Source organism: Colwellia sp. 5_MG-2023 (assembly GCF_030547795.1).
Taxonomy (GTDB): Bacteria; Pseudomonadota; Gammaproteobacteria; order Enterobacterales; family Alteromonadaceae; genus Colwellia.
The window spans coordinates 1-57,671 of the sequence record NZ_JAUOPW010000002.1 but is presented as its reverse complement, the minus strand read 5'-3'; the positions used below and the strand labels follow the sequence as shown (position 1 = coordinate 57,671).

Sequence of the window (57,671 nt, the reverse complement as noted above, 5' to 3'; positions counted from 1 at the left end):
AGTTTCCCGTAAAAAGAATAACCATTAATCTTGCCCCAGCAGATTTACCAAAGGAAGGTGGTCGTTTTGATCTACCTATTGCTGTTGGAATTTTAGCTGCTTCTGAACAGATTCCTCAAGTTGATTTAGCACAATATGAATTTGCCGGTGAATTGGCTTTGTCAGGTGAGTTGAGAGCCATTATCGGCGAAATACCTATGGCTATGGCTTGTAGTGAAAGTAAGCGAACGTTAATTGTTCCACGCGAAAATAGTGAGCAGGCGAGTTGGGTTAAAGAGGCTAAAATTCATGCTGTGGAACATTTAAGCCAGCTTTACGCGCATTTTTCGAGACAAATGATTTTACCTTTTGTGGAGGAAAAGGCACTTGAGCAGTTTACTGATATCAATGAACTCGATATTAGTGATGTTATTGGACAGCCACTTGCTAAACGTGCTTTAGAGCTAGCCGCAAGTGGTAATCACAATTTACTTTTTATTGGCCCGCCTGGCACAGGCAAAACCATGTTAGCAAGTCGGTTAGCCGGAATTTTACCTAAGATGACTGAGCAAGAAGCGCTAGAAGTTGCTGCTATTCAATCGATAACAAACCAAAAGATAAACGCCAAGTCTTGGTTAACACGGCCTTTTCGTGCGCCTCACCATACTGCATCATCAGCTGCTCTAGTGGGTGGTGGAGGACAACCTCAACCAGGGGAGATCTCGTTAGCACACAATGGCGTTTTATTTCTTGATGAACTTCCTGAATTTGAACGCAAAGTACTTGATGTACTGCGTGAACCGATGGAATCCGGAGAAGTGACTATCTCTAGAGCGATGCACAAACAAAGTTTTCCTGCCAGATTCCAGCTTATTGCGGCCATGAACCCTAGCCCAACTGGCTTTTACAATGATAATCGTAGTACTCCCGAACAAGTATTACGTTATTTGAATCGCTTGTCTGGTCCTTTTTTAGATCGAATTGATATTCAGATAGAAGTTGCGCGTTTACCTAGAGGCACTTGGGCTGGAGATACTGATATGAATGAAACCAATGAGATTGTTCAGGCGCGTGTGCAGGCTTGTAGAATGAAACAATTAGCACGGCAAAACAAGGCCAACGCGCATTTAGGCACCAGTGAGTTAAAAAGTTATTGTCACTTATCCGCTGAAAATAATGAGTTTCTCGAACTAGCGGTAGAAAAGTTGGGACTTTCTACTAGGGCTCATCATAAGATTTTAAAAATAGCTCGAACCTTGGCAGATATGGCCGATGAGAATGATATTACTCATGCACATATTACAGAAGCATTGTCATACCGGGCAATGGATCGCCTATTGCGTCATTTAACTAGTTCGGTATCGGTATGATGAACAGGATAGCAATATTTTTTGTCATTCCGTTTGTGATTTAATACGGAATTTTATGAGTTGTGTACTTAGAGTTTGATAAGGCATTTAGCTGATCGAAGCAAAGAAAGCCTTAATTAATGGCTGTGATTTAGATTGATTTAAACAACATACCCCTAAGTCAAATGGTTCTATCTCGCCGACATCAGCTAAGTATTGAACGCGATCTTTTACAGGACTATTTTCAACGACCACTTGGGGCACTATGCCAACGCCACAGCCTAAAGCAACCATACTCACCAAAGCCTCATGTCCAGAAACTGTTGCGTAAATATTGGCTTTACCTTGTTGTTTTTTTCTATACCAATATTCAAAACGTTTACGAGCTGTACCATGTTCTGGCAGTATAATGGGCACTTCTGACCAAGGTATTGTTTTGTTTTTTTGTCGGTCTATTTGTAATAACTGTAACACTCTGCATTGCATAGTTGGTGCAATAACAGCTAACGGAATGGTGGCAAGATGATGAAAATAAACACTTCTCGGTATATGCTCAGGATATGCAGCAATGGCAAAGTCGACCGATTTATTTTGCACAAACTCTAAGCCGTCGGCAGCATCACCTGTTGTTAGCATAATTTCAACTAACGGATGTTGACTTCTAAAGCGTTCAAGTAAAGGAGGTAAATGGCTGTATGCGGCGGTAACCGAGCAGTAAATATGTAATTTTCCGGTTAATAGTTCCTTTTTTTCATCTAAAGAATTTTTGAAAAATTGCCATTGCTCTAATTGTTGCTCAGCATAAAGTTTAAATTTCTTTCCTGCATCAGTTAGCTCAACACTACGATTATCTCTATGAAGCAAATCACTGTTAACTTCTTGCTCTAAGCGTTGAATTACCCTGCTTAACGTTGAAGGACTGACATGAAATGCTAGTGCAGTTTTCCCAAAATGTAATGTTTGGCTCAAATGTACAAACATAGATAATGTTTTTTGTTCCATCTTTTTCCTTTAAGAAATAATAATGTTGGCGTCTATAACGTCTATTATTGCATAATATGAAACGTATGGATGCAAATATATCATTTTATGCAATGCTGTTTTTGCGTTATGCTCTATTCAACTTAATACTATCGCTTAGCAATCTGACGATAGCCGACCATTATTTAGCAATACGAATAGGAAATATCATGAGCAATTATTTTAACACCTTAAGCCTACGTGAAAAACTTGGCCAATTAGGCAAGTGTCGTTTTATGAAGCGTGAAGAGTTCAGCGATGGTTGTAACTTTATTAAAGATTGGAACATTGTTATCGTTGGTTGTGGCGCACAAGGTTTAAACCAAGGTTTGAACATGCGTGATTCTGGCTTAAATATTTCTTATGCATTACGTGATGAAGCGATTGCAACAAAACGTCAATCTTGGCAGTGGGCTACTGAAAATGGTTTTACAGTAGGGACTTATGAAGAATTAATTCCTCAAGCTGATTTAGTATTAAACCTAACGCCTGATAAGCAACATACAGCAGCAGTAACTGCAGTAATGCCACATATGAAACAGGGTTCAACGTTAGCTTATTCACATGGTTTCAATATTGTTGAAGAAGGAATGCAAATTCGTCCTGATATCACCGTAGTAATGGTTGCACCTAAATGTCCAGGTACTGAAGTACGTGAAGAATACAAACGTGGTTTTGGTGTACCAACACTTATTGCTGTTCACCCAGAAAATGATCCGCAAGGTAACGGTTTAGCTATTGCTAAAGCTTATGCAAGTGCTACTGGTGGTGATAGAGCGGGTGTTCTAGAGTCTTCATTTATTGCTGAAGTTAAGTCTGATTTAATGGGTGAGCAAACTATTCTATGTGGTATGTTACAAACAGCAGCAGTATTAGGTCACAAACAATTATTAGAGCAAGGTGTTGATGCAGGATATGCACGTAAACTACTACAATATGGTTTAGAAACTACCACTGAAGGCCTGAAACACGGCGGCATCACTAATATGATGGATCGTTTATCAAACCCAGCTAAAATTAAAGCGTTTGATATGTCTGAAGAGTTAAAAGTTATCTTACGTCCATTATTTGAAAAGCATATGGATGACATCATTGAAGGCCGTTTCTCAGAAACTATGATGGCTGATTGGGCAAATGATGATGCGAACTTATTGAAATGGCGCGCAGAAACTGCTGAAACGTCTTTTGAATTAGCACCTGATTGCGATACAGAAATTACGGAACAAGAATATTACGATAAAGGTATCTTTGTTGTAGCAATGATTAAAGCTGGTGTAGAGCTAGCATTTGAAGCAATGGTTGCGGCTGGTATCATCGATGAATCTGCGTATTATGAGTCATTACATGAAACACCATTAATTGCTAACTGTATTGCACGTAACAAATTATATGAAATGAACGTAGTAATTTCTGATACTGCCGAGTACGGTAACTACTTATTTACACATGCAGCAGTACCTCTATTGGCTGACTTTACTAGCAAATTAACACTAGAAGAGTTGGGTGGTGGTATTACTGATAGCTCAAATGGCGTTGATAACGTACGTTTAATTGAAGTAAATGAAGCTATTCGCAGCCATGGCGTTGAAGTAATTGGTAAAGAGCTTCGTGGCTACATGACTGATATGAAAAAAATAGTTGAAGCGAACTAATCACTGATTCACTCAGCTTAATTAGTTCAACAGTGCTAGGTTAATCTATATTTGGTTAACTTGAGCAGACTAGAAACGGCATATAATTTTCAACAAGTTAGTGCCGTTTTTTATTTATAGCCTTTTCACTTTATTTAACAATTAACAAATTTAATAAGGAAGACATCATGTCTGATTTTAAAGAAGTAAGTATTAACAGAGCAGCAAATGTATATTTCGACGGTAAAGTTGTAAGCCGCACTATCACTTTTAAAGATGATAGCTTCAAAACATTAGGTGTTATGCAAGCCGGGGATTACCGTTTTGATACTAAAGAAGCCGAGTTAATGGAAATTACTGCAGGTGATTGTGAAATTTTACTTGAAGGCGCTACACAGTGGCAAACAATCAAAGGTGGTGAATCATTTAACGTTGATGCGAATAGCTATTTCGACATAAAAGCAAAAACGATCATTGATTACTGCTGTACTTATATCAGCGAGTAAGTATGAGCCATTATGTTCAATAGCATCGAATTATATCAAGCCATTATTCTTATTGTTATAGGGTTAATGGCTGGTGTCATTAATACGCTAGCTGGCGGAGGATCGAACTTATCTTTGCCAGCGCTAATGATGTATGGTTTACCAGCCGATGTTGCTAATGCGACGAATAGAGTTGCAGTTTTAATGCAGTCGATAACCGCTTCTCGTGGTTTTTATAAGCATGATAAAATTGATTCAGATTCTATTAAAGACAGTTTTATTCCGTTATTTTTGGGTGGTTTAGTTGGCGCAGTTACTGCTTCTTATCTTAATGTAGAGTTACTTAAGCCTTTATTGCTCGGCACTATGATTGTTGTTTCAATATGGGTAATTTTTAAAAGTGATACCAGTCCTAAAGATAACGACAAAAGAAAGAGTTGTTTTGAGAGTAAGTTAACTCTATTAACGACTTTCGCCGCAGGTTTTTATGGTGGATTTATTCAGGCCGGTGTTGGTTTTGTTTTAATTGCCGCGTTTGTTGGCGTTTTAAATTATGATTTATTACGTGCTAATGCAATGAAAGTAGTTGCTACCGTTATTTTTACCAGTATTGCCTTACTTGTTTTTATTGTTAGAGATCAAATTGCTTGGCTTCCTGGAATATTATTAGGTGTAGGCAGTATTATTGGTGCGCAAATCGGTGTTAAGTTTGCTATTGAAGTGAAAGCGAAAACATTAAAAATTATGGTTTTAGTGATGACTGTTTTTGCTAGTGTCGCTGCATTCATGCAGTAGTCTTTCTGCAATGATATTTTTCTCATAAATTATCGCGTGCCTGCGCTAAATAATACGTTTGTTATATAGCCTCTATCTATTACCTATTACCTTCCTCTCTAGACAAGCTACGCTCAAGTGATACCTGTTATTAATATTCAGCATGGGTAAAAATAGCTGACAGTGATCCAGCTTGATGTTCTAATGGGCTTCTGATTTATTTTATTTCAATTGGAATGCTATTAATACTAATGTTGGTAGCGTAAATAATAAAAGGACTACATTTGCATGCCTATATTTGAACAACTACTTACTAATCCTATACTTTGGCTTACCATCGTTATTTTATATACCTTAAAGAAGGGCATATATTTTGTTCCGCAAAACCGTGGTTATGTTATTTACACGTTAGGGAAATACAATAAAACGCTTTCAGCAGGATTAAACTTTATTATTCCTTTCGTACAATCAGTCGCTGCTGATCGTAATTTGAAAGAACAATCATTAGAAATTATTTCGCAAGCAGCGATCACGAAAGATAATATCACCTTAGACATTGATGGTATTTTATTTTTAAAAGTAATCGATGCTGCCGCCGCAACGAACAACATTACCGACTATAAATTATCAGTTACACAACTAGCCATGACAACTATGCGTAATGCTATTGGATCAATGGAATTAGATGAGTGTTTTCAAAATCGGGATATGATTAATGCGCAAATTTTAAATGCGATGACCGAAGCGACAGCACCATGGGGTGTTATGGTTACTCGTTACGAAATCAAAGATATTATGCCGCCACAAACAATCCGTGAAGATATGGAAAAACAAATGACAGCTGAACGTGAAAAACGTTCTGTTATTTTAACTGCTGAAGGGGTGAAAACGGCAGCAATTACTGAAGCTGAAGGGCATAAACAAGCGAGAGTATTAGATGCAGAAGCCGCTAAGGCTGAGCAAGTATTAGCAGCAGAAGCTTCGAAAGAGTCGCAAGTTCTTATGGCAACAGGTAAAGCGGAAGCTATTCGTTTAGTTGCAGAAGCTGATGCTAGTGCATTAGAAGTGGTTGGTAGTGCAGCAAATACAGATCAAGGTAAGGCCGCAGTAACTTTAACCTTAGCCCAAGACGCTATCTCTGCTCATCAAGCCATTGCGAGTGAAAGTACAGTAGTACTGACCGACGGTAAAACAGGTGATAATATTGCGAATACGGTTGCACAAGCTATTGCTGTTTCAAGTAGTTTGAAGTTAACGAATTAGTTATATATTTTAGCCTAACATTGAAAATATTAGGCTTACTCTTTCTATCTTAAAGAGGCATTATGGAATATTTTTTAGAAAACCCCGACCACTTATGGTATTTAATTGCGGGTATAAGCTTTGTTATTGAGCTAAGTATTATGGGGCTGAGTGGTCCGTTATTATTTTTCGCTATAGCAAGTTTACTCACTGGTATTCTAGTTAGCATAGGGGTTATTGATGGCTGGCAAAGTGAAGTTTTTAGTGTTGGTTTATTAACAGCATTAATCGCTTTTATTCTGTGGAAGCCATTAAAGAGATTTCAAAATACAAAAAGCAAAACCGATAACTCTAGTGATATGATTGGTTTGAAAGTACCTGCAAGTAGTGAAATAAATGCTAGTGGCGGTACTATTCGATATTCAGGTATCAACTGGCCGGCACGTTTAGCTGATGAAGCAGATGTTGAATTCATTAGCGAGAAAAGCCTTTGTCAAATTGTTGCTATTACCGGTAATACTATGTTGGTTAAGCCGATATAATTGATCAATAAACATTGATATTAGTGCTAACAAAAACGACGCATAAGCGTCGTTTTTTATCGGTAAAATATTTTACTATATATACCCGTAATCAATGAAGATGCAGGTTTTATGTTGGGCTAAAAAGTCAGTTACTGCGTTGTGCTCAATCCCAATAGCAAGCTATTAGTCAATCACACGCCTTGTCTCTAACATTTTATCCTCATCCTAAATTCCAGCACTTTCAATGGTCACGGCTATAAGCCGTTGTAGCGTAGGCGAATAACCTATGCACTTATAGCAATTTCATTAGTTGGTTACTTAAAAATCTTATCCGCCCAACGGGCTAATCCTGACGTTACACTGCTAAAATGGTCACCGACAATAATAGGAATATTTGGCATTTGTGCTTGGATAAACTCACTTAATACGGGCGATTTTGCGGTACCACCGGTCACAAAAATGACTTCAGGTTGACACTGTGCTTGATCAACGGCTGATTTCATTAACTCACCAATACTTTCTAATGTGCGATTATTTGCTAAGCGTAAAGTTTCTTTCGTCACTTCAGCAGACAGGCCATCGGTAATATCGTCTAAGTTAATGCTTTGTTTGTCTTGCTCAGACAAGGCTATTTTTGCTTGTTCAGCCGCATTAACTAACTGATAACTTAGTTTATGATCGTGTACTGTTATTAAACGTTCAACAACATTTTGTTCCTTAGCGTCACGAGACAATTGAACTAATTCGCGTCGATTTTGAGCACTATAAAATGCGGTTTGTTCATTAATATTATTAATGGCTAAGGCTTGGTAAAAACTACTCGTTGGCATAGGCTTGCCTGTTTTTAATAAACTATTCATGCCCAAGCTTGGCATAATACCTTGCAGTGCTAATTGAATGTCAAAGTCATTACCCGCCACACGTACACCACTATGAGCAAGTAAGTGTTTGGTACGGTCATCATTATTACTTAGTTCAGGCCCCATTAATAACATCGAGCAATCACTAGTTCCGCCACCAATATCAACCACTAATACACGTGTTTCTTTGGTTAAACTCGATTCAAATTCAAAACCCGCAGCAACAGGTTCAAATTGAAATTCTACCTCTTTAAAACCAATACGTTTAGCCGCATTTGTGAGCACATTAATTGCTTGTCGATTGCTTTCTTCGCCATGTAAGCCTTGAAAGTTTATTGGACGTCCAATGACTGTTTTTGTTATTTCATGACCGAGTGTTGCTTCTGTGAGGTTTTTAACATTGCTCATCATTGCGGCAACAATATCTTCAAATAATTGTATTTGTGCTGGCGCTAGGCCGCTAGCACCTAGGAAAGATTTTGGTGACTTTATATAATAACCTTCTTCCGGATCTTCCAAATACTTTTCAAGCGCTGCCTTACCAAAAACCAAGTCTGTTTCAATGCCATCAAATGCCAATTCTCGTAAGGCTCTTTGGCTTTTCTGTAGTTGAACTTGACGCTCCTTTTGAAAGTTACTTTGTTGCTCACCTTTCAATTGCTGATTTAACCAATGAGTGATGATGTCACGATCGGGAGCGTATAAATTGGATGCTATTGTATTCTTATTTAGTAGAGGAACTATTTGGGGTTGACCATTATCCATAACAGCAACACTACAATTAGATGTGCCGTAATCAAAACCTATCATTTACTACCTACTTTTATCTCTACCAAAAACGGCCGCATAGCATACTGAGTTAATGTCTTAGGTACAAGTGCTGTATTAAGTTAAAATAGCTGTGTTAAAAAATAATATTTAAAATATAGGTAGTGATTAATATGAAGTTAAATAAAACCAGTCAAAAAATTGATAATAACATTTGTAAAGCGTTAACCATTGCCTGTGAGTCTTCTTTACATGAAGTACCAGGATTTGTATGGCTGACTCATAGAGCTAATTACACTAATTTTCCTGCTAGTTTGGTGATTACCTGTGTTTTTGAATTAGAGTCTGAAATTGAAGTAATGAAAGAGCAACAGCAAGATGAATTATTGCGTAATGCAATTTTAAAGCAGTTAGTGAAGGTTGGTGTTGTTTTGAAAAATATTAAACAACAAGTACACTTTGATAGCGAAGAGGCTTGCTTAAAATATCATCAAGGTGAATGGCCAAATAGATTAGCATTACCTAAAACGAAACAAAAACCTAATGCAGCGAGAAGGCCGCATTAGGTAATTTTAACGAATCAATAAAGCGATCAATTAGTCCCTAACTTGTCCGTCACCATAAACAACAAATTTTTCTGTCGTTAATGATTCAAGCCCCATTGGGCCGTATGCATGAAGTTTACTGGTCGATATACCAATTTCTGAGCCAAGGCCTAATTGGTTACCATCAGAAAACCTAGACGAAGCATTTATCATTACCACAGAAGAGTTTATCTGACGAATAAATCGCTGAGAACGCGAAGTATCTTGCGTTACAATGACTTCAGTATGATCAGAAGTAAACTCATTGATATGAGCCACAGCATCATCATAGCTAGCAACTACTTTTACAGCAATTTCTTGCGCTAAATACTCTGCGTGATAATCATCATTAGTTGCTTGTTCTGCATTATCAAAATAACTAAGACTATTTTCACAAGCGTGAATTTTTACATTGGCAGCATCGGCTAATGCTTTAGCTGCTAATGGTAAGAATTGCTCTGCAATTTCACTATGTACTAAAACAGTTTCTAGTGAATTACAGGCGCTTGGTCTTTGTGTTTTACCATTAACTAAAATGTTTACTGCTTTAGTTAAGTCGGCATATTTATCAATAAATAAATGACAAACGCCTTTAAAATGCTGAATCACTGGAATACGACTGTTTTCCGTAACATAACGAATCAAGCCTTCGCCACCACGAGGAATAACTAAATCAATGGTTTCACTTTGTTTTAATAATTCTTCAATAACGCTGCGACTCGTATCAGGAATTACGCTAACAATGTTTTTATCAACACCGTGATCGGTTAACACTTTATGTAAACAATTCGCTAATGCTAAATTAGAATGAATCGCTTCAGAGCCACCGCGAAGAATAACGCCGTTACCTGACTTAATACAAAGCGCCGCTGCTTCAGCTGTTACATTTGGACGTGCTTCATAAATCATTGCAATAACCCCTAAAGGGATACGCATTTTACCTACTTGCATACCATTTGGACGTAGCGCTAAGTTAGCAATGTCGCCAACGGGATCTGTTAAGGCGACTATTTCGCGAATAGCACTGCTGATATCTTTAATACCTTGGTCAGTTAGTAGTAGTCTATCAAGCATTGCATCAGCTAAGCCTTTTTCTCGACCTGCTTCAATGTCTTTACTATTTTCGCTAATGATTTCAGTACTATTTGCTTCTATAGCGTCAGCTATTGCGTTTAACAATGCATTCTTTTCAATGGTTGTTAGCTGTGCGGCTACTCGGCTAGCAACTTTTGCATTCGTTGCCATTGTCGCCATATTAAATTGGTGCATTTGTTTTAGTTCCTTTTTCTTCACTGTTTTTAGGGGCTACTTTTGCTGGTTTAACTTCAACATTTTGTTCAAGAATAACCATGTCATCACGATGTATAACTACATCACCTTCTTCATGCCCTAAGATAAGTTTAATTTCATCACTGTGTTTGCCCTTGATACGCTTTAACTCTTTATTGCTATATTGAGTGATACCTTTAGCAATAATGGTTTTAGTTTGTTGATCAACAAGGTCAACACAATCACCAACGTCAAAGCTTCTGGCGACAGATTTTATGCCAATAGGTAATAATGAAGCGCCTTTGTTTAGTAAGGCGTTAACTGCGCCTTTGTCTAGGGTGATTCTACCGTGACTTTTTACGGTGTGTTTAAGCCAATGTTTTTTAGCTCTAATGGTATTTTTATCGGCAGAAAAGCGTGTGCCAGGATTTATTTGTCTGATTAATGAGCTAAATACTTCGCTTTTAGTACCATTGAGAATATAAGTATTAATGCCATGCTCAGTTGCTTTTTCTGCGGCTTCTATTTTTGTTTTCATGCCACCCGTAGATAAATGATTGCGGCTAGTGCCAGCCATAGCATATATCTCGTCAGTGATTTCATCGATTATGGGGATAAGTACCGCGTCATCGTGGATGTTAGGATCTTTAGTAAATACGCCATCAATGTCACTTAAAATAAACAAGCTATCAGCTTCACACACTTGTGCTACTAGGGCTGAAAGGTTGTCGTTATCACCTACTTTTAGATCTTCAGTGGTTACCGTATCGTTTTCATTAACGATAGGAATAATGCCATTCTCTAATTGAATTTGAATGGTATCTCTGATGGAAATATACCGTTCTCGATCTTCTAGATCATCTTGCGTGATTAATATTTGGCTGCAAGGAATATCAAAAAAACGTTGCCAGTTCGCCATCATTTTCATTTGACCAACACTCGACATGGCTTTCTTTACTGATGGAGATAATTCAGGACTGCCGTGTCGAATAACTGTGCGACCAGCGGCAACACCGCCAGAAGATACGAGAATCACTTCTTTGCCTTGTTGATGGCATTTAGTGATGAATTGAGCAATGGCTAGAATATATTGCCCACTACAACCAGTTTTTGATGGTGCTACTAAGGCGCTACCGACTTTAATTACAGCACGATTAAAATTCATTTTTCCTCCTGTTATGATTTAACTATTTACAGTATGATGAAAACGAGGTAGTCATTCAACTTATATAGCGAAAAAGGCGCTATAACGTTAGACGTTATTGTGATCCTAAATAGCAATAAAGCATATCTTGTTACTATATCGTAATTAACAATACAATTTACTGGCAAAGCATGATTAAATATAGTTAATTTTTCTTTGGTTAACTGTTTATAATTTTTTAACATGCTAAATTTATTACCCGCACCATTTCTTGGACTACTTTCTTTTATTTTTTATGCCCTTAACACTATTTTTTGGGTTGTTCCTATTGTTATTTTTTCATTATTTAAAGCTTTAATACCGTTAAATTTTTCTCAAAAGATTTTTAGCTATTTATTAGATTTAATGGCAAGTAATTGGGTTGCTATTAACACGATCAATCAAAAATTATTTACTAAGGTAAAACTTCATGTAACCGGTTTAGAAGAGCTGAGCACGAAAGACTGGTATTTAGTGTTAGCTAATCATCAGAGCTGGGTTGATATTATTGTGCTGCAGCGAATATTGCATGGCAAAATACCTTTTTTGAAGTTCTTTTTAAAAAGAGAGTTGCTTTATGTCCCTATTCTAGGATTAGCATGGTGGGCATTAGATTTTCCTTTTATGAAACGTTATAGCCAGTCATTTTTGAAAAAAAATCCTCACCTAAGAGGTAAAGACCTAGAGACAACACGTAAGGCTTGTGAAAAATTTAAGCATAAACCCGTTAGCGTAATGAGTTTTATCGAAGGAACGCGCTTTACGCAAGCTAAACACGATAAGCAAAATTCACCATTTAATCATTTGCTTAAACCTAAAGCTGGTGGTGTGGCTTTTGTACTTGATGCCATGGGCGAGTATTTAACCACCATTGTTGATGTAACTATTTATTACCCAGACGGAATTCCTAGCTTTTGGGACTTTTTGTGTGGTCGTGTTAAAGATGTGTATATTGAAATTAATACATTTGACATTAACAGCGAGCTTAGTGGTGACTACATGAATGATAGAGCTCATAAAATTGCTTTTCAAAAGTGGTTAACGCAATTTTGGCATGAGAAAGACGCTAGACTTCTGAATTTAAAGAAAAATTCGTCATCTGATATTGATAAATAAGGGACTAATATGAATGAATTAATTATGACTTGGCTGGCCGAGCAAGGAGTTAATAAAAATTACCTTGAAATGAGTGCAATGGTATTAGGTTTAACTTTTATTATATTTACGGCAACAATTAGCTATTACATTGCTAAAACTCAAGTGATTAACGTTGTTCATAAACTGATTGTTAAAACAAAAAACACTTGGGATGACGCGTTAATTGAACATAATGTCTTAACGCGATTTACCTTATTATTACCTTTTATATTAATATTATTTTTAACACCATTAGTTTTTCCAAGCGAACTTATAATAGCCGATTTGTTAGTATTGTTTGCGAAAGTATTTTTAACCTTTCAAATAGCTCGAAGTATCAGTGCTGTATTAAATGTTAGCAAATGCTTATACGGTGAAACAGCTAAACAAAAATATTTGCCACTGAATGCTATTATTCAAGTGATCAAATTAGTTATCTATTTAGTGGCTGTGATTGTAATTATTGCATTAATTTTAGATCGTTCACCTGTTTATTTATTGAGTGGTTTAGGTGCTTTAACTGCGGTGTTAATTTTAGTGTTTCAAGATACGATCAAAGGGTTAGTTGCTAGTATTCAAATTTCAGCAAACAAAATGGTTGTTGCGGGAGATTGGATTGAACTACCTAAATATGGGGCTGATGGCGATGTTATTGAAATAGGCTTAAATACAGTAAAAGTACAAAATTTTGATAAAACGATTACAACAGTACCAACTTATGCTTTGATAAGTGATTCGTTTAAAAACTGGCGTAATATGTACCATACTGGTGCTAGACGTATAAAACGAACGTTAATTATAGATATCAGCAGTATTGATTTTTATTCATTAGAAAAAATAGACTTTTTAGCTAGCACTAGCTTATTAAAGTCTTATTTAACCGATAAAAAGCAAAGGCTTGAAGATGAAAATAAAGCGTTAGATCAAGATGGGCGTTTAAATGACATTGATAGCCGACAATTAACGAACATTGGCACATTTCGCGCTTATATTGAAATGTATTTACATCAAAATACGAATATTCGAAATGACTTAACTTGTATGGTGAGGCAGTTGCCTGCGACTGAAAGTGGCTTACCTTTAGAATTATACTGCTTTGCTAATTCAACAGATTGGAAAGTATATGAAGGTATTCAAGCAGATGTGTTCGATCATTTATTTGCTATTGCTCCACATTTTGATTTACGTATATTTCAAAACCCTACAGGGCATGATTGGAAAAATGCATTAAATAATAACGCCTAACAAGTATGTTATTTTTACCGAGAGCCTTTCTTAATCACGTGGCTAATGCGGCATAATAAGAAAAGGCGGAATAGTGTTAGCTATATCCGCCAATCGCCTTTAGATTTTTATATAAAATTTAGTTTAGATTTTACCTACTAAATCTAGGCTTGGTGTTAAGGTTGCTTCGCCTTGCTCCCAAGCTGCTGGACATACTTCACCATCGTTTTCGCGTACATATTGTGCTGCTTTAACATTACGTACCATGTCTTTAGCGCTACGACCAATACCACCTGCATGAATGTGTGCTACTTGAATAATGCCATCAGGGTCAGCTAAGAAAGTACCACGATGTGCCATATGGTCTTCTTCAATCATCACGTCAAAACCACGAGTAATGTTACCTGTTTGGTCGCCTAGCATTGGGAATTGAATTTTGCCAATTGCGTCAGACGAGTCGTGCCAAGCTTTATGAGAGAAATGTGTGTCAGTTGATACAGCGTATACTTCAACACCTAATTTTTGTAACTCTTCATATTGGTTTGCCATGTCTTCTAATTCAGTAGGACATACAAACGTAAAGTCTGCTGGGTAAAATAAGAAGATAGACCATTTACCTTTGACGCTGTCAGTTGTTACTTCAACAAACTCGCCGTTGTGAAATGCTTGTGCTGTAAATTCTGGGATTGCTTTGCCTATTTGAGCCATGATGTATTCCTCTTTATGTATTTAAATGTTTATTTAATTGTCGTATTAATTATTTAATAAAACGTTAATGAAAGTTTTGCTTCTGAAAGCTTGCTTGCTTTCGATGTATGTATAGTAGAGCTAATTTAATAATTGGTAAATTTGATTAAATTGATTTCTATATTCTAAATAACAGAACGTTAGTTACTTGCATTCTTTATTGGGATCTTAGTTATAGCGAAGTGCTTTGAGTAATCGATGTATTGAGCGCTTATTTCATCGTGTTATTTTGCCGAAGCTTATTGTTAGATAATAGTTAAGGTTAGGCATCAATGTGAGGCCTGTAAATATATGTCAGAGTGGGACAGTAAAAACAAAAAAAGGCTAACACTTAGTACTTTCTACTGAGTATTAGCCTTGGTAAGTGAATTTAAATATTACTGATTTTCAAACTATTTTAGTGAAGCGCAGTAAGGTAGTTCAATTACTTTAAATCGAAGCGATCTAATTGCATTACTTTCGTCCAAGCGCTGACAAAGTCATTAATAAACTTAGTATCAGCATCATCAGAAGCATACACTTCAGCAATGGCTCGTAGTTCAGAGCTAGAGCCGAAAATTAAATCGACAGGTGTTGCTTGCCATTTAAAGGTACCGGTAGCACGGTCATTACCGATATAAATACCATTATTGTTCTCGTCTTTGCTCCAAACGGTAGACATATCTAATAAGTTAACGAAAAAGTCATTACTTAATACGCCTGGTTTGTTAGTAAAAACACCTAAGCTAGAACCGTCAAAATTGGCGTTTAATGAACGTAAACCACCGACCAAAACTGTCATTTCAGGTACATTTAAATCAAGCATATTGGCTCTATCAACAAGCATTTCTGCAGGAGACATATAACTATCTTCATTGTAATAGTTACGGAAGCCATCAGCATTAGGTTTTAAGTAATTGAATGACTGAATATCTGTTTGCGCTTGTGTAGCATCGGCACGACCAGGTATGAAAGGTACTTCAACTTTATATCCACCTTTATTAGCTGAGTTTTCGATTGCCGCAGCACCACCTAATACAATTAAATCGGCTAAAGATACTTGTTTTGTCGATGATTTTTTATTGTATTGAGTTTGAATCGCTTCAATTTTATCTAAGGCTTTCTTTAACGCTTTAGGGTTGTTTACTGGCCAATTGACTTGAGGCTCAAGCTTAATTCGTGCGCCGTTTGCTCCACCACGCATATCAGTTACACGATGGCTAGAAGCAGAAGCCCATGCTGTTCTAATTAACTCTGCATTACTTAAACCTGAATTAAGTAATTGCGCTTTTAGCATTTTTATATCACTACTTGTGATTAACTGATAATCAATTGCAGGGATAGGATCTTGCCATGTAAGTACTTCAGTTGGCACTTCATCACCTAAATATCTTGCTCTTGGCCCCATATCACGATGAGTTAATTTAAACCAAGCTCTACCAAATGCTTTTTCAAATTCAACTGGGTTGGCTCTAAAGCGTTCGACAATTTTACGGAATTCAGGGTCTTCTTTTAAGGCAAGATCGGTGGTAAACATAATAGGTGCGTGACGTTTATTAGGAATATGTGCGTCAGGTACTAAATTTGCAGCGGCTTTATTATCAGGTATCCATTGTGTGGCACCTGTAGGGCTTTTAGTTTGCACCCAATTAAAGTTCATCAGATTATCTAGATAGTTTGTTGACCACTGCGTTGGTGTAACAGTCCAGGCTCCTTCCAAACCACTGCCACTAGCATCTGCGCCTACACCTGTACCACATTTGTTTTTCCAACCTAAGCCTTGCTCTTCAATTGGAGCAGTAGCAGGCTCAGCACCAATACAATCTTTTGGTTTTTTCGCACCGTGTGCTTTACCAAATGTATGGCCACCAGCACTTAGTGCAACAATTTCTTCGTCATTCATTGCCATGCGGCCAAATGACAAACGTAGGTCGTCAGCTGCTAAGAGTGGATCTGGTTTACCGTGTGGACCTTCAGGGTTAACATAAATTAATCCCATCTCTACCGCGGCTAATGGTCCTTTTAATTGACCTTTTCCATCTCTTCGTTCATCAGTAAGCATGGCTTTTTCAGGGCCCCAGTATACTAGGTCTGGTTCCCAATCGTCAGTACGTCCACCAGCATAACCAAAAGGTTTAAAGCCCATAGATTCAAGCGAAACATTACCTGCAAGTACCATTAAATCTGCCCATGATATCTGACGGCCATATTGTTGTTTTACTGGCCATAATAATCTACGGGCCTTGTCTAAATTAACATTGTCAGGCCAGCTATTTAACGGATCGAAGCGTTGTTGACCACCAGATGCACCACCACGACCATCATGTACGCGATAAACCCCAGCGCTATGCCAGGCCATACGAATCATCAAGGGGCCATAATGCCCCCAATCAGCAGGCCACCATGTTTTAGAATCTGTGAGTGTTTTTTGAATATCTTTTTTAAGTTGTTTTATATCTAATTTTGCAAACTCTTCAGCATAATTATACTGCTCGCCGTAAGGATTTGATTCCGCACCGTGCTGGCGAAGTGAGCTCAGGTTTAGTTGCTCAGGCCACCAAAATTGATTTGTTTTTGCTTCACCATTTGCAAATGCAGTTGACGATAGTGTGATAGTTGATAGAGCTACTGAAATCGCAGCGGCTATAGGTAAGGTTCTCTTTAACATAGTTATCTCTCTTTATTGTAATGAACTTTCGAATAGGAAATATAATAGGGGGAATAAAAGATTTTTTATAATTGATTGATTTGAAGATAACGTTCTGTTTTATTGATGACTGTATTTGCGGAGCAATAAGTGGGTAATATAGAGATTAGTGGTTGGCAGTGCGTTAATACTACGCAAGGGGAAAGTAATAAAGTTAGTTTGTTAGTAAAAGCATTAATCAATTATCTACAGACAAAAAAATAGGTGAATTTAATAATTCACCTATTTACGTTAATAATTTACTCTTTATTGAACAGGTAATTACTTGTATTAGCTTTCTCTAATCATGTAATCAAAGGCTGATAATGACGCTTTAGCTCCTTCGCCCATCGCAATAACAATTTGCTTATAAGGCACTGTGGTTACATCGCCAGCCGCAAATATACCCGGTGTAGACGTTTGACATCTTTCGTCTATAATTACTTCACCATACTGAGTACGGTCAACAACACCATCTAGAAAAGCACTATTAGGTAATAAACCAATTTGTACAAAAATACCGGCCAGCGGCTGTTGTTTAATATCACCGGTTAATCTATCTTCATAAGCAAGAGCAACCACTTTACCGTCTTCTGCTATCACTTCTTTGGTGGCAGCATTTTTAATGATAGTAATTTTACTGTGTGCTTCAGCTTTTTCTACTAAGACTTTATCGGCTTTTAATTCAGGTAAAAATTCAAATACCGTAACATGATTAACCATACCTGCTAAATCAAGTGCTGCTTCGATACCTGAGTTACCACCACCGACTACTGCAACATCTTTACCTTTGAAAAATGGACCATCACAATGTGGGCAGTAAGCAACACCTGAACCAACATTTTCTTTCTCACCTGGTACGCCAAGTTCACGCCATTTTGCACCGGTAGCAACAATAATAGTTTTCGTTTCAATTACTTCACCACTAGATAGGTGTAATTTATGCGCTGATTTGGTCTTGATATCACCTTTTTCAATGGTATCTACACGTAAAAACTCTTTGATAGTGACATCGTAATCACTTAAATGTGCCTGCATATTACCGGTTAGCTCAGTACCTGTTGTTTTAGGTACTGAAATTAAGTTTTCTATACCTACCGTATCTTTTACTTGACCACCAATTCTGTCAGCAATCATAGTAACGTTTAACCCTTTACGTGCTGCATAAATTGCGGCGGCAACACCAGCAGGACCACCACCAATAACGGTTACATCTTGTAGAGGCAATTGTTCAGCATCATCGGCATTAACAATGTAAGGGAAACGTTCAATTAATTTATCGACTAATTGTGCTGTATCTATTTTGCCGTTGGCAAATAATTCACCATTTAAGTAAACGCTAGGTACACCTTGAATATTACGTTCATCAATAAGTTCTTGGAATAAGCCTCCATCAATCATTTCTGAGCTAATATCATCATTTAGCAAAGCAAACTGATTTAGTGATTGCACCACATCAGGACAGTTATGACAGCTTAAAGAAATAAATACTTCAAAGTGTAAATCTCCCTTAATTTTACTCACCATATTACTTAAGGTGTTATCAAGTTTAAGGGCTGTACCTGACGATTGTAAAATAGCTAAAATTAATGAATTAAATTCATGACCACTTGGTATGCCTGAAAAATGAATACCATTATTACTATCGTCTACTGCTAAGTAAAATGTGATAGGGCTGCGTAAGTTATCATCACGCTCAATCAAACTTAAATTATCTGATACTGAGCATAATTGTGTTAAAAATTCGACTAATTCTGGACGTTTAGCATGTTCACCAGTTTGTAGAACTAGTGCCACCTTGTTAGTCATATTTTGAGTGTATGTTTTTAATGCGTTTAAAATATCTGTGCTTAACATAGTATTACCTTATTTAATCTGGTGAAAAAAGGCGGAATATTTTTTAGCCATTTCCGCCAATAGTTGGAAGATTTCTTTAGTTGATAGAGTTTAAATTTTGCCTACTAAATCTAGGCTTGGTGTTAAGGTTGCTTCGCCTTGCTCCCAAGCTGCTGGACATACTTCACCATCGTTTTCGCGTACATATTGTGCTGCTTTAACATTACGTACCATGTCTTTAGCGCTACGACCAATACCACCTGCATGAATGTGTGCTACTTGAATAATGCCATCAGGGTCAGCTAAGAAAGTACCACGATGTGCCATATGGTCTTCTTCAATCATCACGTCAAAACCACGAGTAATGTTACCTGTTTGGTCGCCTAGCATTGGGAATTGAATTTTGCCAATTGCGTCAGACGAGTCGTGCCAAGCTTTATGAGAGAAATGTGTGTCAGTTGATACAGCGTATACTTCAACACCTAATTTTTGTAACTCTTCATATTGGTTTGCCATGTCTTCTAATTCAGTAGGACATACAAACGTAAAGTCTGCTGGGTAAAATAAGAAGATAGACCATTTACCTTTGACGCTGTCAGTTGTTACTTCAACAAACTCGCCGTTGTGAAATGCTTGTGCTGTAAATTCTGGGATTGCTTTGCCTATTTGAGCCATGATGTATTCCTCTTTATGTATTTAAATGTTTATTTAATTGTCGTATTAATTATTTAATAAAACGTTAATGAAAGTTTTGCTTCTGAAAGCCTGTCTGCTTTCGATGTGTGTATAGTAGATTTAATCTTATGATTGGTAAATTTGATTAAATTGATTTTTATGTTCTAAAAAACAGAATATAAATTGATGGCTCTTTTACTAAAATAGACTAGGTTTATATAGGTAATAAAATTTAATCGATAAATAAGACATTCAGTCAATAATAACGAATAGGAATAAAATGATGACGAATAAGAAACTAACAACAGCCGCTGGTTGCCCTGTGGCGCATAACCAAAATGTAATGACTGCCGGGCCAAAAGGGCCACAACTTTTGCAAGATGTGTGGTTTTTAGAAAAGCTAGCACATTTCGACCGTGAAGTTATCCCAGAAAGACGTATGCATGCTAAAGGTTCTGCAGCATTTGGTAAATTTACGGTAACGCATGATATTACTAAATATACGCGCGCAAAAATATTCTCTGAAATAGGTAAAGAAACCACCTTGTTTACTCGCTTTAGTACAGTTGCAGGTGAACGTGGTGCAGCTGACGCAGAGCGAGATATTCGTGGTTTTGCTGTTAAATTTTATACCGAAGAAGGTAACTGGGATCTTGTTGGTAACAACACGCCAGTGTTCTTTTTGCGTGATCCGCTTAAATTCCCTGATTTAAACCATGCAGTTAAGCGTGATCCTAAAACTAATATGCGTAGTGCCACTAATAACTGGGACTTTTGGACTTCATTACCCGAAGCATTGCATCAAGTTACAATAGTTATGAGTGATCGTGGCCTTCCTGCAAGCTATAGACATATGCACGGTTTTGGTAGCCATACGTTTAGTTTTATTAATGCCGATAACGAACGTTATTGGGTTAAATTTCATTTAGAAACACAGCAAGGCATTAAAAACTTAACGGATGCAGAAGCGGAAGTGATCGTAGGTAAAGACAGAGAAAGCCATCAAAAAGACCTTTTTGACGCCATAGAAAATAAAGACTTCCCTAAATGGACATTGAAAGTGCAAATTATGCCTGAAGCTGATGCAGCGACAGTGCCTTATAATCCTTTTGATTTAACCAAAGTTTGGCCGCACGGCGATTACCCACTGATTGAAGTGGGTGTGATGGAGCTAAATGCAAATCCAGAAAACTACTTTGCTGAAGTTGAACAAGCGGCATTTAACCCTGGAAATATTGTACCGGGTATTAGCTTTTCTCCTGATAAAATGTTGCAAGGAAGATTGTTTTCCTACGGTGATGCACAACGATATCGCTTAGGTGTTAACCATAATCATATTCCGGTTAATGCCGCGCGCTGTCCTGTGCATAGTTATCATAGAGACGGGCAAATGCGTACTGATGGTAATCATGGCGCTACAATTGGTTACGAGCCGAATAATCAAGGCGAGTGGGCTGAACAACCTGATTTTTCAGAACCACCTTTAGCCATTGAAGGGGCAGCAGCTCATTGGGATCATAGAGAAGATGAAGATTACTTCTCACAAGCAGGTGATTTATTCCGTTTAATGAGCCCTGAGCAACAACAAGTTTTATTTAGTAACACGGCTGCTTCGATGGCCGATGTACCGGATGAGATCAAATTACGTCATATTAAGCACTGTAGTGCAGCCGATGTAGATTATGGCAATGGTATTAAAACAGCGTTAGGCTTATAAGTATTAGCTTGCTGCTAAGGCTTATTTAATAATAACTAACCCCTGTTATTTTAGGGGTAGTTACTATTTCACTTATATTAACGTAACAATATATTGAATTATTAATTAGAATGTCGTTGACGTTCAATAAAACTGATTATAGAGACGAATGATTTCATTAAAACAATTACATTATGCATTAGCGGTTGAAAAAACATTACATTTTAAAAAAGCGGCCGAAGCTTGCAATGTATCACAGTCAGCATTAAGTACCGCAATTAATGAACTTGAAAAGCAATTAGGGGTTACTCTTTTTGAGCGTAATAACAAGCAAGTGTTAGTGACAAATAAAGGACGGTTGATTTTAGCGAAGGCTAAGCAAGTTAAGCTGGAAGTGGATGAACTTTTACAAATTGCCAATGCGAACCTTCAGCCATTTTCTAATGGGATGACTATTGGTGTAATTCCGACTATTGGTCCTTATTTATTACCTAAAGTTTTACCTGATTTACGTAAGCAATATCCAGACTTTAAATTAAAAATCATCGAAGAACAGTCGCATGTGTTAGTTGATATGGTACGAAGCGGTGATATTGATGCTGCTATATTAGCGCTACCTTATGCTATTGATGGCTTGATGCAGTTTGAATTTTGGCAAGAAGATTTCTATTGGGTGAGTCATAAGGATGAATGCCCAAGTCAAATGAAAGAAATTACCAGTGAACAATTAAGTGCTGAAAAATTAATGTTGTTAAAGGAAGGGCATTGTTTAAAAGATCATGCCTTGGCCGCCTGTAGTTTACAAAATAACAAACAAGAATCAGATTTCGACTCAGCGAGTTTGCATACCCTTATTCAAATGGTTGCGGGTAAGCTTGGAACAACACTCGTGCCACAGATGGCGCTTGATCAGTTAATTTATAGTGAATCTGAGCTACGTGCTATTCATTTAAACGAGCCTGGTCCACACCGTAAAATATCATTAATCATTCGACCTAACTATGTAAGAACAGATGAAATAACGCTACTAAAAGATATCTTTAAGGCGCAGTTAACAAAGAAGGTCTCGGCTAAGAATAGTTGATTTCAAGAATATAATCGAATAAATAGAACATAGTCCTCTATTTATTCGTATTTACTAAATCAAAGTGTTTGGTCATTATAGTTATCACACAAACAAGAGGTAACTATTATGAAAAATATTATTCACAATTTAAAAGCTATATTAGGCACTAATGCTCGTAAAAATGCACGAGTTGACTGTAATTATTCAAATAATTATTATGGAGATCAAGTGTGTCAATGTAAGTGATTTGACTATGAATAGCGGCCAGAGCTATTTTACGTTATTAGCCTAATTTAATAAGCGTATTTAGCGTCTGCTTTGCTTGCTAACTGGCTGCGAAGTTCATCTTGATATGAAAATGTATCGAAGCCATTATCAAATGCTTTTGCCATTAGCCCATATGAGCTATCTAGAAGTGCTTTTACATCAACAATGTCTTTAAAGTTTTCTTGGGTAACATCATATTTTCCCCAATATCTTCCTTTTCCATCATATCCACGGTCATACTCTTGACCTTTTATTAGAATGTCAGGTAACTCTTTCGCTAACGCGACTATAGTTTCGTTAGCATTTAATTTGCCCTCAAGATAACTTTTTTCATCTTCAGTAATATTACCTGAAACAACTAATTTATCATTATTATCAATAGAAAATCCCCAACTTTTTTGCGCTAACGATGGAGATGATAATTCTAAATCATGCATAAAACTTTCGTATTCAGGTCTTATTTGAGCAAGCTTCATTGGTAATTCGCCAAAAGTTATTGTATTCGTCATTTTATCTATAAGTGCAGATTCAGATTTATGTGCTGAGATACTCAGAGGCTTATCGTAAGTGTTTTGGTCCGAAGGGATATGCTCACTGTCATGATAAATATCACGAGCAAGTGTTTGTTGTTTATTAATATCTGTAATTAACTCGCTATCAGAAAATTCACCTACGATAGTAGGCTCTACTTTAGTCGCTTCTACATTATTTTTAAGTTGTTTTGTTACCGTATCGGTTAAAATATCGTGAGTTATTTTCATAGTTAATTCCATTTATAATGAATAGTAGTTTAATGTATTTATCGGTAAAATTAATAAAAACTTGAGCATTTTTTATTAATTTTACATTAAATAAAAAAGCAGTTATGTAGGATTACTATCTACTAATTTTTGTCGACATAAGTGCCCTAGTACAACGTATTGGACATTATTTCCTCCTACACCTAACCATCTTATCTTTGTCTAATAACACCTTCTTGCATTGTTGAAGCTACAAGCTCGCCTTTACGGTTATATATTTGTCCACGAACTAAACCGCGTCCATTACTAGCAGAAGGACTGTCTATACAATAAAGTAGCCAGTCATCGAAACGGAATGGGCGGTGAAACCACATAGCATGGTCGACGGTAGCTATTTGGAAGTTAGGGCTAAAATGACTCGCTCCATGTGGTAATAAAGACGCAGGTAAGAATTGAAAATCTGACGCATAAGCAAGCATGCTGCTATGGTCACGTAAATCATCAGGTAAACTACCATTTGTTTTTAACCATGTTTGACATTTCGAATCGGTTTTTTCAGGTTTAAGCCAGTTGTATTGTTGAACTGGTCGAATTTCTATTGGTTTTTCAGCTAAAAACTTATCACGTACCTCTTTTGGTAAAGCATCTTGGTATTTAGTAATAAAATCACGATAAGACGGTATACCTTCTGGGCCTGGTACTGTTGGCATAATATCTTGATGTTCAAAGCCTTCTTCAAATTTTTGAAAAGAAGCAGTCATGTAAAAGATAGCTTTACCATTTTGTATTGCTTTTACTCGACGAGTGCTGAAACTATTCCCGTTACGAATATCTTCTACTTCATAAACAACGGGCTTTGAAGCGTCACCGGCAAGTAAAAAATAAGAATGGAGTGAATGTATAAAACGATCTTCATCGATGGTTGCTTGGGCAGCTGATAATGCTTGTCCCATTACTTGACCACCAAATAAGGCCTTGAAGCCTAAATCTTGGCTTTGACCTCGATATATTCCTTTCTCAATGACTTCTAATTTTAGTAAAGCTAGTAATTCTTTTAAAACAGAACTCATGTCTAATACCCAATATGTTTATAGTTTGTTGAGTTTATTCGGTATTATCACCGTAAACTCAGTCTAATGATGCTTTTTAACTATAATAACAGTTTCTTCTCTTGTATAAGTATTGATCTATAAAAAAAATTAAGATATTTTTTGTCTTAGTAATGCTGTTTAATTCTGATATTGAGACTTATATGCGCGTTGTTGAACAAAGAGAGATTTTATTAGAGCGGCGAGTACACAATGGTGTGCCAGAAAATACTTTATGGGAGCAGCTTTCACTCGCTCAAAAGTTTTCGGCAAATAGTTTAACCCAGCTTGGATATGAGCTAGCTTATATTCGTCATCGAAAAAATGGAAATGTTGCGATAATGCTTTGTAATGATAGTGCTGCAACAATTTCAGCTGAAGGTGAGATTGATTCGTCACCCAATATAATGGTTAGAAGCGAGAAATATAATTAACGCTATTATAATTTCTATTTTATATACGTTAAGGGTATTAAGTTTGCGTTTAAAGCATTTTTGTTGGATCACTTAGTTGCGAGAGAAATACATAAGGATCAATATCTTGAAAATTTGGGCTGTCGAAAGAGTAGACTATTGTAACGGAAAAATCGCCTAAATTAGCAAAGAAGCGTAATTTTAACGCTGACACTATTTTTTCGATCACTATTCTTACTTCGTCTTTATTTTGGTGAGGGAAAATTAATAGGTATTCCCCTTCTTGAATTAATCCCGCATTTTCAAATTCATTAATATGTTTAATGATAACGCTCGCTATTTCATTGTTCACTTCAGTTACTATTTTTTTATTAAATCGACGTGTTAGCTCTTGCCAATTACTAATAGCAATATAACCTAAAGTTAGCGGGTAGGCATACTTCCTCGCCATATTGAAACTTTTTTGGTAGATATGCTTTGTGTGTCTCGGTTTTGTAATTCTCTCGTTTGATTTCTCTATGGTTTCATCATCTTTTATTCTATGTATTGAGCGGTTTTTTAACCACAAAGATAGTATGAGGCAAAGCAATAATAAAATTGTACTGGATAATGCAAAAATAAGTATATGTTGTTGAATATAATTAAAAAGAGAAGGAGGCGATAGTTCACTTTCATCCGAGAGGTCTTCTGCTTGTTGTTGTATTTTTTTATTAGCAGTATCATTTTCTTGTTCATTATCATTGTAGGTTATTTGTTGATTCAATAGGTGATGATTTTCCGGTATAACTTGCTTTTTTAAGGCTTTACTATATCTTTCTTGCCAATAATAAGCTTTTTCCATATCTTGGTTATTATGATAAAAATCAGCTAGCAGTGAATATAAAATATTGAAACCATCGGTTAGTTCAATATTTATTAACATTTGCTCTGCGGCTAGTAATAAGTCGCTGGTGGTTTGTTTTTTACCTGTTAAGTTATTAAGTATTACTAATGAAGTGATTGTTTCTAAATAAGGCTTAGGCAAGTTATATTTATAAAATAGCTTTTTGGCTTTAAGCGTTTCAACTTTGGATTTAGCATAATACTTTTGTTGCAATAAGGTTAAACCTAACCCTTGACTAGCATAAGCTTCATAAACATTTGCTGACTTTTTCTTGGCATGCTTTTCTGCTTCCCAATAGGCATTATAAGCATCGTTAAATTGATTTAAGCGATAATAAGCATTCCCTAAATGATAATAAGTTTGTTCGATATTCTCTAAGTTATTTAAGCTAAAACGCAGCTTTAGAATATTTAGGTATATTGTGAGTGCTTTATGGGAGTCTCCTAAATGAAAGTTTGCATTAGCCAAAGTCGTTAATAGTGTTATATTTTTCGAAAGACTTGGATTTTTTTCGAAGATATATTCAACTTTTCCTAGATCCGCTAGCGCTTTTTCAAATTTATTTGATAAGGAAAAAGCAGCGCTGCGATAACTTAAGGCAAGTAATAAGCATTTAATATCTTTTGTTTGTTGTGATAAATATACCGCGTGCTTAGACTCTATAAGCAATTGTTTATAATTTTTTTTATCTAAAAGAATACTGGCTAACTTTATTTGTAAGAGTAGTGTTATTTTGCTGTCTTTAGTGCTTGCTATGCCATCTCGGGCGAACTGATAAGCGCTTTCTAGATCACCTTCATTACTGGCTACATTGGCAAGTAATAAATAAGTTTTAGCAATGGTTACTTTGGGGTACTGTTTTCTATTGAGTATGATTTCATTACTTAACTTTATAACTTCATTGTAATTGAGTTTTTCAGCATCTTGTTGGAAAAGCAGCGCTACTTGACTAATCATTTGCTCTTTGGCTGACAATGTATTATCAGCAGATAACGCATTGAAATTCAGCGTTAATAGAAAAAATAATGGTATAAGTGCTTTTAACATAACTTTTATTTTAATTATTAACATGAATAAAAACACTGTGTTAGCAAAAAAGTAGTTGTTATTTTAACGTGATTAGTCCTGCTTTGTCTGTTTTTTGTTTACAAACAACAAACAGTGCTTATAATGAAATTGAGCTTCTAAAGCTCGACAAAGGCAAATCTAGCGAAAGCTAGAGACGCAAAGTAACCGGTCTAATGGGAAACCTATGACAGCGGGACTGCCAAATTTAGATGTAGTGGGGGCTCTTCTATTTTACACAGCCTACTGTTATTTCTCGGTTTACTTTGCGTGGCTTCTTTGTTGACCATCCTGCAAGCTATTTTTAGCTATTTTTAGCTATTTTTAGCTATTTTTAGCTATTTTTAGCTATTTTTTTGCTCGATTATATACCTATCAATAACTTTTTCTAACATGCTTAATGGCATAGAGCCATTTTTCAAAATTTGATCATGAAAATCACGTAGATCAAATTTTTCTCCTAAAATTTGTTCTGCACTATGACGTAAACGTTTTATTGTTAATTCACCAATTTTGTAAGATAAGGCCTGTCCAGGCCATGAGATATAGCGATCTATTTCAGTTTGCACATTATGTAATGAGAGGGCGGTGTTATTTGCAAGGTAATCTATCGCCTGTTGTCTAGTCCAACCTTTAGTATGTATACCGGTATCAACCACAAGACGACAAGCTCGCCACATTTCGTAGGTTAAGCGTCCAAAATCTTGATAAGGGGTTTCATATATTCCCGCTTCTATGCCAAGGAACTCTGAATATAAGCCCCACCCTTCACCAAAAGCAGAGATATAGGTGCGATTTCTAAACTGTGGAACATTTTGCATTTCTTTGGCAATAGAGCCTTGTAGATGATGCCCAGGCACAGCTTCATGTAAGGTTAACGCTGGTAAAGCATATAATGGGCGTCGATCTAATCGATAAGTATTTACCCAGTAATTACCAGCTTGATCATCGCGAGAGGGACCAGAATAGCGGCCGGTAGTGTACTTTGGTGCAATATTTTTAGGGACTTCAATTACGCCATAAGGCGTTCTTGGTAACCTTGTAAATAGTGAGGGCAATTTTGCATCCATTTTTTTGGCAATGTACGAAGCCTCTTTTAATAAGTCTCGCGGGGTCTTAGCGTAGAATTGTTCATCGGTGCGTAAAAAGTCAATAAAAGCTTTAAAGTCTCCATTAAAACCAATCCTTGTTATTATGCCATCCATCTCAGTTCGTATACGTTTAACTTCAGCTAAACCTTTTTGATGAACCTGCTCTGCAGTTATTGCTAGTGTGGTGTAGTGTTCAACACGGTTTTGATAATAATTTTTACCATTTGGCAATGAAGTCGCGGCAATGTTATCTCTAGCATTGGGTTGATATCGATTGACCATAAAGTCATAGTATTGCTGATAAGCAGGCATTACTTGTTCAATTAGAATTTCTTTAGCTTCATTTTGAATGCTATGTTGAATGGCAGGTGCAACAAATACTGACATCTTTTTAAAAGGTGTATAATAGCTGCTGTCGGTAACATCTTCTTTTATAAATGCTAAAATAGATTGCTCAAAGCCTTTTAAGACAATTTTAGGTTGAGTAATTTTTTCATCTATCCCCAAATTCATCCAGAAAATTTGTTGCTCAAAGTAGTGTGGAATAGCACGCAACTTTGATAAATAATCTTGATAGTCTTGCTCGCTTTTAAGGTTAACTTGTTGGCTAATATTAGCAATCCACACATGAAACCCAGACTCGGCTGTAAGTGGCATATAATGTTCTTTATTAATGTAACTATCGAGTTTGTTTTTCAGCGTGTAAGATAAAACAGCATGGTTAATCTGATTGTCTAAACTAAGTTCATTTACATCAATACTCATTAAGTTATTGTATATATTTTGACGCTTTATATTTTCTTGCGCTAAAAATTCGGGTGACAAGTTTGGTAACCTTGCGTTATTTCTATCTGCCGGAGGTTTGTTAAAAGGGCTATTTTTTTGGTAAAACTGTTGATACGTTTGTATTAGCTGCAGTAATTGTTGATCGCTAGTCGTGATTTCTACTTCATTTTGAACTGGTGTTGTTTGGCTACAGCTTAGTAATAAAAGTACAAAAAGTAAGGTTAAGAGATTTCTCATTATGATCAACTTAATTAAAAAACACAGTGTAATGTCTTAGCATTGTAACTGAAATTAATAATAAATTTAGTAGATATTTTATCGTAAATACTACAGAATCAGTTTTACCTTAATTGAATAACATTTTGTTTAATGAGCAATTTGTTCGGTTAGTGGGTATAACAAATGCGCTAGGCTTAAATGATTAGTTTCATAGAGGTAAACCGTTGAAATATCAAGATTCTATAATGCAAGCAAATAAAACTATGTCGCAGGCAGTTACTCAACTGAACCAGTGGGATTTACCTGTGAACCCTATCAATTATGCTGTTAGTTACGAGTATTGCAAAAACAATAACCCGCTATTGATTGCTAATATTAAACACTTGCGTTTATCTGGCAAAGTGCTAGATAATTTTTTTATGGAACAACTGTATAAAGATTACTTTCTTGAGCAAAGTAAGTTTCGTAATGAAATTGTTTCAGATTTATCACATCTCTTTAGTCAAATTAACTCAAGTTATGAGCAATCTATCTCTGGCTCGCAAAGTTTTATCGACCAACTCGATGATTGTATTCCAGCTTTAATGTCGAATAATAAAAATGGTGTGAGGTTAGCAATTGCTAAACTTCACCAAGCATCAATGACTTTTAAAAGCCAACAACAAAGATTAGTAGAACAAGTAGAAATATCTAAATTAAAAACACAAGAGTTAGAAGCTGAGCTTGAGGAAGTACGTAAAGAAATATATCTAGATCCTGTGACTGGTTTATATAATACAAAAGCTATGGTCGAGCATGTTGATACTTGGTTAAGTGAAGATGGCAATAAAAGTATTGCCGCTATTGTAATCAGTGTTGATCATTTTAAAATGTTTAATGAGCGATTTGGTCCTTTAATTGGCGATGTTATTTTATCAAAAATGGCGAAAAAAATAGCTAGCTATGTTGATGTTAGTGGTTTACCTGTTCGCTCTGCCAGTGACGAGTTTATTGTGCTAATGCCTGATATTGACGCTGGTATCGCCAGTGAAATAGCGGAAAAAATAAAGCAAGGTGTTGATAAATTACGTTTTATCAGTGTGCAGTCGGGCATTAGGTTACCAAAAATGAGCATTTCATGTGGTATTAGTGAAATGAGACATCAGGAATCTTTAAATCATTTTATTAGTAGAAGTCGTAAAAGTATCCTTCCTCAATTTAATTGCTAGATAACAGTTATTTATCTAATAACACAGACAAATCTTGCAGATTATTTTCAGAGAAAACCTGAATACCTTCCTGAGTTAGTATTTTAGTCGTTACGCCTTGACCAGGTACTTTTTGATTTGAAAATGAACCGTCATAAATAAGTGTACTGCCACAAGACGGGCTTGATTCTTTCATAATGGCAAATCGAATCTTGTGCTTACGGCATAATGTTAATGCTTGTTTTGCACCAAAATTAAAGGCTTCAGTAACATCAATTCCCGAAACTGTAATGACTTTATCGCTATCGGGTTGTTGCTCTGCTGGCTCTCTAGGGACCGGTAAGCCGCCAGAAACTTCAGGACATATGGCAATCAGACGGTTTTGTTTGTGCCATAAGGTTAGCAGTGGATGCTTTAATTGTATTGTTTCACTATTATAGCGAACCTTATCACCTAAAAAGCAACGGCTAATTAATATATGGTCAAACATGATTTGTGAGCACACCATATAAAGGTTGAATTTGTGTAGTACTTATTTCATCTTGGGCGCTAAACCAGCAAGATTGGCTATAATAATCAAAATTTAGCATAAGTTCAGCATTTGCCCATAAAAACCGAATATCCTCCCTATCTGCGCCTATGGTAGTTTCTTTTATAGAATGATTTGGTATTTTATTTAATAATAATTGACTAAGCGCAAGAATATCTTCTTGAAACCAAGTATTTTCAAATAGAACACTTATTTGATCATCAATCAAGTCAATTGATTGTATTTTAATCGGTAGCATTGAGTTCTCATTTAGTGAAATAAATTTAATTCATTTAGGTTGTTGGGTTTGATTAACGTATCATAATACCGTGTATATATACGTCAATTCGTTATATTGATTATATGATTAAACCAAAAAAACAACGACAGAATCACTTATTTTATTTATACTAAATTCAGAATATAAATTTAATATTTAAAGAGAGAGTATTACTATGAAAAAACTTATCCTCGCGCTTTCTACGACTGTATTGATGGCATCTCCTGTTTTTGCTGGTGATGCGGCTGCTGGTAAAGGTAAATCAATGGTGTGCGCGGCATGTCATGGTGCTGAAGGTGTTTCGGCTATTCCTATTTATCCTAACCTTGCTGGACAAAAAGAAGCTTATCTTGCAAAACAGCTAACAGATTTTAAATCGGGCAAACGTGATGAGCCTACCATGAAAGGTATGGCTGCTGCGTTAAGTGATGAAGATATAGCTGATTTAGCAGCTTATTATGCTAGCTTGAAGTAGAATATATTTATTAGTTTCTACTGTCCTTAGTTTATAAAAAAGCGCTTTTGAGCGCTTTTTTATCTTAAAATATGTAACTATAAAATATAACGATAGAGACTGTTCAAGCTTAATTAAAGCGAGTTGAAGTTATTTTTAATGGGCGAGCAGCTTAGGTGTTTTCTTTGATTAGCTCAATAAAGGCTTTACCGTATCGTGATAATTTGACATCACCAATACCACTAATGGTTAGCATTTGAGTAGTGTTTATTGGTTTAACTCTGGCTAACTCCGACAATGTAGCATCATTAAATACAATAAAAGGTGCAATATTTTCACTGTCGGCAATACTTTTTCTAAGTTCACGCAACTTACGGAATAAAGCTTTATCATAAGACTGAGTTTGATTTTTACTTTGCCAGTAACTGGCTTTTTGTAAACGTGGGCTCGCAAGCATTAATGGCTCTGTTGCTTTCAGTACGCTTCTTGATGCTTCTGTTAAGCAAAGGGCTGATTGTTGCTCTATATCTTGTTGTAGATAACCTAAGTGAATTAACTGGCCAATAATTGCAAACCAATAGCCAGGTGACTTACCACTACCAATACCAAATGTTGATACTTTATCGTGCTCTTGGTGTAATACTTTACTCTTCTTTTCACCGCGTAGCACATCCACCACATGGTTGATATCACCTTGCTGTTTGATACGAAAAACACAAGATAATACTTTTTGAGAGGCTTCGGTTGCATCGAATTGGCTAGGTGGGTCTAAGCAAATATCACAATTACCACAGCCTTGTTGTGTGTATTCTGCAAAATAGTTTAATACCACTTGTCTACGGCAGGTTTGTGCTTCAATAAAGGCATTCATTGCTCCAAAACGTTGCATTTCAACATTAACGCGTTGAGAATTATCACCTTCACTAATACGTTTTTTAATACGACTAATATCTTTATCAGCTACTAAAAATAATGCTTCTGCTGGCAAACCATCGCGACCTGCTCGGCCTATTTCTTGATAGTATGATTCTAATGTACGTGGGGGTTCAAAATGAATAACATAGCGCACATTCGGTTTATTAATCCCTAAACCAAAAGCAACGGTCGCAATGACTATTTGAATGTTGTCTTTAGTAAAGCCTTCTTGCACAAGTGCTCTAATGTCACTTTCTAATCCCGCATGATATGCCGCGCAATTAATGCCACAAGCAGCTAAATATTTTGATAGCTTCTCTACTTGCCAACGGCTATTACAATAAATAATACCAGAATCATCACCTTGCTTTTTTACATAACCTAATACTTGTTTTTCACCGTCATATTTTGGTGCTAACGTGAAGCGAATATTAGGCCTATCAAAACTGTCTAAGTGAATGTATGGGTTATTTAATGATAGCTGGGTGAGTATATCTTTACGTGTAGTAACATCTGCCGTAGCAGTTAATGCCATGACAGGTACATAAGGAAAGTGTTGTTTTAATGCGTGTAATTGCGTGTAAGCTGGGCGAAAATCATGGCCCCATTGAGAAATACAATGTGCTTCATCTATAGCAAACATACTCAGTGGTAATTCACTTAACCCTTGTAAAAAATAGCGACTAGTTAATCGTTCAGGCGCAACATAAAGTAGTTTGATTTTACCTTGTGATAGTTTTGAAAAAATATCATTAATTGTACTTTGATCTAAGGATGAATTAATAAAAGCTGCGGAAATTCCTTGATGTGTAAGGTTATCTACCTGGTCTTTCATTAATGATATTAATGGAGACACTACAATGGTCACACCGGGAAGTAACACAGCAGGTAGTTGGTAGCATAACGATTTACCACCACCAGTAGGCATCAAAACTAAAGAGTCTCGTCCTTGCATAAGGTTGTTGATTATTTCTACTTGGCCTGAGCGAAAGCTGTCGTAACCAAAATAGTGCTTTAAGGTATCAAGCAATAATTTTTGTTGATCAGATTCAGCGGCAGCAGGCAGGGTAACAGTATTCAACAGATAGTCTTTAATGATTTATAGTAATGCTTATTTTACCTGAGAGAAGGGGGCGTGACATCATTATTTTCCAATTTTGTAAAAATGATGCTAATCTAATTCAAACAAGTCAGACCAGCATGTGTTTGAATGAACGCTAAGGTGTATTTGAATGAATCAAGAAGAAATGTATCAACAAGTGACTACTTTTTGGAATGGTAATATGCCATTTAATCAATTATTAGGTCTGGAAATTACCCGTTTTAATGCACAAAAATCTGAAGTACGCTTCCCTTGGAGTGATAAACTGATTGGTAATCCAATACAAAAAATCCTTCATGGCGGTGTAACGGCGTCTGCACTTGATCTTGCCGGAGGAGCCGTTGTGGTTGCTAATATCATCGAACAACTTCCTGAAATTACCCCTATTACTATTGAGCAAAGTTTAAAAAAAATTAGTACAATAGATTTACGTACAGATTATTTACGACCAGGGCGAGGTGAAGAGTTTATTGTAACTGCACATATTATACGAAGCGGCAGTAAAGTTGCTGTAGCGCGTATGGAAATGCACAATGAACTTGGCGAACATATAGCGTTTGGTACAGGTACTTATATTGTTGGCTAGTACCACAAAAAATATAAATGTTAGGAATGTAAATATAATTACCTAACACTGAAATCTTCGATGTTGTGCTATGATACTGTTCTAGCTAGTTATTATCACAAAAGAACTCTATGGCACTTTCACAACAAAAATCATCAACAGGCAGTGGCGTCACTAATGCACTAGCAGCTTATTTTATGTGGGGGCTTGCACCAATATATTTTAAGTTGCTAATTGATATTGGGGCGGGCGAAATTTTAATGCACCGTGTTGTTTGGTCAAGTGTCTTTTTATTGTTATTAGTATTACTAAGCAAAAAACGGTTAGTACTAATGCAACTATGTAAACAGCCTAAAGTTATAGCCAAACTGAGTTTATCAGCAGCGGTATTAGCGGTTAACTGGTTGATATTTATATGGGCTATCAATAACAATCATTTACTTGATGCCAGCCTAGGTTATTTCATTAACCCATTATTTAATGTTGCTCTAGGTATGATCTTTTTTAATGAGCGTTTACGACGTAATCAGAAAATTGCCGTCGTTCTGGCTGGATTTGGAGTGTTTGTACAGCTTTTTACAGTTGGTTCACTTCCTTTGGTTTCTTTAGTGTTGGCAAGTACTTTTGCTATTTATGGGGTACTCAGAAAAAAAATGCACGTTGATTCTTTTGTCGGCTTGCTTATTGAGTCTTTATTGATGTTGCCTATTGCGATACTTTATTGGCTCTATTTTATTGACAGCTCAACAGCCGATTTAACCTCAAATAGCGCTTCATTAAACTTTACCCTAATAATGGCGGGTATTGTTACGACTGCGCCTTTATTGTGCTTTACCGCTGCAGCGAAACGCTTAACATTATCAAGTTTGGGATTTTTTCAATATATAGGTCCAAGTATTATGTTTTTACTTGCTACTTTTTATTATAAAGAATCAATGCAATTAGCAGAGTTTGCGACGTTTATTTTTATTTGGCTAGCTTTAGCGCTTTATAGTATTGATGCTTACCGCACCATGAAAAAAACTCAAATACCTAATACTCAATAGTATGGGTAACGCCTGGTTATTATTGTACAGTGAAGTTTGTGGTTGATTTGATTAATATAATTGTTATTATTTTGGTATTCTGTTGAAATATGATTATCAACTTTTATTATTTGTAGGGCAGCGTAACGTACAAAATTATTGAAAATAACACTTCCCCGAAAAGGCTATAAGAGCTATTTGTTATGCATAAAATAAAATCACCTACAGTAAACCAACAGTTATGTGCTGTTACCCTACTAGGCAATTTAGTTGCCGATCCTGATATTCGTTATCGAGCGAACCCTGTCTCTGCAATCACTGAAATTACGCTTGCTACAAGCTCAAAATGGTTAGATAAAAAAACAAATCAATTTAAAGAATGGACTAGTTACCATAGCGTTAGAGTTGAAGGTGACTTGGTTGAGCAAACTTTATTAACGGCTAAAAAGGGTGACATTCTTTTAGTTCACGGCTACTTAAGCCATATAAAGCCCAGTGGCGATACAAAAAATACTGCTTTATCTATTGTTCATGCAAATTTTATCCAAAAGTTTAATAAAGGCTATACTCAAACAATTAATCAAATTTTATGTAGTGCTCAACTTAGCTCTACTCCTAAATTGATAACTACACAAAATAATAAAAACTTAGCGCAAGTGACTATAATAATAAATCAACAGGATTATTCTGTGGATAAGCAATGCTGGTTAAGTCATCAGGTCGTCCTAGAGTTACATGTGTGGGGTAAACAAGCACAGTATTTGGTTGATAATGCTAAAGTTAATGATAGTGTTATGGTAGAAGGTAAATTGAGTTATTTAGCGACGGCGGATAAAAAACAATTTATAGAAGCTAAAACAGTCCATTTACTGTCTTAATTTATGTTGCCTGAATTCGTATTATTTTAACTAATACTCGCTCTACCTACATACTAGCAAGCCGCTTATATTATAGGATTTAAGCAGAAAACCCTTACAATATTAAAATAAAGTGAACAATTATGCATAGTATTTATGATTTCTGTAATTTAATTTGGCATAGGGTGTATGTCGCTATATTGATTATCAATTTAAGCTTGTTATCGGTTCATGCCTATGCGACGACCAATAATTATCAATTCAAAGCGGTAATGCAATTAGAGTCTAACCCAAATGAAGCAGTTCAATGGGCACAGTTAACAGCACACCCAACTAACACAAATCAATATTTTATCATTAGTAAAACAGGGCAAATGTTCTTTGTTGATGAGATGGCTGAATTACGCCAAGTATTAAGTTTACAAGATAATAATGCCAATGCTTCATCAATTAAGTTAACAGCTATGGCCTTGCACCCTAATTTTGCTTTGCGAGATCAATTAGGTTACGGCACCTTTTATACTGCTCATATTGAACCGTTAGATAAAAACATAGCAACTAAACGCATACAAGAGCGTGATAACAGTTTAGCGCTTACCTTTGATGCCGTAATTACAGAATGGCAATTTCACTCTAGCAAATATCAACAAGTAAATGTGAAGACTAAGCGAGAAGTGTTACGAATAGCAGTGCCAGATGAAAGCCTAATGATTAAACAAATGACATTTAATCCTTATGCTAAATCATGGAATGATGGCTTTGGTTTACTTTATATTGCGTTAAATGGTCAGTCTAAATGGCAAAAACCGCTTTATTCAGGGGCTATTTTACGTATAAACCCAGCAAAGTTTGGTTTACGAAGCTTTACTGTACCAAGGAACAACCCTTATCTAGCAGAAAATGAAATTGCAGACGAAATTTATATATTCAATGAGCAAGATATAAAGCACTTTACTTGGCCTGATAAAGGGAGGGAGGATATGCTACTTTCCCAGCTGCATAACAATAAGTCGGTATTATCTTTAATTAGTATTAATCATAATTTACGAGAAAATAATGTCACAAAAATTGTTTATCAGGGAGATAATATAGTTGAAGGTGTAATGATATATAGGGGAGCAGAGCTACCTTCATTACGTAATAATGTATTAATACTAACGAGAGAGAAAAATAAAAACTGGCTGATAGAATCTTTAAAGTTAGCATCACCTGTTAACAAAAGTGACAAGGGAGAAAATAAAGCAAAACAAACATGGCAATTTTCTGCTGAACAATTACCGTACGATAGTGATATTGCGGTGATTAATAATAGAGATGGTGAAGTACTGATTATAGATAAAACCTTAGGCAGTATCTTTCAAGTATTTAAAGCTATGGTTCAACCAAAGCTACCTCTAGAGCAGGAGGTTGTTTCGATAGCAGCTGAAAGCGAAGCAAGTTATCACTTATATATTCTATTATTAATACTATTGATTATTATCGGAAGTAGTTTTTACTGGTTTAAGCGTAATAATATATCAGCAAAAGCAATAGTTAGAAAACAATTTGCGCAGTTAGAGTTAAGTGAATCGAAACAGCAAATAGGCTTGTATCATCGACATCAAAAGACAGTAGATACTATTATTAATATAAATGATATCAATAATTTGGAAATAAAATTAAATGGCGAGACAATTACCCGTGTTAGTCGAGAAAATGATAGTGGTTTTAATGATGCTAAAGAGCAAAATTTGCGTATTGCATTGAATAAAGAAAAAACAGATAAAATGGTGGATGACAAAATCAGGCAAATCAATTTGTTATTTACGGATACTCAGGGGAAAAACTATACTGTTTGTTTATATATGCGCAAAGGTAGCGCTCGGGTTACCAAAAAGACATATTCAGCTGTTATTGAAGATTTAATTGATTGGTGTTGGTTAATTGCATTATCACTGAATCCTGACGATACAGGTATACGAAAGCAAAAATCGCCTGTATCGACCAAACAAATAAAGAGTACTGTTGAAAAAAAATCTCATCTCGCTTCATTACATGAGCAAGCAGCATCAAATCGCTTATCTACTTATCAAACGAGATCTGTACCAGAAGTGCCTACGGATAATGTAGAGAGCACATATAAGCCTTCGGTGTTAGATAACGACAAGAGAGCCACTGATACCCCCCAACAAGACAGGGTTGTAGATAGCGTATTAGTGAACGCACTAGAGAAGCTAGTAGAGTTAAGAAAACAAGGTTTTTTAACGCAAGAAGAGTTTACTGAAGCGAAGAAAAATGTATTGGGTAGTTTATCTGATTAGTATCAATGATAAATCAGCTTAGGCTGCTGTGACTAATACTTAGTTTGGCGTTTTTTAGTTCTAGCAAAAGAAGAATAACGAGTAACATTATGATAACTCGTTATTCTTTTTATTATATTACTTAATTGTTAGTAGATAATTAATTAAGTTTTTATAATCTTCTTTTGGGTTACTTTTATCTAAAGCACCTGAATTAACACGGTATTTACCATTTACTATTACCGTTGGTACGCCAGTTAATGCGCGTTTTTGTGACATTACATCTTGGTGTTTTTTCATGGCTTTAGCATGAGCGTTTACGCTAAAGCTTTTTGATAACTTATCAAATTGTTCACCGTCAGCACCGTTTAAAACAAAAATATTACGCAGATCTTTTTCAGTTGTAATAGTAGCGCGTTGAACATGGATGTAGTTAAATATCGCGCCAATATACTTGTCACTATTTTCTAACTGCTCTGCAATCGCAATACTTTTTGTGATCATTTGTTGAATTGTTGGTGATACACCACCAAGAAAATCAACGTGATTACGTTCAAATTTTACATTATCAGGTAACTGTTTTTTAATGTCATGCATAATGGGTTCAAACTGAAAACAGTGACCACAATAAACAGAAAAGTATTCGCGCACTTCTACATTAGTTGAAGCCGTTTCGCTTACTTTAGTATATTGATCTCCTTCAGTATATTTTGCAGCGTTAGCCGTTATTGATAAGGCTAAAAGTGGCATTAATAACACCATAAATAAGCGATGGATTTTTTTCATTACTGTATTCCTAATTTATTATAGTTAATCTAGCTTAAATCAACGGGGATCTCTTGTCGATAAGCTTTGAATTCTAATAAGTTGTATCAAGTGGGTGATAAACTTAATGCTGGCTGTTGTAGCGCCCACATCTGTTCTTTAAGCATGAGTATTTGCTGTTCCCAATACTTTTCTGTATTAAACCAAGGAAAATTTCTTGGGAAAGCGGGATCTTGCCAACGTTTACATAACCATGCCATATAATTAACTACACGCATAGTTCTTAATGATTCTATCAAAGTAAGTTGTGAAGATTCAAATGAAAAGAACTCTTCATAGCCCATTAGTAGGGTATCAATTTGTAACAATTGTTGTTGACGGTCTCCCGAAAGCATCATCCATAAGTCTTGAATCGCAGGCCCCATACGGCAGTCATCTAAATCTACAAAATGAGGCCCTTCATCACGCCATAAAATATTGCCCGCATGACAATCTCCATGTAAGCGTATTTGCTGCTTTACTTGATATTGGCTGGCAGCCATATCAATTACTTGTTCTAATATGGTGAAGAAAGGCTTAAGTAAGCCTTGTGGCACAAAGCCGCTTTGCTTAATAATATCACTGGCTTGATAAAGCATCTCATCAGTATTAAAGCTCGGCCTATATTCAAAAGGTTTTTGTGCGGCTACGGCATGAATACGCCCAACAAAGCGTCCCATCCATTCTAATTGGTCTAAGTTATCAACTTCAAATATTCGGCCACCGCGGCAGGGGAATACGGCAAAATGGTAACCCTGATGTTCAAATAAGCTTGTGCCATTTTTTTTAAGTGGCGCAACGATGGGAAGTTCTTGCTCATCAAGTTCAAAAGAGAAGGTATGCTCTTCTTGAATTTGAGCTAATTCCCAACGCTGCGGTCGATAAAACTTAGTAACATACTTAGTTAAATTTTCATCATGAAATTGATAAACACGATTTTCATAACTGTTAAGTGCCAATAAACCGCTGTCTACGCTAAAACCTGCACTCTCCAAACCATCGATGATAGTGTCAGGAGAAAGCGATTTAAAATCAAATTGTGCCATGAGTACTCATTTATTTATATTATTACCTAAGCGGGCTTCTTTAGCGTTTGTTAAAAAAGCGGCTTTCACTTTCAACTTTTACATCATCTTCAGGTGAAATCTGCTCAACAGTAAAGGTAATGTCAGTCATAAAGCCTTCTAATTCATAAGGATCTACTGAGATGCTTATTGGTAATGTATATACAGTGGCTGCTTCAACAAAAACTTCTTGTTTACCATGCCATTGGGTATTTTCAATACCGTTTACAGACAGTCTATAGGTATTGTCCGTTTGTGACATATTAAGGATCTTTAACGTGTATACGTTTTCTATTTCACCATTAAAATTCTCTTTCGCTAGCTCTGTTCTATCTCTAATTATGTCGAGTGATAATGGTACGCGATTAACTATTTCTAGTACTAACATGGTACTCATTATAACTAGAACAATGGCATAACCAATTAATTTTCCTCGTAAAAAATGAACTTTTTTACCCTTGAGTTCATGCTCTGTTGTATATCGTATAAGGCCTTTTTCATAGTTCATTTTCGCCATCACGCTGTCGCATGCATCAACACATGCTCCACAGTTTATACATTCATATTGTAAGCCGTTACGTATATCTATGCCGGTAGGACAAACTTCGACACATAAGTTACAATCAATACAATCACCTAGGCCTGCTTCTTTAGGATCTTGCTTTCTTGATCTTGCACCACGATTTTCACCTCTCGCTTTATCATAAGAAACGGTTAATGTATCTTTGTCGAACATCGCAGATTGAAAGCGTGCATAAGGACACATATGTAAACACATTGTTTCGCGCATCCAACCAGCGTTACCGTAGGTCGCAAAAGTAAAAAAGGCTAACACTATTGCCATCGTTACTGTGGTATTTAGTGTAAATATATTAACAACTAACTCATTCATTGGCGAAAAATAACCAGCAAATGTTGTTGCTGTAAATAATGAAAATAATAACCAACTCGTGTGTTTTAGTGTTTTTTTCCAAAATTTATTGGCATTCATTTTTTGTTTGTCGAGTTTTCTACGCTGATTAGCGGTCCCTTCTATTTTTTCTTCAAACCAAATAAATATGAAAGTCCATACTGTTTGTGGGCACATATGTCCGCACCAAACTCGACCTAAAAATGTGGTGACAAAAAACAATAAAAATGCACCAAAAATAAATAACCAAGCTAATAATGTTAAATCTTGTGGCCAGAGTGTCAGGCTCCACAAAGTAAAGCGTTGCTCACTAATATCAAATAAAACAGCTTGTTGACCATTGTATTGTAGCCAAGGAAGTAGTGCGAAAAAAGCAAAGTAAACTAAGTTTGTTCGTTGCCTCAGCTTTTGAAAAAAACCAGGACTTTTTCTAACGTAAATTTGGTCGCCGGGCTTATAGCGCTCTTTACTATTCTTAGCTGGGTGAATTTTTACATTAGTAACGGGTATTTGAACAGAGCTAGGTGATGCTGGCTTTTCGTCAATGCTCACGATAAATCCTTAGAAGAGAGGTTTGAATTAGTCTAAAAATAATTATAATGTTATTGTCTGTACAATAATAACATAAATTAGCTCATACTAATATACGGAATCTCATGAAAAATATATTGATCTTGATCGTGACTGCGGCAGTTTTTTTGCATTTTTATCCGCAGCCTGAGGTAACTAAATTCTATAATGATACCAAAGCAACACTGGTAGATAGTTTTACAGAATTTAGCGACACTAATGTGCGTTTAAAGGCCGATAAGGTGTTAATAGATTTACAACCGGAATTAAATAACTTTTCGGTTGAAGAAGTTGATGCTTTAACAGAGATAACATCCTCTAGAAAACGTGTGAATGAGTTTTATCAAGACTACTGTAAAGATACTAAAAGAAGTACTGTATTTCATCCTAACAACCAAGCTAAAGTATGTAAGGCGATAAGTAAGTATGAAAGTATACTTTAGGTGCTTTTAGCTTTAGCTTATTAAGCTGATAGCTTTGTTAATAGTTGGGCAAATTTATCAGCACTGACTTGTTCTTTTGGGTGCCGGCCATCTAGCACCACCCAGCTACCATTAACCATAACATCTTTAATTGTGTTGTGCTGGCTAGCAAAAATAATGCTGTCTAGTAAATATTGGTTTTTATTGGCAAATAGAGCAGTTTTGTTGTCGTCGATCACCAGTAAATCAGCTTGTTTACCTATTGATAATACGCCAGTGTTTGAATTTGTGCTTTGTGCACCACTAGCTGCTGATTTTTGCCATAAACTTTGCCCAACAGAAGCAACGTTGGTTGAGGTAATGAGTGCTCTTTGTTGCTTAATTAACCGTTGGGTGTACTCTAGCCAGCGTAGTTCCTCAATGGGGCTAACAGAAATATGGCTATCAGAGCCTATAGCGAAAGATCCCCCTAAAGCGAGAAAATCTGTTGTTGGAAAAATACCATCACCTAAATTTGCTTCTGTTGTTGGGCAAATACCCACCACAGCGTTGTGGTCTATAATACCTTGTTGCTCTTTTTCATTTATATGTGTTGCGTGTATTAAACACCAACTTTCATCTATTTTCATGTTATCGATTAACCACTCTACCGGGCGTTTGGTATAGTAATTTAAGCAATCATTGACTTCTTGTTGTTGCTCAGAAATATGAATATGAATAGGTGCTTTAGCATCTAATGAACGTACATGATCAACTGCTATCGTCATTGCCTCTTTATCAACAGCACGTAATGAATGTGGTGCTATGCCAATATTGCTATTTGGGTACTCTTGGCTTAATTCATAACAATCACTTATTAATTGATTGAATTGTGTTGTGGAATTAATAAAGCGTTTTTGCCCTTCGGTTGGTGCTTGCTGACCAAAGCCTGAATATTGGTATAAAACAGGCAATAAGGTTAAACCGATCCCCGAGTGTTGAGCGGCATTAAAAATAGCCTGCGCCATTATTGCTAACTTGGCTTGGGATTGATTTTTGCTATGAGAGTGACCATCAATATCATGATGTAAATAGTGAAATTCAGCAACGCGTGTATAACCAACTTTTAACATTTCAATATACAATTGCTGTGCAATTATTTCGGTGTCTTCAGGAGTTAATTGTGCAAGAAACTTGTACATTATTGTACGCCAAGTCCAAAAGCTATCTTTACCTTCGCTACCTTGTTCGCTAAAACCTGCAAAAGCACGTTGAAAGGCGTGAGAATGACAATTAATCATTCCTGGAATAACAGCTCCTTGAAATACTTCCGCTTCATGATCCTGACCTGAAGTAATGGCGATAATAATGCCATTGGCAATAGTTAGTGTTTTATCGGTCGCCCAACCATCGCTTAATAGAATATTTTTTGCATAGTATTTTTTCATTTTTATTCTCATTTAACCTTACTATAAATCTTGCGTTGTGAATTCGGCTAGGCATTGGACAAATTTTTTCAGTTGTTCTTTTACATTATTAGCTTTTTGTTCGTTATAGTGATTGCTGGGTTCATCTAAATAAGTACTTTGTGATAGTTCAAGCTGAATTGCGTGAATGTTATCTTTTGGGTTGCCATAAGCACGGGTAATATAGCCGCCTTTAAAGCGACCATTAAAAATAGTGCTAAAAGGGCTTAAGTCCAGTTCTTGTATTTTATCTATTAAGGCTTGGTCGCAGCTTGTCCCATCAGCGCTGCCAAAATTAAAATCCGGTAAACGTCCTGAAAAAAAGCGAGGAACCTGCGATAGAATTGAATGAGCATCTAATAAAACCACCCTTTTATACTTACGTTTAAGGTGCAACAACGTTTCTGCTAACACTTGGTGATATGGTTGCCAATAATTTTCGATTCTGCTGGTTATTTCTTCTGGCGTTGGATTGTTACCGTCATGGTAGAGAGGAGATAAGTCGAAAGCGGTTGTTGGACATAATTCGGTATTATCGGCACCAGCGTATAAAGCGACACCACTTGGACTTCTATTTAAATCAATAACATAACGACTATACTTTGGAATCAATGTATAAATGCCCATTGCCGTGGCGAAGTCGTATAGCTTGTCTATATACCAATCAGTATCGGCAACATTGTGTCCATTTTCTGTCATATTATTAGCAATATGCTTGGGTATTAGTTGACCATTATGCGGCATACTAATTAGCATACCTATATTACCTGAAGTTAAGGAATAACTAGCGTTCATTGTAGCTCTTTTAAATGCGGAGTAGTTGTATATACAAGTTGTAGTAATCTACCATGTAAAACTGATGATAAGCAAATCTTTTAGCTTTGGCGTTTACAATGTCAAAGTGGTTATTTTAAGTATAGATAATTTTATATACTGAATTTTAGATTTTTTACCTTACTGTATTATCAAGGTAACTGTTAAACCGATGGGCGAAAAAAGTGTAATAAGAAAATGCCGTAGTGATTGTTTTAATAGGATGGCATATTTGAGGCTTGTTTGCTTTTAGGATAAGAGCTTAGTTAATAAAATAAGCTAAGAAAACTAGACTCAAAATTGGGAGAGGGAATAAGCACCCAAGCAAGATATGACAAGTTTATCTGACCACCCATTAGGCAAAAAAATATAATATTAATTCAATATCGAATTAAATTGTTGCTGTCAAAATAGATATGTTTTGCTAATTCAGTAAAATGAACAGTTCAGTAATGTTAAAAATTCATTTCTGGATAAGTATTTTTATTTTCACCACCAGTTAAACGTTGCATTAGTTGGCGTTGGTTTGCTAATAATTGGCCAGAGCGCTCATTTAACGCCTTGCACAATTTAGACTTCATCGTTAGTTCTTGAAGTAACTCTGTGGTCATTTTTTTTACAGGATCTGGTAATTTACTACAAAGTAAATGTAATCCTTCACTATTACAAGGCAAGCCTAAACCGCTCAAAAATTCATCTCTTTGCTGATGAGTTTCGTTTAGGTTATTAAGAATTATCAGCATTTTTTCATTGTGGCTTTCTAATCCTGAGTCGCGTTGACTTAATAGCTCATACTGAGACTCTAACGCATTAATCAATACATCTAACTTATTAATGTCATTTTTCAGGCTTGTAATAAAGGATTTTATGCTGTCTATTATCATTGTTTATGTAGCTCTAATAATGCATTGATTAGGGCTTCTTCATCTAATACTAATTCGCCATTAGCGATAGCAGCCTTAACATCGGCAACTTTTTTCATGTCAACATCAGTTTGGCTAGATAATGTTTCAAAAGTAGAGTCAATTGACTTACTTAGCTCACTAACTTGGCTTGTTGAACTTGCTACTTTTTCAGCCTGTTGATTTTGAGGCGAATTTTTTTGCAACTGTGAATGCTCTAAGGTATTGTTTACCTTGTGATTTTGTTCAACAGGCATACTTGGTTTATTAATTATATTCATTGCAAGATTTACCTAGGTAATTTGTTATATTTACTACTAGCTATAGAAAGCGTCAAGATAGCGGCAGAACTTAAATATTATTAGTGTTTTTTTCAATTAAATTTATAAATACAGTTAAAGAAATATTTTTACAGTTCCTTTTCCGATAACTTGTCCTTCAACTACTTGGCCTGAAGTAAGGTTTTTAACTTTAATTCGCTGTCCTAACTGACCATCCTCTAAAGCAATTGCGGTAACACTGGCATTAAATGTTGGTGTTGAAACATGTAGTTCGACATGCTGATCACGATTCACTAGATATTGTTTTTCTAACAAGCGACGATTGATAACGTCACCGCTATTTATGTCGCGACGAACTTGCATACCAATAACATTATTAATATTAACTTCCATGCCATGTAAATGGCTTGCAATATTTAGTGAACGAGTATCAAGTAAATCAGCAGTGAGTATTTCACCGCGCTGTAAATCACGTTTTGCAACGACTAAATTCATCCATAAATCTACCTTAGCACTGGCTCGAAATTGCCATTTGGGTGAATCACACTTGATGGTTAATCTAATTCTCCCCGCAGGCACTGACGAAGGCTTAGAACGTGAAATTTGTAAATTAGTACATTCTAAATCTTCACTTCCTTTTGGAATGAATAGATTAATTTTTTGTTGCTGGCTAATTGCTCCATGATAACTTAAAAACCGTGCAATTTCTTGATTGATGTAGTGGCGAGATTCCTGCTCAAAATTAATGCTGTTTGCTTGAGTGGTTCCTATAAAGCAACTCATGACAAAGTAGAGGAAGTATAAATAGTTCCTATGCGGAAGTTTAACTTCCGTTTGTTGGTTGTTTTTTAAATGGCCGAGATAATAAGTCATTGAATTTAATGTTCTTTAAATGTTGGCATAAAGGTTGTTATATAGGTTGTATGGAAATGCTTTTATTTTCAGATGAGCATACAAGAATCAAACAATAGAGGCAACAATGGCATTATTTGATCAGTCCCTAGGCGTGCATCCATTTTCGATGCAATTAAGAATGGATAGAGCTGAAATTATTGCGGGTAATTTGGCAAATGTTGAAACACCGGGGTTCAAAGCTAGAGATATCAACTATCAGCAAATTATGGAAAGTGTTTCTAGTGATCTTTCACAAAATCATACTGTTGGCTTTTCTGGAATTGAGCAACACCAACTCCAATACCGAGTGCCTTATCAGGCTTCAAGTGACGGAAATAGTGTTGAATTGAACGTAGAGCAAGCTAAATTTGCTAGCAATAGCATGGATTTTCAAACAAGCATGACGTTTTTAAATATGAAAATAAGCGGCTTACATAAAGTAATCAAAGGAGATTAGAACGTGTCTTTTAATTCTATTTACGAAATTAGCGGAAGTGCTATGCGAGCGCAAGTAATGCGCTTAGATACTATTGCTTCAAACTTAGCTAATTCAGATACCGCAGCCTCAAGCGAAGAAGGTGCTTATAAAGCACTAAAGCCTGTTTTTTCAGCTGCATACAGTTCGAATCTTGATGAACGCTCTATTTCTGCCGCAGTTAATATGCTTGGTATTACGGAGTCGGACCGCACAGTAGAACAGCGTTACGAGCCAAATAATCCACTCTCTAATCCTGATGGTTATGTGTTTTATTCTAATGTAAATGTACTTGAAGAAATGGCAGATATGATGTCGGCAAGTCGCAGCTATCAAACCTCAGTAGAAGTAATGGGGCGTGTTAATAGCATGCAGCAAAGCATCCTGAAATTAGGTCAATAAGGGTAAATAACGTGGATATAAATAGTTTAACTCAAAATACTAGTGAAGCATTAGCTTTAGAGAGTAATGTCACAGGAAATGGCCAGTCGGCACAAGAAATGTCAACCATGTTTTTAGAGTTATTGGTTGCTCAAATCAGTAACCAAAACCCATTAGAGCCAATGGATGGTACTGAATATGTCAGTCAGCTTGCTGAATTTGCAAACGTTGAGTCGTTACAAAGTATTAATCAAAATACCAGCAATAGCCTTGATTATATGAATAGCCTGATGGTACTTGAAGCTACTAATATGGTAGGCGAATCAGTCGACGTGCTAGCGAATAGTGTTGCTTTAGAAAACCCTGGCAGTGTTTCAGGTATGGTTAATTTATCAAGCCCTGCAGATTCTGTCACTGTACAACTTTATAACAGTAATGGGGATCTAGTCGAAGAAAAGAATTTACCCTATACCGGTGCAGGTTCATTACGGTTTGAGTTTGATAACCAAAATGCAGGAGATTATGCGGTACGTGCTTATACAACGACAGACAATATACCTGAGCAATTAAACACTTGGTTAAGTGGCGAAGTTGAGCGAGTGTCTGTAGGTGCTTCAAGCGATGATATTATATTACAAATTGATGGTTTGGGTAATTTTGGACTCACCGAAATTAACCAATTAGCTTAAATTATTAGGAAAGTAACATGTCTATATTGAATATTGGTCTAACAGGCCTAAAAAGTACGCAAACAGCGTTAGAAGTTACCAGTAATAATATTGCTAACTCCGCTACCGCTGGCTATAAACAATCTGATGCCGAATTTGCCTCAGTTTATAATGGTGGTCAACAAGGTGGTGTTAAAGTTACAGATATTAAAGAAGATTTTGTCACCGGTGGTGAAATCGTTCGAACGGGTAACTCGCTTGATATCACCATTGATGGGCAAGGTTTTTTTGCTATTACAGAAAACGGCAAAACGGCTTATACCCAAGCAGGTCAGTTTGGTTTAGATTCAGATTTGAATATTGTTAATGCCAATGGCAGTAATTTACAAGGGTACGGTATTTCTGAATCAGAGAATGGCGGCGATCCAAGTATTGTGTCTGGTATATTAACGGATTTAAAAATTGAAGGTGCCAATATTCCAGCTAAAGCAACCGACGGTATTGATTTTAATGGTAATTTAAGTTCATCCAGCGACCTTATTCCTTATCCAACAACTGGTGATTTTGACCCTACCGATGGCAGCCAATATAACTTTTCACAATCAACAGAGATCTTCGATTCTTTAGGTAATAGTCATATTATGACGCAATACTTTAATCATACTGCTACAAATGAGTGGCAAGTCATGTACTTTGTTGATGGTGAGCCTTTAACTACAGCGGAGATTGCGACTACAGGCACAAATGGCACCCAAGATGTTGTTGTAGATGGTACAACAATAACAGCAGGAGTTGTGACTATTGCCTTTGCTACCGATGGTCAAATGGACCCGTTAAGTGGTACACCTTTCGCTCCGCCTGGAACGGTACCTGATAATAATACCGATGATCCATATAATCAACGTGAAATAACGTTAACTTTTACTGCCAGTGGTGGCGGTGCACCCATTGATTTAACTCTAGATATGGTAAAAACCACCCAATTTGGTACTAGTTTTGCTATGTATGAAAATGACGCAAGTGGTTACACCTCAGGCTCTTTTTCAGGGGTGACGGTTGCTGAAGATGGTAAGTTATATGCAACGTTTACCAATGGTGAATCGAAACTGCAAGGGCAAGTTGCATTAGCTTCATTTGCTAATGTTAATGGTTTACAGCCAGGTGATAATACTGTGTGGTATGAAACAGATGACTCTGGCACAGCGTTGTTTAGTGAGCCAGACTCAGGCGCGATTGGTAAGTTACTGTCTGGATCATATATGGGCTCGAATGTTGACGTCAGTGAACAGTTAGTCGGTCTCATGTCTTTTCAACAAAACTATCAAGCTAATGCAAAAACAATTAGTACCGCTGATGAAATGATGCAAATTTTATTTAGTAATACGTAAAGGGCATAAGCGATGGAAAAGTTAATTTATACCGCAGTCTCCGGCGCGGAACTAAATAATACGGCATTGCGAGTCAGTGCCAATAACTTAGCTAATGTCAGTACTGTTGGTTTTAAAGCAGATCTAGAGCAAGCACAGTCTATGATGGTCACGGGTAGTGGCTTTCGAACCCGTTATCACGCACAAATGAAACCGGTGACCACAGATTTATCTGCAGGACCAATTATGGATACCGGTCGTAATTTAGATGTTGCATTAAGTGACGGTGCTTATTTAGAGGTCATAGATGACAATGGTAATCCGGCTTATACACGCTCTGGTAATTTAGAAGTGGATGCTGATGGCTTTATAACGGTTAATAATAAGCGTGTACAAGGTGTTGGAGGCGACATTCAATTACCTGAATTTGGTGAAATTGAAATTAGTCCAAGTGGTCTTATTAATATCGTTCCTTTAGGTGGTGGTGTTATCGCTGAGGAAGCACAACTTAAACTAGCCAGCACAGATGGAATTTTAATCAAAGGTAAGGATGGCTTATTACGAGCAGATAACTTACAACCACTTGATCAAGATGATCAATTACGTTTACGCACCGGAGCTTTAGAAGGCTCTAATGTAAACGCAGTACAAGAAATGATTAAAACAATGAATATTAGTCGTCAATTTGAGATGAACGTCAAAATGATGAAAGCAGCAGACGAATTAGCAAGTAGCGGCAATAAACTAATTAGTGGCAATGGTTAACAGTAAAGGTTGTAACAATGAATTCAGCATTATGGGTAAGTAAAACAGGGTTAGCAGCACAAGATTTGCGCATGACCACCATTTCAAATAATTTGGCGAATGTGAGCACTGCAGGCTTTAAAAAAGACCGTGCAGTTTTTGAAGATTTATTTTATCAGGTGCAAAAGCAACCTGGTGCACAGGCAGATGATTTAAATCAATTGCCATCAGGTATTCAAGTGGGTACTGGTGTACGTATTAATGGAACTCAAAAGCAGTTTACCGAAGGAAGCTTTGAAACTACCAGTAATCAGTTAGATGTTGCTATAGCTGGACAAGGTTTCTTCCAAATAGAAAGTCCTGACGGTGAACTTTTATATACCCGTAATGGTCAATTTCAACTTAACTCTGAGTCCTTACTTGTTAATGGTAATGGTTTACCATTAGCACAAAATATTGCGCTGCCTGAAGGTACGACGAAAGTAACTATTGGCACCGATGGTACTATTAGTGCAGTGGTAAATAATGATACTCAGCCTGTAGAACTAGGCCAGTTACTAACTGTAAACTTCGCTAATCCTGCAGGTCTAGAAAATTTGGGTGGAAACTTATACCGAGAGACTGCAGCTTCAGGTGAAGCGATTGAAGGCGTACCCGGTGAAGAGTCATATGGCGGCTTACAACAATTTACTATTGAAGGCTCTAACGTTAGTGTCGTTGAAGAAATGGTCAGTATGATTGCCGTGCAACGTGCTTATGAAATGAATGCTAAAGTGGTATCAGCAGCTGATGAAATGCTACGCTTTATTAATCAAAATTTGTAATAGCTATGTTTAATTTTACCTTAATCGTTACCGTCATTTTGTTACTAAGTGGTTGTAGTTCTAGCTACGACCAAGAGTATGTTCAATGCCCTGTTTTTGGTGGAGAAGTTAAGTGTCCTAATGTTAAAGAAGATAAATCAAAAGAAGATTACGAAATTGAGCAGGATGCTTCTCAAGTCGGCTTAAATTATGAAGAGGGTAGTCTTTATAGTGAACAGTATATGTTTTCGCTTTATGCAGATAAACGTGCCTATCGAGTTGGTGATATTTTAACTGTGGTACTTAGTGAGCGAACTCAATCAAGTAAAAGCGCAGGATCTAGCCTTGATAAAAGCACCGATATTGATGTAGGTGTCCCCCTTGCTGGTGGGCTAAATGTTGCAGATTTTAATCTTGGTGTCGGTTCAAGCACTGGCTTTGATGGTAGTAGTAGTACTAGCCAACAAAACTTTTTAAGTGGTGCGATCACCGTGCGCGTTACCCATGTATTATCGAATAACACCTTGGTTATTCGCGGCCGTAAGCGTATTCAATTAAATCAAGGTGATGAATACATAGAAATTGAAGGGTTAGTTCGACCAGGTGATATTGATGTCGCTAACAGAATTTCCTCATTACGTATTGCCGAAGCGCAAATTAGTTATACAGGTAAAGGAACCTTTGCTGATGCTTCAAGCCCAGGCTGGTTTACATCTTTATTCTCGCGTTATTTAAACCCATTTTAATATTGAGTATTTGACCTTATGTTGAAAAAAACTTTTACCGTAATGTGTATTTTCATCGGCTGCTTTTCGTTTAATACTCTTGCGGCTAAGTCACGCCCACTGCTTGATATTGTTGATGTATTAGGGGTTAGAGAAAATCAGTTGGTAGGCTATGGCCTAGTGGTGGGTTTACCTGGCTCTGGTGATAAAGCACAAGTAAAATTTTCGGCACAATCGCTGAGTAATATGCTCAAGCAATTTGGTGTAACGATGGATGAAACAACGTTACCTAAATCTAAAAATATAGCCGCAGTGGCAGTACATGCTACTTTGCCCGCAATGGCAAGCCCAGGTCAAGCAATAGATATCACGGTTAACTCCTTAGGTGATGCCAAAAGTCTTCATGGTGGTAGCCTTATGTTAACACCGTTAAAAGGCGTCGATGGCAAAGTGTATGCGTTAGCGCAAGGTAACTTAGTTGTTGGTGGTATTAATGCCAGTGGTCAAAATGGCTCATCGGTTACTATTAACGTACCAACATCAGGAATAATCCCAGGTGGCGGTATTATAGAGCGTAATGTTAGTGATATGTTTAAAGTACAACCGGATGTAGTACTTAATTTAAAAGAACCTAATTACCAAACTGCACGTAACGTTGTTAAGGCCGTTAACCAAGTGTTTGGGCCTGGAGTCGCACGTGCACACAACTGGGGGCGCTTGATATTAAGCGCACCAATAGACGCTAATAGCCGCAATACATTTATGTCGATGTTGCAAGATATTATGGTTGAAGAGGGCTCTGAACAACCGCGTGTTATTTTTAATAGCCGCACCGGTACTGTTGTTATGAATGATGTGGTGAGAGTTAATCGGGCTGCAGTAAGTCACGGTAATCTGACAATAACGATTGCTGAAACTGAAGGTGCATCGCAGCCGGGGCCATTCTCAAATGGTAGAACTGTGCCTCTACAAGCGAGCTCTGTTGATGTGAATGAACAAAAGAATCATATGGTATTACTACCAGAAGGTACTTCACTTGAAGAGATTGTTAAAGCAATAAATACGTTAGGTGCTACCCCAAGTGAATTAATGTCTATTTTATTAGCACTTGATAAAGCCGGAGCCTTAGAGGCTGAGCTATTAGTAATTTAGGAATGAAAATGACAATTACCCCACCAGATATCAGTGCGCAATCATTAGCGATTGATCCAAAAAAAATAGAGTCCATTACTGCTAATTTAAGTGAGCAAGACGGCATAAAAAAAGCAGCAGAACAATTTGAAGCTATTTTTTTACAATTAGTGTTAAAAAATATGCATGCGACGACAGAAGCAATGTCATCAGAGAATGGTTTCTTTTCCAGTAAAGAGCAAGCTCAATTTCGTGATATGTATGATGCACAAACCGCACAGCACTTGGCCGCGACACAACAATTAGGGTTAGCTGAAGCTATCATTCGTCAATTTGATGAAAATTTTGCACCAGTAGAAAATAAATTTAAGGAAATGGCAGAAGGGGTCGCTTTACCAGATAAAGCTCATAATAAAAGTATTGTTCATGAGGCTGATCGGAGTGATTTTTATTCTAGTTCAGCATTTGCGCAATCTTTAAATATAATTCCGATCAGGTAATTACAATGTCAATGATAAATAATGCACTAAGTGGACTTAATGCTGCTAATGTAGCCCTGACTGTTGCAGGTCAAAATGTGGCGAATGCTGCAGTTGAAGGTTACTCACGTCAGGCTGCGTATTTTGAAACAGCAGGTTCCCCTTTAGGTGGTGTAAATGTAGTATCTGTTGAGCGTATTGTTGACGCATTTTTAAATGATGATATATGGCGTACTAGTTCTTCTTTAGGTTACTACGAGGCTAAGCAGAGCTATTTAGGTTATATCGAAGAAGTGGTAGGAACCGACACGTTAAATTTTAATGACGCTATCACTGAAATTAGTAATGCATTTAGTGCTGCGGCGACAACACCAGATTCTTTAGCCTACCGTCAAGAGATAATTTCCTCTTCAGAGTCTTTATTACAAGACTTGGCACAACTGAATGGAGCTTTAGAAGGACAACTGGATAAGCTTAGCTTAGAAATGAGCAATCTTGCGCTTACTTCTAGTTCTTTGACAGCTCAAATTGCAGAAATTAATGATAAAATAACTCAGTCAGAAGCAAAGAATTTACCTACTTCAGAGCTTAAAGATAACCGCGAGCGTTTAGTGACAGAGCTATCAAATACTATAGGTATTGCGATTACTGATCGTGATGATGGTAGTATAGATATAAGTACTTTAAGTGGGGCACCGTTAGTTATTGGAAATAAAGCGGCAGAAATAACAGTGAGTGGCACAACGGTAACAACGTCACTTGCAGGGCAGTCTTTTCAACTTACCGATCAAGTTGGTGGGCGTTTTGGCGGTTTAATCAGTGTTGATACCCAAGTAATAAAACCTACTTTTGCAAGTTTAAACACCCTTGTTCAAGACTTGGCTGATGATATGAATACTGCATTATCGGAAGGTTTTGATTTAACTGGTAATGCCGGTATAGCACTATTTGACTATAATCCTGTTAATCCTCTTGGTACGATAACTATTAATTCAGCAATAACACCAGAAAAACTTGCACTTATTGGTGGCGAATTTGATCTTAGCGGTACTTGGGTTGCTACGGGGGGACCCGGTGATAATGCTAATATTGCTAATATTGTAGCTGCTATTGCTAATAATGGTAGTGGCTTTACCTCACTAGTTGGTGATCTTGCAATTAATAGTCAACAAAATCAAAATAGTATTTTAACATCAACCACATTGAATGATAGCGCCGTATTAGCGCGAGACAGCCGTAGCGGTGTAAACCTTGACGAAGAAGCGGCAAGCTTAATGCACTTTCAACAAATGTATAGCGCGAATGCAAAAGTGATCACTACCGCCGATCAAATGTTTACTTCACTATTGAATATGTTTTAAGGGAAAATACCATGCGTCTTAGTAGTCATCAATTTCATTTAAATTCAATAAGTAATATTCAATATAATACAGCGCGTTTTAATGAAGCCTCTACTCAATTAGCAACGAACCAAAGAATAACAAAACCTTCGGATGATCCGCTTGGTGCTGTTATGCTATTAAATTTAGATGCTGAATTAGATTCATTAGAACAGTATAAGTCTAATATGGAATCAGTTAATTTCACTTTAAGTCAACAAGAAGTAAAATTAACTGGCATTGTTAACCAAATATATTCATTGCAAAGTTTAATCACTACTGCAGCCGATGGCTCGATGGGCACTGAAGAATTAAAAGCGCTTGGGCAAGAAATGTCGGTTATTTTTCCTGGAATTGTTGATTTACTTAATGGAACGGACAATGAAGGAAAATATTATTTCTCAGGCAGTGAAACAAACACTAAACCTTTTGATTTAGATGCTGCGGGAAATTACGCTTACTTTGGTGATGATGGTGTTCGTGACGTTGCCGTAACGGCCGACTCTAGTGTAGCAAGTAATATTACGGGAAATGAACTAGACCCAGGCGCTAATTTTTTAAATGCGATGAAAGATTATTTGGTTGATGTTAATAATCCTCCTGCGACAGGTGTCGGCAATGAATCTCGTGTGATGATTGATGAACTTTCTTCTTTTTTAGCTACCATTACTGGTGAAATTACTCAGATTGGTGGTACGATGGCATCGCTTGATTCACTTGCAAATAGCAACTTGGATATTATTACAGTTACTTCTAACTTACGTGATGAAATAAGCTCAGTAGATTATCCAGAAGCGTTTATTAAAATGAATGAATCAATGGCTTCATATGAGTCATCAATGCAGGTATATGCCAGCGTGACTTCTTTATCGCTATTTTCATTTATATAACTCAGTACACTATAATAGGCCATTTTCACCATGCTCGTTACAAGTAGCGAAAAACCTCAAGCTCCAGATGCTATAAAAACGGCTAAGTCTGAGTCACTTGTAAGCCAAGTAAAAGAGCGTACGCCAAATCAAGCGATAAATAAAGTAACGGCTAAACAAGAACAGGTAGAGGTCTTGTCACGTTGGTCAGCGCGAGGCAAGCTAAGCCAAGCACTGGCAAAAGCTGAATATAGCGAAGCAACTTTGCGTCAAATGTATAATGCATTAAGTGATTTGGCTAGAAAACTCAATACTCAAACTGCCTCAGTTAAACCAAATTCTGCCCAGCAAACTGAAGTACAATCAACAATTCAATCAATGCAGCAACTAGCGGCAAAATCAGGTAGTGGTTTAAATAAGCAACTAAATCTTAGCAGTGAGAGTGATGTTAGTGTGCGCCAGCTAAATGCGAATATTGATTTACTTTCAGCACGACCTCATGACGAAAAAATTAATTTATTAATGGGGCGAAGTGGTAAGTCAGTTGTTTTGAATTTACCAGCTAACCAAGGCGAAGCTAAAAACTTAACCAGTATTCAAAATGCGTTTGCTAGACAAGATATTAATGTTGAATTAGATCGAAATAATAATTTATTATTTAGTGCTACTAAAGAGCATGCGGGTTTACTTGATGAAACGTGGATAATGAGTGGTGAAGGTGTAAGAGTGGCTGCAGGTAACCCAATTTCAGTGCCTTTAACTGAACCAAGTAACCAGCTTGAACAACTTGCACAAGTCGCCGAATCAAATAGCGATATTCAAGCGCATCGTGATAAAATAAAACAAGTACAACAACACTTGAGATCGAGCATACTTAAAGCTCAAGCACAGCGTAAAGAGCTAGCTAGTCAGTTACTCGAAATTGAAAGAGCAGCAACAAATATGCAACCAAACGAGTTAACTGATTTAAGTAACAGTCTTGGTGATCAAATGTTTAATGTTGGCACTAATAGTATTAGCACTATTATGGCACAAGCCAACATAACACATAGTCTAGTACGCTACTCTCTTTATTGATCTTAATAAAATCTCTGAAGTACCAGCTGAGTTTGTAGCTTCGTTAATATATATTATTAATTTAATCTTTATTCTTAAATAATAAGTAACTAAATAAAAAAAGATCAAAACATTTTAGTTTTTTTTAACTCGGTCGCTTTTTAACTATGAAAGATAATTAAAGCGAGTTCACAGGAGAGTTATTAATGGCTTTATCAATTCAATCGAATATGGCATCAATGTCAATTCAAAACCAATTAGGTCGTAGTAACGATAGTTTATCGACGGCGCTAGAGCGTTTAGGCTCTGGTTTTCGTATAAACTCAGCAAAAGATGATGCAGCAGGTTTACAAATTGCTTCACGTTTAAATGCACAAGTAAAAGGTCAAGAAGCTGGTATTTATAACGGTAATAATGCGATGTCTATGATGCAAACAGCGGAAGGTGCGTTTGATGAAATGACTAATATTGCTTTCCGTATGAAAGAGCTTGCAACACAAGGTGCGAGTGACGCCAATGGTGATACTGAATGGTTAGCACAAAGTGCTGAGTTTTCAGCACTATCAGCAGAATTGACTAGTATTATGGAAAATACGTCTTTTGGTGGTACTGACTTATTAGATACCGCGGATAAGTTTGGTGCTGGTGCGGTTAGTTTTCAGGTTGGTTCAAGTACGGCTGAAACGCTAGCCGTTAATATTTCAACTGATTTAGCTGCTGTTAAAACTGCAATGACTGCTTCATCAAGTAGAGCTGCAACAGGTACATCAACAACTAATGGTACCTTTTCTAATGTTGCAGATGCTCAGGCGCAACTTGGTTTAGTGGATACGATCATTGGTAGTATTGGCAGTGCACGCTCAGCGTTAGGTGCGTCAATGAATCGCCTTGAGCATACCATGACGAACGTAACTAACATGAAAGAGAATACGCAAGCTGCGTCATCTACGTTAATGGATGCTGACTTTGCAGCTGAAACGTCTAACATGACTAAGCAGCAGTTGTTAATGAACTCAGGTATTTCAGTATT

Annotated in this window: 54 protein-coding genes, 1 pseudogene and 1 riboswitch (1 of these 56 running past the window's edge); of the genes and pseudogenes, 32 read left to right on the top strand and 23 right to left on the bottom strand. The window is 36.6% G+C overall.

All coding sequences use genetic code 11. The annotated features are described in order from the left end of the window. Positions 1-1,349, top strand: the 3' portion of a protein-coding gene (locus Q4496_RS01855) for a YifB family Mg chelatase-like AAA ATPase (protein WP_303609842.1). 175 nt of this gene lie to the left of the window's left edge; only the last 1,349 of its 1,524 coding nucleotides appear in the window; its start codon lies beyond the left edge, outside the window; its stop codon occupies positions 1,347-1,349. 87 nt (positions 1,350-1,436) lie between these two features. Here Q4496_RS01855 and ilvY read toward each other — a convergent pair whose 3' ends face one another. After that, positions 1,437-2,330 carry an HTH-type transcriptional activator IlvY gene (gene ilvY, locus Q4496_RS01850; protein ID WP_215971863.1) on the bottom strand — a complete coding sequence of 298 codons (894 nt, stop codon included), beginning with the start codon at positions 2,328-2,330 and terminating at the stop codon, positions 1,437-1,439. A gap of 188 nt (positions 2,331-2,518) precedes the next feature. Here ilvY and ilvC point away from each other — a divergent pair, with 188 nt between their 5' ends. The 5 genes from ilvC (at position 2,519) to Q4496_RS01825 (ending at position 7,022) form a co-directional block, all read left to right on the top strand. Next, on the top strand, positions 2,519-4,000 hold the full coding sequence (gene ilvC / locus Q4496_RS01845; RefSeq protein ID WP_215971864.1) for a ketol-acid reductoisomerase: 1,482 nt from the start codon (positions 2,519-2,521) through the stop codon (positions 3,998-4,000). Between the two features lie 167 nt (positions 4,001-4,167). Next, complete coding sequence (locus tag Q4496_RS01840; protein WP_159817105.1) at positions 4,168-4,485, top strand: pyrimidine/purine nucleoside phosphorylase; 318 nt, start codon at positions 4,168-4,170, stop codon at positions 4,483-4,485. A gap of 12 nt (positions 4,486-4,497) precedes the next feature. After that, on the top strand, positions 4,498-5,259 hold the full coding sequence (locus tag Q4496_RS01835; RefSeq protein WP_303609841.1) for a sulfite exporter TauE/SafE family protein: 762 nt from the start codon (positions 4,498-4,500) through the stop codon (positions 5,257-5,259). A 267-nt stretch (positions 5,260-5,526) separates the two neighbouring features. Continuing rightward, positions 5,527-6,501 (top strand): SPFH domain-containing protein, encoded by a 975-nt coding sequence (locus Q4496_RS01830; RefSeq protein WP_303609840.1) that lies wholly within the window; start codon positions 5,527-5,529, stop codon positions 6,499-6,501. Between the two features lie 62 nt (positions 6,502-6,563). Next, positions 6,564-7,022 (top strand): NfeD family protein, encoded by a 459-nt coding sequence (locus tag Q4496_RS01825; RefSeq protein WP_303609839.1) that lies wholly within the window; start codon positions 6,564-6,566, stop codon positions 7,020-7,022. A 296-nt stretch (positions 7,023-7,318) separates the two neighbouring features. Here Q4496_RS01825 and yegD read toward each other — a convergent pair whose 3' ends face one another. Further along, positions 7,319-8,674: a molecular chaperone gene (gene yegD / locus Q4496_RS01820; RefSeq protein ID WP_303609838.1), complete on the bottom strand. Its 1,356-nt coding sequence runs from the start codon at positions 8,672-8,674 to the stop codon at positions 7,319-7,321. A 131-nt stretch (positions 8,675-8,805) separates the two neighbouring features. On the opposite strand from yegD, the gene Q4496_RS01815 reads away from it, so the two are divergent. Further along, the gene (locus Q4496_RS01815; protein ID WP_215971869.1) at positions 8,806-9,198 is read left to right on the top strand and encodes a Fis family transcriptional regulator; all 393 of its coding nucleotides are present in this window, start codon (positions 8,806-8,808) and stop codon (positions 9,196-9,198) included. A gap of 30 nt (positions 9,199-9,228) precedes the next feature. Here Q4496_RS01815 and Q4496_RS01810 read toward each other — a convergent pair whose 3' ends face one another. Together Q4496_RS01810 and proB are read right to left on the bottom strand one after the other, a co-directional pair. Beyond that, on the bottom strand, positions 9,229-10,485 hold the full coding sequence (locus tag Q4496_RS01810; protein ID WP_303609837.1) for a glutamate-5-semialdehyde dehydrogenase: 1,257 nt from the start codon (positions 10,483-10,485) through the stop codon (positions 9,229-9,231). Positions 10,486-10,546: 61 nt separating this feature from the next. Next, positions 10,547-11,650: pseudogene (gene proB, locus Q4496_RS01805) on the bottom strand (glutamate 5-kinase); the annotation flags it as partial. A 222-nt stretch (positions 11,651-11,872) separates the two neighbouring features. Between proB and Q4496_RS01800 the strand changes: the two are divergent. Together Q4496_RS01800 and Q4496_RS01795 are read left to right on the top strand one after the other, a co-directional pair. Next, complete coding sequence (locus Q4496_RS01800; protein WP_215971872.1) at positions 11,873-12,784, top strand: acyltransferase; 912 nt, start codon at positions 11,873-11,875, stop codon at positions 12,782-12,784. A gap of 9 nt (positions 12,785-12,793) precedes the next feature. Next, positions 12,794-14,050, top strand: a complete 1,257-nt coding sequence (locus tag Q4496_RS01795) for a mechanosensitive ion channel family protein (protein ID WP_215971873.1) — start codon at positions 12,794-12,796, stop codon at positions 14,048-14,050. A gap of 123 nt (positions 14,051-14,173) precedes the next feature. Here Q4496_RS01795 and ahpC (Q4496_RS01790) read toward each other — a convergent pair whose 3' ends face one another. The 4 genes from ahpC (Q4496_RS01790) to ahpC (Q4496_RS01775) form a co-directional block, all read right to left on the bottom strand. Next, positions 14,174-14,737 carry an alkyl hydroperoxide reductase subunit C gene (gene ahpC, locus Q4496_RS01790; protein ID WP_201294546.1) on the bottom strand — a complete coding sequence of 188 codons (564 nt, stop codon included), beginning with the start codon at positions 14,735-14,737 and terminating at the stop codon, positions 14,174-14,176. Between the two features lie 463 nt (positions 14,738-15,200). Beyond that, on the bottom strand, positions 15,201-17,423 hold the full coding sequence (katG, locus tag Q4496_RS01785) for a catalase/peroxidase HPI (protein ID WP_215971237.1): 2,223 nt from the start codon (positions 17,421-17,423) through the stop codon (positions 15,201-15,203). A 309-nt stretch (positions 17,424-17,732) separates the two neighbouring features. Further along, on the bottom strand, positions 17,733-19,298 hold the full coding sequence (ahpF, locus tag Q4496_RS01780) for an alkyl hydroperoxide reductase subunit F (RefSeq protein ID WP_215971238.1): 1,566 nt from the start codon (positions 19,296-19,298) through the stop codon (positions 17,733-17,735). A 90-nt stretch (positions 19,299-19,388) separates the two neighbouring features. After that, a complete protein-coding gene (gene ahpC / locus Q4496_RS01775) occupies positions 19,389-19,952 on the bottom strand; it encodes an alkyl hydroperoxide reductase subunit C (RefSeq protein ID WP_201294546.1) in 564 nt (187 codons plus the stop codon). A gap of 283 nt (positions 19,953-20,235) precedes the next feature. Here ahpC (Q4496_RS01775) and Q4496_RS01770 point away from each other — a divergent pair, with 283 nt between their 5' ends. Continuing rightward, entirely contained in the window at positions 20,236-21,669 is a 1,434-nt protein-coding gene (locus Q4496_RS01770; RefSeq protein ID WP_303609913.1) for a catalase, read from the top strand. A 148-nt stretch (positions 21,670-21,817) separates the two neighbouring features. Then, positions 21,818-22,732 carry a hydrogen peroxide-inducible genes activator gene (locus tag Q4496_RS01765; RefSeq protein ID WP_303609836.1) on the top strand — a complete coding sequence of 305 codons (915 nt, stop codon included), beginning with the start codon at positions 21,818-21,820 and terminating at the stop codon, positions 22,730-22,732. Positions 22,733-23,007: 275 nt separating this feature from the next. Here Q4496_RS01765 and Q4496_RS01760 read toward each other — a convergent pair whose 3' ends face one another. Beyond that, on the bottom strand, positions 23,008-23,742 hold the full coding sequence (locus Q4496_RS01760; RefSeq protein WP_303609835.1) for a hypothetical protein: 735 nt from the start codon (positions 23,740-23,742) through the stop codon (positions 23,008-23,010). A 191-nt stretch (positions 23,743-23,933) separates the two neighbouring features. Continuing rightward, complete coding sequence (gene tesB, locus Q4496_RS01755; RefSeq protein ID WP_303609834.1) at positions 23,934-24,791, bottom strand: acyl-CoA thioesterase II; 858 nt, start codon at positions 24,789-24,791, stop codon at positions 23,934-23,936. A gap of 152 nt (positions 24,792-24,943) precedes the next feature. Here tesB and Q4496_RS01750 point away from each other — a divergent pair, with 152 nt between their 5' ends. After that, a complete protein-coding gene (locus Q4496_RS01750) occupies positions 24,944-25,243 on the top strand; it encodes a hypothetical protein (protein ID WP_303609833.1) in 300 nt (99 codons plus the stop codon). A gap of 49 nt (positions 25,244-25,292) precedes the next feature. Here Q4496_RS01750 and Q4496_RS01745 read toward each other — a convergent pair whose 3' ends face one another. Then, on the bottom strand, positions 25,293-27,152 hold the full coding sequence (locus Q4496_RS01745) for a tetratricopeptide repeat protein (RefSeq protein ID WP_303609832.1): 1,860 nt from the start codon (positions 27,150-27,152) through the stop codon (positions 25,293-25,295). A gap of 142 nt (positions 27,153-27,294) precedes the next feature. After that, positions 27,295-27,377: riboswitch (cyclic di-GMP riboswitch) on the top strand. A 137-nt stretch (positions 27,378-27,514) separates the two neighbouring features. Further along, the gene (locus tag Q4496_RS01740; RefSeq protein WP_303609831.1) at positions 27,515-29,284 is read right to left on the bottom strand and encodes a DUF885 family protein; all 1,770 of its coding nucleotides are present in this window, start codon (positions 29,282-29,284) and stop codon (positions 27,515-27,517) included. A 227-nt stretch (positions 29,285-29,511) separates the two neighbouring features. On the opposite strand from Q4496_RS01740, the gene Q4496_RS01735 reads away from it, so the two are divergent. After that, positions 29,512-30,474 carry a GGDEF domain-containing protein gene (locus Q4496_RS01735; protein ID WP_303609830.1) on the top strand — a complete coding sequence of 321 codons (963 nt, stop codon included), beginning with the start codon at positions 29,512-29,514 and terminating at the stop codon, positions 30,472-30,474. Between the two features lie 7 nt (positions 30,475-30,481). Here Q4496_RS01735 and Q4496_RS01730 read toward each other — a convergent pair whose 3' ends face one another. Next, positions 30,482-30,943: a DUF523 domain-containing protein gene (locus Q4496_RS01730; protein WP_215971883.1), complete on the bottom strand. Its 462-nt coding sequence runs from the start codon at positions 30,941-30,943 to the stop codon at positions 30,482-30,484. Then, positions 30,936-31,241, bottom strand: a complete 306-nt coding sequence (locus Q4496_RS01725; RefSeq protein WP_215971884.1) for a DUF3630 family protein — start codon at positions 31,239-31,241, stop codon at positions 30,936-30,938. The genes Q4496_RS01730 and Q4496_RS01725 overlap by 8 nt, the downstream gene beginning before the upstream one ends. Positions 31,242-31,437: 196 nt before the next feature. Between Q4496_RS01725 and Q4496_RS01720 the strand changes: the two genes are divergently transcribed. Further along, positions 31,438-31,737, top strand: a complete 300-nt coding sequence (locus Q4496_RS01720) for a cytochrome c (RefSeq protein WP_215971885.1) — start codon at positions 31,438-31,440, stop codon at positions 31,735-31,737. Positions 31,738-31,888: 151 nt separating this feature from the next. On the opposite strand, the gene recQ is transcribed toward Q4496_RS01720, so the two are convergent. Then, positions 31,889-33,697, bottom strand: coding sequence for a DNA helicase RecQ (gene recQ, locus Q4496_RS01715; protein ID WP_303609912.1), 1,809 nt, complete (start codon positions 33,695-33,697; stop codon positions 31,889-31,891). 166 nt (positions 33,698-33,863) lie between these two features. On the opposite strand from recQ, the gene Q4496_RS01710 reads away from it, so the two are divergent. From Q4496_RS01710 to Q4496_RS01695, 4 genes are all read left to right on the top strand, one after another. Continuing rightward, positions 33,864-34,319: a thioesterase family protein gene (locus Q4496_RS01710; protein ID WP_215971886.1), complete on the top strand. Its 456-nt coding sequence runs from the start codon at positions 33,864-33,866 to the stop codon at positions 34,317-34,319. A 110-nt stretch (positions 34,320-34,429) separates the two neighbouring features. After that, positions 34,430-35,344: an EamA family transporter RarD gene (rarD, locus tag Q4496_RS01705; protein ID WP_215971887.1), complete on the top strand. Its 915-nt coding sequence runs from the start codon at positions 34,430-34,432 to the stop codon at positions 35,342-35,344. Between the two features lie 182 nt (positions 35,345-35,526). Continuing rightward, complete coding sequence (locus tag Q4496_RS01700; RefSeq protein WP_215971888.1) at positions 35,527-36,201, top strand: single-stranded DNA-binding protein; 675 nt, start codon at positions 35,527-35,529, stop codon at positions 36,199-36,201. 122 nt (positions 36,202-36,323) lie between these two features. Next, a complete protein-coding gene (locus Q4496_RS01695; RefSeq protein WP_303609829.1) occupies positions 36,324-38,480 on the top strand; it encodes an SHOCT domain-containing protein in 2,157 nt (718 codons plus the stop codon). A 117-nt stretch (positions 38,481-38,597) separates the two neighbouring features. Here Q4496_RS01695 and Q4496_RS01690 read toward each other — a convergent pair whose 3' ends face one another. The 3 genes from Q4496_RS01690 to ccoG all read right to left on the bottom strand — a co-directional run bounded on the left by Q4496_RS01690 (position 38,598) and on the right by ccoG (position 41,789). Further along, positions 38,598-39,245 carry a thiol:disulfide interchange protein DsbA/DsbL gene (locus Q4496_RS01690; protein WP_303601224.1) on the bottom strand — a complete coding sequence of 216 codons (648 nt, stop codon included), beginning with the start codon at positions 39,243-39,245 and terminating at the stop codon, positions 38,598-38,600. An 86-nt stretch (positions 39,246-39,331) separates the two neighbouring features. Beyond that, on the bottom strand, positions 39,332-40,309 hold the full coding sequence (locus tag Q4496_RS01685) for a serine/threonine protein kinase (protein WP_215971891.1): 978 nt from the start codon (positions 40,307-40,309) through the stop codon (positions 39,332-39,334). Positions 40,310-40,349: 40 nt separating this feature from the next. After that, positions 40,350-41,789, bottom strand: a complete 1,440-nt coding sequence (ccoG, locus tag Q4496_RS01680) for a cytochrome c oxidase accessory protein CcoG (RefSeq protein ID WP_303495844.1) — start codon at positions 41,787-41,789, stop codon at positions 40,350-40,352. 104 nt (positions 41,790-41,893) lie between these two features. Between ccoG and Q4496_RS01675 the strand changes: the two genes are divergently transcribed. Continuing rightward, on the top strand, positions 41,894-42,250 hold the full coding sequence (locus tag Q4496_RS01675) for a hypothetical protein (protein ID WP_215973649.1): 357 nt from the start codon (positions 41,894-41,896) through the stop codon (positions 42,248-42,250). Between the two features lie 20 nt (positions 42,251-42,270). Here the strand turns inward: Q4496_RS01675 and Q4496_RS01670 are convergent, their stop codons facing one another. The 5 genes from Q4496_RS01670 to flgA all read right to left on the bottom strand — a co-directional run bounded on the left by Q4496_RS01670 (position 42,271) and on the right by flgA (position 46,543). Further along, positions 42,271-43,656: a formimidoylglutamate deiminase gene (locus Q4496_RS01670; protein ID WP_303609828.1), complete on the bottom strand. Its 1,386-nt coding sequence runs from the start codon at positions 43,654-43,656 to the stop codon at positions 42,271-42,273. Positions 43,657-43,677: 21 nt separating this feature from the next. Next, positions 43,678-44,469 carry an N-formylglutamate deformylase gene (gene hutG, locus Q4496_RS01665; protein WP_303609827.1) on the bottom strand — a complete coding sequence of 264 codons (792 nt, stop codon included), beginning with the start codon at positions 44,467-44,469 and terminating at the stop codon, positions 43,678-43,680. 473 nt (positions 44,470-44,942) lie between these two features. Next, positions 44,943-45,371: a flagellar export chaperone FlgN gene (gene flgN, locus Q4496_RS01660; RefSeq protein ID WP_252727554.1), complete on the bottom strand. Its 429-nt coding sequence runs from the start codon at positions 45,369-45,371 to the stop codon at positions 44,943-44,945. Beyond that, the gene (gene flgM, locus Q4496_RS01655) at positions 45,368-45,670 is read right to left on the bottom strand and encodes a flagellar biosynthesis anti-sigma factor FlgM (RefSeq protein ID WP_215973646.1); all 303 of its coding nucleotides are present in this window, start codon (positions 45,668-45,670) and stop codon (positions 45,368-45,370) included. The genes flgN and flgM overlap by 4 nt, the downstream gene beginning before the upstream one ends. 114 nt (positions 45,671-45,784) lie before the next feature. Further along, positions 45,785-46,543 (bottom strand): flagellar basal body P-ring formation chaperone FlgA, encoded by a 759-nt coding sequence (flgA, locus tag Q4496_RS01650; RefSeq protein WP_215973645.1) that lies wholly within the window; start codon positions 46,541-46,543, stop codon positions 45,785-45,787. Positions 46,544-46,649: 106 nt separating this feature from the next. Between flgA and flgB the strand changes: the two genes are divergently transcribed. The 13 genes from flgB to Q4496_RS01585 form a co-directional block, all read left to right on the top strand. Continuing rightward, positions 46,650-47,021: a flagellar basal body rod protein FlgB gene (gene flgB / locus Q4496_RS01645; protein WP_215973644.1), complete on the top strand. Its 372-nt coding sequence runs from the start codon at positions 46,650-46,652 to the stop codon at positions 47,019-47,021. Positions 47,022-47,024: 3 nt separating this feature from the next. Next, entirely contained in the window at positions 47,025-47,441 is a 417-nt protein-coding gene (flgC, locus tag Q4496_RS01640; protein ID WP_215973643.1) for a flagellar basal body rod protein FlgC, read from the top strand. A gap of 11 nt (positions 47,442-47,452) precedes the next feature. Then, on the top strand, positions 47,453-48,109 hold the full coding sequence (locus tag Q4496_RS01635; RefSeq protein WP_303609826.1) for a flagellar hook assembly protein FlgD: 657 nt from the start codon (positions 47,453-47,455) through the stop codon (positions 48,107-48,109). 17 nt (positions 48,110-48,126) lie between these two features. Next, the gene (locus tag Q4496_RS01630; protein ID WP_303609825.1) at positions 48,127-49,476 is read left to right on the top strand and encodes a flagellar hook protein FlgE; all 1,350 of its coding nucleotides are present in this window, start codon (positions 48,127-48,129) and stop codon (positions 49,474-49,476) included. A 12-nt stretch (positions 49,477-49,488) separates the two neighbouring features. Further along, on the top strand, positions 49,489-50,220 hold the full coding sequence (locus tag Q4496_RS01625) for a flagellar basal body rod protein FlgF (protein WP_303609824.1): 732 nt from the start codon (positions 49,489-49,491) through the stop codon (positions 50,218-50,220). Between the two features lie 17 nt (positions 50,221-50,237). After that, positions 50,238-51,023, top strand: a complete 786-nt coding sequence (flgG, locus tag Q4496_RS01620) for a flagellar basal-body rod protein FlgG (RefSeq protein ID WP_215973640.1) — start codon at positions 50,238-50,240, stop codon at positions 51,021-51,023. A gap of 5 nt (positions 51,024-51,028) precedes the next feature. Further along, on the top strand, positions 51,029-51,748 hold the full coding sequence (locus Q4496_RS01615; protein ID WP_215973639.1) for a flagellar basal body L-ring protein FlgH: 720 nt from the start codon (positions 51,029-51,031) through the stop codon (positions 51,746-51,748). 18 nt (positions 51,749-51,766) lie between these two features. Continuing rightward, positions 51,767-52,879: a flagellar basal body P-ring protein FlgI gene (locus Q4496_RS01610; RefSeq protein ID WP_215973638.1), complete on the top strand. Its 1,113-nt coding sequence runs from the start codon at positions 51,767-51,769 to the stop codon at positions 52,877-52,879. An 8-nt stretch (positions 52,880-52,887) separates the two neighbouring features. Next, positions 52,888-53,358 carry a rod-binding protein gene (locus tag Q4496_RS01605; RefSeq protein ID WP_215973637.1) on the top strand — a complete coding sequence of 157 codons (471 nt, stop codon included), beginning with the start codon at positions 52,888-52,890 and terminating at the stop codon, positions 53,356-53,358. A gap of 5 nt (positions 53,359-53,363) precedes the next feature. Further along, complete coding sequence (gene flgK, locus Q4496_RS01600; protein WP_215973636.1) at positions 53,364-54,698, top strand: flagellar hook-associated protein FlgK; 1,335 nt, start codon at positions 53,364-53,366, stop codon at positions 54,696-54,698. A gap of 11 nt (positions 54,699-54,709) precedes the next feature. Further along, positions 54,710-55,606 carry a flagellar hook-associated protein FlgL gene (flgL, locus tag Q4496_RS01595; protein WP_215973635.1) on the top strand — a complete coding sequence of 299 codons (897 nt, stop codon included), beginning with the start codon at positions 54,710-54,712 and terminating at the stop codon, positions 55,604-55,606. Positions 55,607-55,636: 30 nt separating this feature from the next. Continuing rightward, positions 55,637-56,662: a flagellin gene (locus tag Q4496_RS01590; RefSeq protein ID WP_215973634.1), complete on the top strand. Its 1,026-nt coding sequence runs from the start codon at positions 55,637-55,639 to the stop codon at positions 56,660-56,662. Between the two features lie 185 nt (positions 56,663-56,847). Beyond that, the coding region (locus Q4496_RS01585; RefSeq protein ID WP_303609823.1) for a flagellin at positions 56,848-57,671 on the top strand (824 nt) is incomplete at its 3' end.

Bases quoted from the DNA above. Each gene is read 5' to 3' on its own strand.
- ilvY (WP_215971863.1), bottom strand. From the start codon at position 2,330: ATGGAACAAAAAACATTATCTATGTTTGTACATTTGAGCCAAACATTA.
- ilvC (WP_215971864.1), top strand. From the start codon at position 2,519: ATGAGCAATTATTTTAACACCTTAAGCCTACGTGAAAAACTTGGCCAA.
- Q4496_RS01840 (WP_159817105.1), top strand. From the start codon at position 4,168: ATGTCTGATTTTAAAGAAGTAAGTATTAACAGAGCAGCAAATGTATAT.
- Q4496_RS01835 (WP_303609841.1), top strand. From the start codon at position 4,498: ATGTTCAATAGCATCGAATTATATCAAGCCATTATTCTTATTGTTATA.
- Q4496_RS01830 (WP_303609840.1), top strand. From the start codon at position 5,527: ATGCCTATATTTGAACAACTACTTACTAATCCTATACTTTGGCTTACC.
- Q4496_RS01825 (WP_303609839.1), top strand. From the start codon at position 6,564: ATGGAATATTTTTTAGAAAACCCCGACCACTTATGGTATTTAATTGCG.
- yegD (WP_303609838.1), bottom strand. From the start codon at position 8,674: ATGATAGGTTTTGATTACGGCACATCTAATTGTAGTGTTGCTGTTATG.
- Q4496_RS01815 (WP_215971869.1), top strand. From the start codon at position 8,806: ATGAAGTTAAATAAAACCAGTCAAAAAATTGATAATAACATTTGTAAA.
- Q4496_RS01810 (WP_303609837.1), bottom strand. From the start codon at position 10,485: ATGCACCAATTTAATATGGCGACAATGGCAACGAATGCAAAAGTTGCT.
- Q4496_RS01800 (WP_215971872.1), top strand. From the start codon at position 11,873: ATGCTAAATTTATTACCCGCACCATTTCTTGGACTACTTTCTTTTATT.
- Q4496_RS01795 (WP_215971873.1), top strand. From the start codon at position 12,794: ATGAATGAATTAATTATGACTTGGCTGGCCGAGCAAGGAGTTAATAAA.
- ahpC (WP_201294546.1), bottom strand. From the start codon at position 14,737: ATGGCTCAAATAGGCAAAGCAATCCCAGAATTTACAGCACAAGCATTT.
- katG (WP_215971237.1), bottom strand. From the start codon at position 17,423: ATGTTAAAGAGAACCTTACCTATAGCCGCTGCGATTTCAGTAGCTCTA.
- ahpF (WP_215971238.1), bottom strand. From the start codon at position 19,298: ATGTTAAGCACAGATATTTTAAACGCATTAAAAACATACACTCAAAAT.
- ahpC (WP_201294546.1), bottom strand. From the start codon at position 19,952: ATGGCTCAAATAGGCAAAGCAATCCCAGAATTTACAGCACAAGCATTT.
- Q4496_RS01770 (WP_303609913.1), top strand. From the start codon at position 20,236: ATGACGAATAAGAAACTAACAACAGCCGCTGGTTGCCCTGTGGCGCAT.
- Q4496_RS01765 (WP_303609836.1), top strand. From the start codon at position 21,818: ATGATTTCATTAAAACAATTACATTATGCATTAGCGGTTGAAAAAACA.
- Q4496_RS01760 (WP_303609835.1), bottom strand. From the start codon at position 23,742: ATGAAAATAACTCACGATATTTTAACCGATACGGTAACAAAACAACTT.
- tesB (WP_303609834.1), bottom strand. From the start codon at position 24,791: ATGAGTTCTGTTTTAAAAGAATTACTAGCTTTACTAAAATTAGAAGTC.
- Q4496_RS01750 (WP_303609833.1), top strand. From the start codon at position 24,944: ATGCTGTTTAATTCTGATATTGAGACTTATATGCGCGTTGTTGAACAA.
- Q4496_RS01745 (WP_303609832.1), bottom strand. From the start codon at position 27,152: ATGTTAAAAGCACTTATACCATTATTTTTTCTATTAACGCTGAATTTC.
- Q4496_RS01740 (WP_303609831.1), bottom strand. From the start codon at position 29,284: ATGAGAAATCTCTTAACCTTACTTTTTGTACTTTTATTACTAAGCTGT.
- Q4496_RS01735 (WP_303609830.1), top strand. From the start codon at position 29,512: ATGCAAGCAAATAAAACTATGTCGCAGGCAGTTACTCAACTGAACCAG.
- Q4496_RS01730 (WP_215971883.1), bottom strand. From the start codon at position 30,943: ATGTTTGACCATATATTAATTAGCCGTTGCTTTTTAGGTGATAAGGTT.
- Q4496_RS01725 (WP_215971884.1), bottom strand. From the start codon at position 31,241: ATGCTACCGATTAAAATACAATCAATTGACTTGATTGATGATCAAATA.
- Q4496_RS01720 (WP_215971885.1), top strand. From the start codon at position 31,438: ATGAAAAAACTTATCCTCGCGCTTTCTACGACTGTATTGATGGCATCT.
- Q4496_RS01710 (WP_215971886.1), top strand. From the start codon at position 33,864: ATGAATCAAGAAGAAATGTATCAACAAGTGACTACTTTTTGGAATGGT.
- rarD (WP_215971887.1), top strand. From the start codon at position 34,430: ATGGCACTTTCACAACAAAAATCATCAACAGGCAGTGGCGTCACTAAT.
- Q4496_RS01700 (WP_215971888.1), top strand. From the start codon at position 35,527: ATGCATAAAATAAAATCACCTACAGTAAACCAACAGTTATGTGCTGTT.
- Q4496_RS01695 (WP_303609829.1), top strand. From the start codon at position 36,324: ATGCATAGTATTTATGATTTCTGTAATTTAATTTGGCATAGGGTGTAT.
- Q4496_RS01690 (WP_303601224.1), bottom strand. From the start codon at position 39,245: ATGAAAAAAATCCATCGCTTATTTATGGTGTTATTAATGCCACTTTTA.
- Q4496_RS01685 (WP_215971891.1), bottom strand. From the start codon at position 40,309: ATGGCACAATTTGATTTTAAATCGCTTTCTCCTGACACTATCATCGAT.
- Q4496_RS01675 (WP_215973649.1), top strand. From the start codon at position 41,894: ATGAAAAATATATTGATCTTGATCGTGACTGCGGCAGTTTTTTTGCAT.
- Q4496_RS01670 (WP_303609828.1), bottom strand. From the start codon at position 43,656: ATGAAAAAATACTATGCAAAAAATATTCTATTAAGCGATGGTTGGGCG.
- hutG (WP_303609827.1), bottom strand. From the start codon at position 44,469: ATGAACGCTAGTTATTCCTTAACTTCAGGTAATATAGGTATGCTAATT.
- flgN (WP_252727554.1), bottom strand. From the start codon at position 45,371: ATGATAATAGACAGCATAAAATCCTTTATTACAAGCCTGAAAAATGAC.
- flgM (WP_215973646.1), bottom strand. From the start codon at position 45,670: ATGAATATAATTAATAAACCAAGTATGCCTGTTGAACAAAATCACAAG.
- flgA (WP_215973645.1), bottom strand. From the start codon at position 46,543: ATGACTTATTATCTCGGCCATTTAAAAAACAACCAACAAACGGAAGTT.
- flgB (WP_215973644.1), top strand. From the start codon at position 46,650: ATGGCATTATTTGATCAGTCCCTAGGCGTGCATCCATTTTCGATGCAA.
- Q4496_RS01630 (WP_303609825.1), top strand. From the start codon at position 48,127: ATGTCTATATTGAATATTGGTCTAACAGGCCTAAAAAGTACGCAAACA.
- Q4496_RS01625 (WP_303609824.1), top strand. From the start codon at position 49,489: ATGGAAAAGTTAATTTATACCGCAGTCTCCGGCGCGGAACTAAATAAT.
- flgG (WP_215973640.1), top strand. From the start codon at position 50,238: ATGAATTCAGCATTATGGGTAAGTAAAACAGGGTTAGCAGCACAAGAT.
- Q4496_RS01615 (WP_215973639.1), top strand. From the start codon at position 51,029: ATGTTTAATTTTACCTTAATCGTTACCGTCATTTTGTTACTAAGTGGT.
- Q4496_RS01610 (WP_215973638.1), top strand. From the start codon at position 51,767: ATGTTGAAAAAAACTTTTACCGTAATGTGTATTTTCATCGGCTGCTTT.
- Q4496_RS01605 (WP_215973637.1), top strand. From the start codon at position 52,888: ATGACAATTACCCCACCAGATATCAGTGCGCAATCATTAGCGATTGAT.
- flgK (WP_215973636.1), top strand. From the start codon at position 53,364: ATGTCAATGATAAATAATGCACTAAGTGGACTTAATGCTGCTAATGTA.
- flgL (WP_215973635.1), top strand. From the start codon at position 54,710: ATGCGTCTTAGTAGTCATCAATTTCATTTAAATTCAATAAGTAATATT.
- Q4496_RS01590 (WP_215973634.1), top strand. From the start codon at position 55,637: ATGCTCGTTACAAGTAGCGAAAAACCTCAAGCTCCAGATGCTATAAAA.